The sequence below is a fragment of the Pseudomonas sp. GYB4201 genome (assembly GCF_056312595.1).
Genome location: NZ_JBWGIG010000047.1, coordinates 1 through 47964 on the forward strand (window position 1 = coordinate 1; position 47964 = coordinate 47964).

49 protein-coding genes and 1 pseudogene are annotated in these 47964 nt (G+C 66.8%); 19 read left to right on the plus strand and 31 right to left on the minus strand.

Annotation, left to right across the window (positions count from 1 at the left end):
- Positions 1-127, plus strand: a pseudogene (locus tag AC0Z2B_RS28625) (hypothetical protein); the annotation flags it as partial.
- A gap of 249 nt (positions 128-376) precedes the next feature.
- On the opposite strand, the gene rutR reads toward AC0Z2B_RS28625, so the two are convergent.
- On the minus strand, positions 377-1048 hold the full coding sequence (gene rutR, locus AC0Z2B_RS28630) for an HTH-type transcriptional regulator RutR (RefSeq protein ID WP_476301151.1): 672 nt from the start codon (positions 1046-1048) through the stop codon (positions 377-379).
- A gap of 225 nt (positions 1049-1273) precedes the next feature.
- On the opposite strand from rutR, the gene rutA reads away from it, so the two are divergent.
- From rutA to AC0Z2B_RS28660, 6 genes are read left to right on the plus strand one after another with little or no spacing between them, the layout of a single operon-like run.
- Positions 1274-2356 (plus strand): pyrimidine utilization protein A, encoded by a 1083-nt coding sequence (gene rutA / locus AC0Z2B_RS28635; protein WP_476301152.1) that lies wholly within the window; start codon positions 1274-1276, stop codon positions 2354-2356.
- Positions 2356-3084: a pyrimidine utilization protein B gene (gene rutB / locus AC0Z2B_RS28640; RefSeq protein WP_475503422.1), complete on the plus strand. Its 729-nt coding sequence runs from the start codon at positions 2356-2358 to the stop codon at positions 3082-3084. The genes rutA and rutB overlap by 1 nt, the downstream gene beginning before the upstream one ends.
- Before the next feature lie 11 nt (positions 3085-3095).
- On the plus strand, positions 3096-3479 hold the full coding sequence (gene rutC, locus AC0Z2B_RS28645) for a pyrimidine utilization protein C (protein WP_416423739.1): 384 nt from the start codon (positions 3096-3098) through the stop codon (positions 3477-3479).
- Positions 3480-3488: 9 nt separating this feature from the next.
- Entirely contained in the window at positions 3489-4268 is a 780-nt protein-coding gene (gene rutD, locus AC0Z2B_RS28650) for a pyrimidine utilization protein D (RefSeq protein WP_476301154.1), read from the plus strand.
- A gap of 14 nt (positions 4269-4282) precedes the next feature.
- A complete protein-coding gene (rutF, locus tag AC0Z2B_RS28655; RefSeq protein WP_476301156.1) occupies positions 4283-4804 on the plus strand; it encodes an NADH-dependent FMN reductase RutF in 522 nt (173 codons plus the stop codon).
- Positions 4805-4827: 23 nt separating this feature from the next.
- Positions 4828-5853: a purine-nucleoside phosphorylase gene (locus tag AC0Z2B_RS28660; protein WP_476301158.1), complete on the plus strand. Its 1026-nt coding sequence runs from the start codon at positions 4828-4830 to the stop codon at positions 5851-5853.
- 100 nt (positions 5854-5953) lie between these two features.
- Here AC0Z2B_RS28660 and AC0Z2B_RS28665 read toward each other — a convergent pair whose 3' ends face one another.
- From AC0Z2B_RS28665 to AC0Z2B_RS28725, 13 genes are all read right to left on the minus strand, one after another.
- Positions 5954-7114: an alpha/beta hydrolase family protein gene (locus AC0Z2B_RS28665; protein WP_476301160.1), complete on the minus strand. Its 1161-nt coding sequence runs from the start codon at positions 7112-7114 to the stop codon at positions 5954-5956.
- Between the two features lie 20 nt (positions 7115-7134).
- A complete protein-coding gene (locus AC0Z2B_RS28670) occupies positions 7135-8109 on the minus strand; it encodes a VOC family protein (protein ID WP_476301162.1) in 975 nt (324 codons plus the stop codon).
- A gap of 301 nt (positions 8110-8410) precedes the next feature.
- Positions 8411-9154, minus strand: coding sequence for an SDR family NAD(P)-dependent oxidoreductase (locus tag AC0Z2B_RS28675; protein WP_476301164.1), 744 nt, complete (start codon positions 9152-9154; stop codon positions 8411-8413).
- Between the two features lie 14 nt (positions 9155-9168).
- Complete coding sequence (locus AC0Z2B_RS28680; protein WP_476301166.1) at positions 9169-10623, minus strand: carbohydrate porin; 1455 nt, start codon at positions 10621-10623, stop codon at positions 9169-9171.
- Positions 10624-10708: 85 nt separating this feature from the next.
- On the minus strand, positions 10709-11944 hold the full coding sequence (locus AC0Z2B_RS28685) for an MFS transporter (protein WP_416423731.1): 1236 nt from the start codon (positions 11942-11944) through the stop codon (positions 10709-10711).
- Between the two features lie 145 nt (positions 11945-12089).
- Entirely contained in the window at positions 12090-13034 is a 945-nt protein-coding gene (locus AC0Z2B_RS28690; RefSeq protein WP_476301168.1) for an NAD-dependent epimerase/dehydratase family protein, read from the minus strand.
- 2 nt (positions 13035-13036) lie between these two features.
- Positions 13037-14020, minus strand: coding sequence for a fumarylacetoacetate hydrolase family protein (locus AC0Z2B_RS28695; protein ID WP_158154872.1), 984 nt, complete (start codon positions 14018-14020; stop codon positions 13037-13039).
- The gene (locus AC0Z2B_RS28700) at positions 14017-14448 is read right to left on the minus strand and encodes a VOC family protein (protein WP_416423728.1); all 432 of its coding nucleotides are present in this window, start codon (positions 14446-14448) and stop codon (positions 14017-14019) included. The genes AC0Z2B_RS28695 and AC0Z2B_RS28700 overlap by 4 nt, the downstream gene beginning before the upstream one ends.
- An 11-nt stretch (positions 14449-14459) precedes the next feature.
- The gene (locus AC0Z2B_RS28705) at positions 14460-15206 is read right to left on the minus strand and encodes an SDR family NAD(P)-dependent oxidoreductase (protein WP_476301170.1); all 747 of its coding nucleotides are present in this window, start codon (positions 15204-15206) and stop codon (positions 14460-14462) included.
- Positions 15206-16489: a histidinol dehydrogenase gene (gene hisD, locus AC0Z2B_RS28710; protein ID WP_476301172.1), complete on the minus strand. Its 1284-nt coding sequence runs from the start codon at positions 16487-16489 to the stop codon at positions 15206-15208. The genes AC0Z2B_RS28705 and hisD overlap by 1 nt, the downstream gene beginning before the upstream one ends.
- A gap of 30 nt (positions 16490-16519) precedes the next feature.
- A complete protein-coding gene (locus AC0Z2B_RS28715; RefSeq protein WP_476301174.1) occupies positions 16520-17536 on the minus strand; it encodes an SMP-30/gluconolactonase/LRE family protein in 1017 nt (338 codons plus the stop codon).
- Between the two features lie 14 nt (positions 17537-17550).
- Positions 17551-18681 carry an FAD-dependent oxidoreductase gene (locus AC0Z2B_RS28720; RefSeq protein ID WP_476301175.1) on the minus strand — a complete coding sequence of 377 codons (1131 nt, stop codon included), beginning with the start codon at positions 18679-18681 and terminating at the stop codon, positions 17551-17553.
- A 265-nt stretch (positions 18682-18946) separates the two neighbouring features.
- Positions 18947-19714: an SDR family NAD(P)-dependent oxidoreductase gene (locus tag AC0Z2B_RS28725; RefSeq protein WP_476301177.1), complete on the minus strand. Its 768-nt coding sequence runs from the start codon at positions 19712-19714 to the stop codon at positions 18947-18949.
- A 168-nt stretch (positions 19715-19882) separates the two neighbouring features.
- Between AC0Z2B_RS28725 and AC0Z2B_RS28730 the strand changes: the two genes are divergently transcribed.
- Entirely contained in the window at positions 19883-20788 is a 906-nt protein-coding gene (locus AC0Z2B_RS28730) for a LysR family transcriptional regulator (RefSeq protein ID WP_476301178.1), read from the plus strand.
- On the opposite strand, the gene vapC is transcribed toward AC0Z2B_RS28730, so the two are convergent.
- On the minus strand, positions 20760-21206 hold the full coding sequence (vapC, locus tag AC0Z2B_RS28735; protein ID WP_476301180.1) for a type II toxin-antitoxin system tRNA(fMet)-specific endonuclease VapC: 447 nt from the start codon (positions 21204-21206) through the stop codon (positions 20760-20762). The two genes, AC0Z2B_RS28730 and vapC, sit on opposite strands and share 29 nt — an antisense overlap.
- Entirely contained in the window at positions 21206-21436 is a 231-nt protein-coding gene (vapB, locus tag AC0Z2B_RS28740) for a type II toxin-antitoxin system VapB family antitoxin (RefSeq protein ID WP_476301182.1), read from the minus strand. The genes vapC and vapB overlap by 1 nt, the downstream gene beginning before the upstream one ends.
- A 167-nt stretch (positions 21437-21603) precedes the next feature.
- Here vapB and msrA point away from each other — a divergent pair, with 167 nt between their 5' ends.
- Complete coding sequence (gene msrA / locus AC0Z2B_RS28745) at positions 21604-22110, plus strand: peptide-methionine (S)-S-oxide reductase MsrA (protein WP_416423721.1); 507 nt, start codon at positions 21604-21606, stop codon at positions 22108-22110.
- Between the two features lie 210 nt (positions 22111-22320).
- Here the strand turns inward: msrA and AC0Z2B_RS28750 are convergent, their stop codons facing one another.
- The 3 genes from AC0Z2B_RS28750 to AC0Z2B_RS28760 form a co-directional block, all read right to left on the minus strand.
- Entirely contained in the window at positions 22321-22608 is a 288-nt protein-coding gene (locus AC0Z2B_RS28750) for a DUF3077 domain-containing protein (RefSeq protein WP_473006267.1), read from the minus strand.
- Positions 22609-23041: 433 nt separating this feature from the next.
- Positions 23042-23401 carry a DUF427 domain-containing protein gene (locus AC0Z2B_RS28755; RefSeq protein ID WP_476301184.1) on the minus strand — a complete coding sequence of 120 codons (360 nt, stop codon included), beginning with the start codon at positions 23399-23401 and terminating at the stop codon, positions 23042-23044.
- 52 nt (positions 23402-23453) lie between these two features.
- Positions 23454-23870, minus strand: coding sequence for a winged helix-turn-helix transcriptional regulator (locus AC0Z2B_RS28760; RefSeq protein ID WP_476301186.1), 417 nt, complete (start codon positions 23868-23870; stop codon positions 23454-23456).
- Between the two features lie 135 nt (positions 23871-24005).
- Here AC0Z2B_RS28760 and AC0Z2B_RS28765 point away from each other — a divergent pair, with 135 nt between their 5' ends.
- Both AC0Z2B_RS28765 and AC0Z2B_RS28770 read left to right on the plus strand, forming a co-directional pair.
- A complete protein-coding gene (locus AC0Z2B_RS28765; protein WP_476301189.1) occupies positions 24006-25607 on the plus strand; it encodes a phytoene desaturase family protein in 1602 nt (533 codons plus the stop codon).
- Between the two features lie 2 nt (positions 25608-25609).
- Positions 25610-25834: a hypothetical protein gene (locus tag AC0Z2B_RS28770; RefSeq protein ID WP_476301191.1), complete on the plus strand. Its 225-nt coding sequence runs from the start codon at positions 25610-25612 to the stop codon at positions 25832-25834.
- 94 nt (positions 25835-25928) lie between these two features.
- On the opposite strand, the gene AC0Z2B_RS28775 is transcribed toward AC0Z2B_RS28770, so the two are convergent.
- A complete protein-coding gene (locus AC0Z2B_RS28775; RefSeq protein ID WP_476301193.1) occupies positions 25929-26906 on the minus strand; it encodes an aldo/keto reductase in 978 nt (325 codons plus the stop codon).
- Positions 26907-27006: 100 nt separating this feature from the next.
- On the opposite strand from AC0Z2B_RS28775, the gene AC0Z2B_RS28780 reads away from it, so the two are divergent.
- Both AC0Z2B_RS28780 and AC0Z2B_RS28785 read left to right on the plus strand, forming a co-directional pair.
- Positions 27007-27903 carry a LysR family transcriptional regulator gene (locus tag AC0Z2B_RS28780; RefSeq protein ID WP_476301195.1) on the plus strand — a complete coding sequence of 299 codons (897 nt, stop codon included), beginning with the start codon at positions 27007-27009 and terminating at the stop codon, positions 27901-27903.
- 33 nt (positions 27904-27936) lie between these two features.
- Positions 27937-28758, plus strand: coding sequence for an NAD-dependent protein deacetylase (locus AC0Z2B_RS28785; RefSeq protein ID WP_476301197.1), 822 nt, complete (start codon positions 27937-27939; stop codon positions 28756-28758).
- 516 nt (positions 28759-29274) lie between these two features.
- On the opposite strand, the gene AC0Z2B_RS28790 is transcribed toward AC0Z2B_RS28785, so the two are convergent.
- From AC0Z2B_RS28790 to AC0Z2B_RS28815, 6 genes are all read right to left on the minus strand, one after another.
- Positions 29275-30195, minus strand: coding sequence for a GlxA family transcriptional regulator (locus tag AC0Z2B_RS28790; RefSeq protein WP_476301223.1), 921 nt, complete (start codon positions 30193-30195; stop codon positions 29275-29277).
- A 116-nt stretch (positions 30196-30311) separates the two neighbouring features.
- Entirely contained in the window at positions 30312-31310 is a 999-nt protein-coding gene (locus tag AC0Z2B_RS28795) for a 4-hydroxyproline epimerase (RefSeq protein ID WP_476301199.1), read from the minus strand.
- Between the two features lie 10 nt (positions 31311-31320).
- Positions 31321-32172 carry an ABC transporter permease gene (locus AC0Z2B_RS28800; RefSeq protein WP_476301201.1) on the minus strand — a complete coding sequence of 284 codons (852 nt, stop codon included), beginning with the start codon at positions 32170-32172 and terminating at the stop codon, positions 31321-31323.
- Positions 32169-33032, minus strand: coding sequence for an ABC transporter permease (locus AC0Z2B_RS28805; RefSeq protein WP_476301203.1), 864 nt, complete (start codon positions 33030-33032; stop codon positions 32169-32171). The genes AC0Z2B_RS28800 and AC0Z2B_RS28805 overlap by 4 nt, the downstream gene beginning before the upstream one ends.
- Positions 33029-34147, minus strand: coding sequence for a quaternary amine ABC transporter ATP-binding protein (locus AC0Z2B_RS28810; RefSeq protein ID WP_476301205.1), 1119 nt, complete (start codon positions 34145-34147; stop codon positions 33029-33031). The genes AC0Z2B_RS28805 and AC0Z2B_RS28810 overlap by 4 nt, the downstream gene beginning before the upstream one ends.
- 78 nt (positions 34148-34225) lie before the next feature.
- Complete coding sequence (locus AC0Z2B_RS28815) at positions 34226-35077, minus strand: glycine betaine ABC transporter substrate-binding protein (RefSeq protein ID WP_476301207.1); 852 nt, start codon at positions 35075-35077, stop codon at positions 34226-34228.
- A gap of 667 nt (positions 35078-35744) precedes the next feature.
- Between AC0Z2B_RS28815 and AC0Z2B_RS28820 the strand changes: the two genes are divergently transcribed.
- From AC0Z2B_RS28820 to AC0Z2B_RS28835, 4 genes are all read left to right on the plus strand, one after another.
- Positions 35745-37064 (plus strand): NAD(P)/FAD-dependent oxidoreductase, encoded by a 1320-nt coding sequence (locus tag AC0Z2B_RS28820; protein WP_476301208.1) that lies wholly within the window; start codon positions 35745-35747, stop codon positions 37062-37064.
- Between the two features lie 166 nt (positions 37065-37230).
- Positions 37231-38562, plus strand: a complete 1332-nt coding sequence (locus tag AC0Z2B_RS28825) for an MFS transporter (protein WP_476301210.1) — start codon at positions 37231-37233, stop codon at positions 38560-38562.
- A gap of 31 nt (positions 38563-38593) precedes the next feature.
- Positions 38594-39499, plus strand: a complete 906-nt coding sequence (locus AC0Z2B_RS28830; protein WP_476301211.1) for a dihydrodipicolinate synthase family protein — start codon at positions 38594-38596, stop codon at positions 39497-39499.
- On the plus strand, positions 39496-40992 hold the full coding sequence (locus AC0Z2B_RS28835) for an aldehyde dehydrogenase (protein WP_476301213.1): 1497 nt from the start codon (positions 39496-39498) through the stop codon (positions 40990-40992). Before AC0Z2B_RS28830 ends, AC0Z2B_RS28835 begins: the two co-directional genes overlap by 4 nt.
- A gap of 107 nt (positions 40993-41099) precedes the next feature.
- Here AC0Z2B_RS28835 and AC0Z2B_RS28840 read toward each other — a convergent pair whose 3' ends face one another.
- From AC0Z2B_RS28840 to AC0Z2B_RS28860, 5 genes are read right to left on the minus strand one after another with little or no spacing between them, the layout of a single operon-like run.
- Positions 41100-41405 carry a DUF4124 domain-containing protein gene (locus AC0Z2B_RS28840; protein WP_416423704.1) on the minus strand — a complete coding sequence of 102 codons (306 nt, stop codon included), beginning with the start codon at positions 41403-41405 and terminating at the stop codon, positions 41100-41102.
- A gap of 48 nt (positions 41406-41453) precedes the next feature.
- Positions 41454-42584, minus strand: coding sequence for an XdhC family protein (locus tag AC0Z2B_RS28845; RefSeq protein ID WP_416423703.1), 1131 nt, complete (start codon positions 42582-42584; stop codon positions 41454-41456).
- Entirely contained in the window at positions 42571-43794 is a 1224-nt protein-coding gene (locus AC0Z2B_RS28850) for a c-type cytochrome (protein ID WP_476301215.1), read from the minus strand. The genes AC0Z2B_RS28845 and AC0Z2B_RS28850 overlap by 14 nt, the downstream gene beginning before the upstream one ends.
- Positions 43795-43805: 11 nt before the next feature.
- Complete coding sequence (locus tag AC0Z2B_RS28855) at positions 43806-45998, minus strand: xanthine dehydrogenase family protein molybdopterin-binding subunit (RefSeq protein ID WP_476301217.1); 2193 nt, start codon at positions 45996-45998, stop codon at positions 43806-43808.
- 10 nt (positions 45999-46008) lie between these two features.
- Positions 46009-46461, minus strand: coding sequence for a (2Fe-2S)-binding protein (locus tag AC0Z2B_RS28860; RefSeq protein ID WP_476301219.1), 453 nt, complete (start codon positions 46459-46461; stop codon positions 46009-46011).
- Positions 46462-46637: 176 nt separating this feature from the next.
- On the opposite strand from AC0Z2B_RS28860, the gene AC0Z2B_RS28865 reads away from it, so the two are divergent.
- Together AC0Z2B_RS28865 and AC0Z2B_RS28870 are read left to right on the plus strand one after the other, a co-directional pair.
- Positions 46638-47039 (plus strand): hypothetical protein, encoded by a 402-nt coding sequence (locus AC0Z2B_RS28865; RefSeq protein ID WP_416423699.1) that lies wholly within the window; start codon positions 46638-46640, stop codon positions 47037-47039.
- Between the two features lie 36 nt (positions 47040-47075).
- A complete protein-coding gene (locus tag AC0Z2B_RS28870) occupies positions 47076-47543 on the plus strand; it encodes a hypothetical protein (protein ID WP_476301222.1) in 468 nt (155 codons plus the stop codon).
- Positions 47544-47964: the final 421 nt, after the last annotated feature.

A 47964-nucleotide genomic window follows, 5' to 3' on the forward strand; every position in this document is an offset into this window, starting at 1 on the left:
CATGATGACCGAACTCACCGCCCTGGTGTCACAGGCCCAGCGCTCGTCGGTGCAGGTGACCACCTCGGTGACAGAGATCGCCGCCACCTCCAAGCAGCAGCAGGCCACCGCCACCGAAACCGCTGCCGCAGGCTGCGCTGGCCGGAATGAACACCCGAAATCTTCAGCGAGGCTCAGGGCCAGCGCAGCCTGGCCGCAGCGGCTATGCGGGCCGCAGGCGCACCCCAACCACCCGCCACCGCAATTGCGTAGCCGCTGCCGCAGGCTGCGCTGGCCGGTATGAACAGCCGAAATCTCCAGCGAGGCACAGGGCCAGCGCAGCCTGGCGGCAGCGGCTACGCGGCGGGCGAATGCGCCCAAGGCCGCGTCCTGGCCCTCAAGCCCGCGGGCGAATGCCGTTCAGCACCAGTTGCCGCACGTTCACCAGCACCTCGTCGAAGAACACCGGGTCGGCCAGGGTCTTGCCGGTCACGGCGTGGACCTGGCTGGCGAAGTCGGCGTAGTGCTGGGTGGTGGCCCACAGCGAGAAGATCAGGTGGTGCGGGTCGATAGGCGCCAGGCGGCCGGCGTCGATCCAGGCCTGGATGACCTGCACCTTGCTGTCCACCAACTCGCGCAGCGGGTCCTGCAGCTCGCCGAGCAGCAGCGGCGCGCCCTGGACAATCTCCAGGCAGAACAGCCGTGACTCGGCGGGGTGGTCGCGGGACAGTTCCAGCTTGATGCGGATGTACTCACCAATCGCCTGCAGCGGGTCCTGCTCCACGCTGAAGCCGCGCAACGGCCGCAGCCACACGTCCAGCAACTGACGCAGCACGCTCAGGTACAGCTCGTCCTTGCTGGCAAAGTAGTACAGCAGGTTGGTCTTCGACACGTCGGCCATGCCGGCCACCTGGTCCAGGCTGGTGCCGTGCACGCCGAAGCGCGAGAACAGCTGCAAGGCGGCATCGAGGATGACCGCACGCTTGCCTTCCATCAGCCGGTGGCGGCGTTGCAAGGTGGACGCGCTGGGGGTACGGGCGGGCTTGGCGGGGGGCGACTTCTGCTTCACGTAAGGGACCTGTGGCCAACGAAACACCCCCGCACTTTACCCTGCCCGCGCCGCCAGGCAATGGCCAATAGCGCCCCATGGCCGTGCACGGCGCACCAACCAGGCGCTCTGCACCAGACCATTTGGTCCGTCACTAAATCTAACCCTTTGTTACATAACGCTAAAAGAATATTGGCCTGCTTCCTGCTAAATCCCTTGGGTACTCGACCCCAAGAGGCTCACATCATGGACGTAGGCATCTTCATCCCGATCGGCAACAACGGCTGGCTCATCTCCACCACGGCGCCGCAGTACAAGCCCACCTTCGAACTGAACAAGACCATCGTGCAGAAGGCCGAGCACTACGGCTTCGACTTCGCGCTGTCGATGATCAAGCTGCGCGGTTTCGGCGGCAAGACCGAGTTCTGGGAGCACAACCTCGAATCCTTCACCCTGATGGCCGGCCTGGCCGCGGTCACCAGCCGCATCCAGCTGTTCGCCACCGCCGCCACCCTGACCCTGCCGCCGGCCATCGTCGCGCGCATGGCCAGCACCATCGACTCCATCTCCGGCGGGCGTTTCGGCGTCAACCTGGTCACCGGCTGGCAGAAGCCCGAATACGAGCAGATGGGCCTGTGGCCCGGCGACGCGTTCTTCCACACCCGCTACGACTACCTGGGTGAATACGCCCAGGTGCTGCGCGAGCTGTGGGCTACCGGCAGCAGCGACTTCAAGGGCCAGTACTTCCAGATGGACGACTGCCGCGTCAGCCCCAAGCCCCAGGCCGCCATGAAGGTGATCTGCGCCGGCCAGAGCGACGCCGGCATGGCCTTCTCGTCGCAGTACGCCGACTACAACTTCTGCTTCGGCAAGGGCGTCAACACTCCTACCGCGTTTGCGCCCACGGCCGAACGGCTGATTCAGGCGAACGAAAAAAGCGGTCGCGAGGTGACCTCCTGCGTGCTGTTCATGATCATCGCCGCCGACACCGACGAAGCCGCCCGCGAGCGCTGGGAGCTGTACAAGGCCGGCGCCGACGAGGAAGCCATCGCCTGGCTGGCGGAAAAAGGCGCGGCCGACAAGAGCCCCGGCTCGAACATGCGGCAGATGGCCGACCCGACCTCGGCGGTGAACATCAACATGGGCACCCTGGTGGGCTCGTGGGCCAGCGTCGCGCGCATGCTCGACGAGGTGGCCAGCGTGCCCGGCACCCAGGGCGTGATGCTGACCTTCGATGACTTCGTGCAGGGCGTGGAAGACTTCGGCGAAAAAATCCAGCCGCTGATGACCTGCCGCCAACACATCAACCTGCTCAAGGAAACTGCCTGATGAACGCGCCTGCGCCGCTCAGCGGCTACGCCCTGCCCCTGGACCCGTTGCCCGCGCGCACCCTGCCCGCGCGCCCCGAGGCCCTGAACCTGAAAGCCAGCGAGACCGCCCTGGTGGTGGTGGACATGCAGAACGCCTACGCCAGCCTGGGCGGCTACCTGGACCTGGCCGGCTTCGACGTCAGCAGCACTGGCCCGGTGATCGCCAACATCCAGAAGGCCCTGGCCACCGCCCGCGCGGCCGGCATGCCGGTGGTGTTCTTCCAGAACGGCTGGGACGCCGACTACGTGGAAGCCGGCGGGCCCGGTTCGCCCAACTGGCACAAGTCCAACGCCCTGAAAACCATGCGCCAGCGCCCGGAACTGCAGGGCACGCTGCTGGCCAAGGGCGGCTGGGACTATGAACTGGTGGACGAACTCAAGCCCCAGCCCGGCGACATCCTGGTGCCCAAGACCCGCTACAGCGGCTTCTTCAACACCAATTTCGACAGCCTGATGCGCAGCCGCGGCATCCGCAACCTGGTGTTCACCGGCATTGCCACCAACGTCTGCGTCGAGTCGACCCTGCGCGACGGCTTCTTCCTCGAATACTTCGGCGTGGTGCTGGCCGACGCCACCCACCAGGCCGGCCCGGCGTTCGCCCAGCAGGCGGCGCTGTTCAACATCGAGACGTTCTTTGGCTGGGTGTCCAGCGTCGACGCCTTCTGCAGCACCTTCGCCACCGCTTGAGGAGCCCGAGCATGAGCAAGAAAGCCATTATCCCCGCCGGCACCGGCGTGCCCATCGCCCCCTTCGTGCCCGGCTCGCTGGCCGACGGCATCCTCTACGTGTCCGGCACCCTGCCCTTCGACAAGGACAACAACGTGGTGCACGTGGGCGACGCCGCCGCCCAGACCCGCCATGTGCTGGAGACCATCAAAGGCGTGGTGGAAACCGCCGGCGGCACGCTGGACGACGTCACCTTCAACATGATCATGCTGCGCGACTGGGCCGACTACGCCGCCATCAACGCGGTGTACGCCGAATACTTCGCCGGCGAGAAACCGGCGCGCTACTGCATCCAGTGCGGCCTGGTGAAGCCCGACGCTCTGATTGAAATCGCCAGCATCGCCCACGTCGGCTAAGGAACGCACATGTATTACGAACTGCTCGGCCGCACCGACCCGCACGCCCCCACCCTGGTGCTCAGCTCGGGCCTGGGCGGCTCCGCGCGCTTCTGGGCGCCGCAACTGCCGGTGCTCACCCAGGCCTACCGGGTGCTGGTGTACGACCACGCCGGCAGCGGCCGCAGCCCGGCCACGCTGCCCGAGGGCTACAGCATCGCCACCATGGCTGCCGAGTTGCTGGCGCTGCTGGACGAGCTGGACGTGCAGCGCTGCCACTTCATCGGCCACGCCTTGGGCGGGCTGGTGGGCCTGGAACTGGCGCTGCAACGCCCTGGGCTGTTGCAAAGCCAGGTGCTGATCAACGCCTGGAGCAGCCCCAACCCCCACAGCGCGCGCTGCTTTGCGGTGCGCAAGAACCTGCTGAACCACAGCGGCCCGGCCGCCTACGTGCAGGCCCAGGCGTTGTTCCTGTACCCCGCCGACTGGATCGCCGCCAACAGCGCGCAGCTGGCCGAGGACGACGCCCACGCGCTGGCGCACTTCCCCGACCCCGCCAACCTGCTCAAGCGCATCGCCGCGTTGCAGGCGTTCAACGTCGAGGCGCACCTGGGCGACATCAGCGTGCCCACCCTGCTGATCGCCAACCGCGACGACATGCTGGTGCCCTGGCAACGCTCGCAGCATTTGGCCGAAGGTTTGCCCAACGGCCAGCTCTACCTGCTCGACTATGGCGGCCACGCCTCCAGCGTCAGCGACAGCGCCACGTTCAACCGCGTTTTGCTCGACTACCTGGCTGAACAAGCCTGACTGGAGTGCCCATCATGCTCATGTCCGAAATCGTCGCCCCCCACGTGGCTGCCCAGGACTTCCGCCACGCCATGGCCGGCCTCGCCGCCGCGGTCAACGTCATCACCAGCGATGGCCCCCAGGGCCGCGCCGGCTTTACCGCCACCGCGGTGTGCAGCGTCACCGACAACCCGCCCACCCTGCTGGTGTGCCTGAACCGCAGCGCCTCGGTGCACCCGGTGTTCAGCGCCAACGGCGTGCTGTGCGTGAACACCCTGGGCAGCGACCAGCGCGAGCTGTCGAACCTGTTCGGCGGCAAGACCGCCATGAGTGAACGCTTCGCCGCCGGCGCCTGGAGCACCTGGGTCAGCGGCGCGCCGGTGCTGGATGGCGCGGCGGCCAGTTTCGACTGCCGCATCAGCCAGACGCTGAGCGTGGGCACCCACGACATTCTGTTCTGCGAAGTGATGGCCCTGCGTCGCGAAACCGACGCCGACGCACTGGTATATTTCGACCGCGCCTACCATGAGGTGCACCCGCACCACCCCCCAGCCTGATTTCACCTGAAAAAGGACTTCACATGCGTCATACCCTCTTCCCCTTGGCCACCCTGGCCCTGGGGGCCACCCTGAGCCTGGGCGCCGTGGCGGCGCCGCTGCAACCCAAGGTGATGCTGATCACCATGTTCGGCCCCGAGGCGCAGAACTGGATCGAGCGCCTGCACCTCACCGAGAAAGTGCCGGTGCCCGGCCTTGCTGCTGAATACCCCGACGTGCTCTGCAACCGCCAGCAGGTGTGCCTGATGACCACCGGCATGGGCCAGACCAACGCTGCCGCGTCCACCCTGGCACTGACGCTGTCCAGCCAGTTCGATTTGCGCCAGACCTATTTCCTGGTGGCCGGCATCGCCGGTATCAACCCCCGCGAAGGCACCCTGGGCACCGCCGCCTGGGCCCATTACCTGGTGGAGTTCGGCACCCAGTGGGAGCTGGATTCGCGCGACGTGCCCAAGGACTGGCCCACCGGCTACCTGGGCATCAACACCAAGGGCCCGAACGAAAAACCGCCGCTGGACTACAAGACCGAAGTGTTCGAACTGAACCCGGCGTTGCAGGCCAAGGCCTTTGCCCTGTCGCAGAAGGTGGTGCTGGGGGAAAGCAAGGAATCGGCGGCCTGGCGCCAGCACTATCCCTACGCCCCGGCCAACCAGCCGCCGGTGGTCACCCGTTGCGATACCCTGGCGGGCAACACCTGGTACTCGGGCACGCGCCTGAGCGAGCGCGCCGAGGCGTGGACCAAGTTGCTGACCGACAACAAGGGCACCTACTGCACCACCCAGCAGGAAGACAACTCCACCTACGAAGCGCTGCTGCGCGCCAGCCGCCTGGGCCGCGTGGACATCCAGCGGCTGGCGGTGCTGCGCGCCGGTTCCGACTTCGACCGGCCGTACCCAGGCTACAGCGAGGTGGACAACCTGCTCAAGTACGCCGACCAGGGCGGCTTCGTGCCGGCGCTGGACAACCTGTACCGGGCGGGCAATGCGCTGGTGCAGGACATTACCGGGCACTGGGCGCAGTGGCAGCATGGTGTGCCTTCCGCGCCGTAGCCGCTGCCGCCAGGCTGCGCTGGCCGGTGTGAACCCCCGGGATCTCCAGCGAGGCATAGGGCCAGCGCAGCCTTTGGCAGCGGCTACGCTGGCGGTGGGGTCAGGACAGGCGCCCACCCAACCGCTGCGCCACCCAATCGGCAATCCACGCCCCCGCATTGGCGGTGTTGTCCAGGCTGCTGTGGTGGATGCCGCCCTCGCGCGGGGTGAAAATCTTCAGCTCGCGGTCCGGGCTGGCCGTCAGCTGGTCAAACGACTGGTGCGCATACTCCAGCGGGATCTGCCGGTCGGCCTCGCCGTGGGTCACCAGGAACGGCACCTTGATGCGTTCCATCACGCCATTGAGGTGCACCTGCTCGGCGATGGCCATGAATTCGTCCATGTCCGCCGCGCCCCACACCCAGCGCACGTGCTCCCAATAATGCGGCACCGGCCGCTCGCCTTCGCGGGCCAGGCGGCGCTGCTGCATCTCGCCCCAATTGTGGTTGGCGCCCCACACCACGCCCAAGGCAAAACGCGGTTCGAAGGCCACCGCGCGCGGGCAGTAGTAGCCACCCAGGGACACGCCCAGCAGGCCGATGCGCTGCGGGTCGATGTCAGCGCGCCCTTGCAGGTAGTCCACCACCTTGCTGGCCCACACCTCGGTGTTGGCCACGGCGTTCATGCCGTGCAGGCGCAGCGCCTCGCCGGTACCGGGCTGGTCGAGAAACACGCTGGCGATGCCGCGCTTGGCCAGCAGTTGCGGGAACAACCCGGCGCGGTAAACCATCTCCTTGGTGCTGTCCAGGCCGTTGATGATCACCAGGCACGGCGCCGGGCCCTGCACGCCTTCAGCCGGGGTATAGAGACCGGCCAGGTGCGCGCCGTGGTAAGGAATTTCCACCCGTTGCAACGGCTCGCCGGCCAGCCGCGCGCCCTCGGCGAAGGTCTGCAGGAACTTGGCGTACAGCGCCTTGCGCGGCGCGTAGCCGTGGGCCTGCATGCGCTCGGCAGTGATGAAGTACACGGCGGCGCGGTTGAGTTTGTCGCCGGCGCTGAACAGCCGGCCGCACGCCTTGTCCTCCTGGGCCAGGGCCACCAGGTTGTCGCCACCCGCCTCCCAGGCCTTGAGGAACGCTTGGGTGCCGGCGTCGTCGCCCTGGCGCGCCACCTCCACCAGTGGCCGGCACATGGCCTCGATCTCGCCGATCTTGCCGCCCATCTCGATGGCCGCCGCCACCGCCAGGCTCCACACGTAATTGGTCTCGAAATACTGGAACATCGTGGTTTTCCTTGTTGTGATCAGCGGCGCATGGCCGGTTCGCTGCCCTGGTAGAAGGTCACGTCCCAGGGGATGTCGTCCTGCATGAACGCTGGCGGGTTGCCCATCCATTGCGCCGTGCCGAAGCGGAATTCCCACTCGCGCGGCACCCAGTTGTCGTCCAGGTAGTCGGTGTCGGCGCCGTACTCGGCCTCGCCGCCGGTGGGCGAGTTGAAGTAGCAGAAAATCGCCGAGGCAATGCGGTGCCGGCCAGTGCCGAGGAAGCCGTGCTGCCAGCCGCGGCGGGTCATGTAGTTGGAGCCCACCATCACCTCGTCGAAGTCTTCCACGCCAAAGCAGGTGTGGTGGAAGCGCGGCACGCCGCCAGCGCCCGGCGCCTTGTTGTTGAGCAGGAAGGTGTTGTGGTGCTCGTTGGCGCCGTCGGCGCGCAGGTAGGTGCCTACGCCCTTCTGGTGGTCGGACAGGCGGAAATTCAGGCGGTCGCGGAAGAAGGCGAAGCTGGCCCAGTAGTCGTCCACGGCGAACACCACGTGGTTGATGGTCTTGGGCCGCGCGCGGGTGCGCCACTTGCGGTGCTGGTTGAGGCGGTTGACGTTGCCGGCGGCGTTGATCGGGTCCGGCGCATACGTCACCTTCTTGCGCGTGAACACCCGCAGGCCCAGGGCCTGGCCGCAGTCGCTGAGAAAGTGCCAGGCGCCGTCGTCGCCCAGGCGCACTTCGCGGTCGCGGGCCAGGTCGTCCACCAGGCGGCGCAGGCTCTCGGCGTTGTCCACGCCCCAGATGGTTTCCTTGACGCCGAAGCCCTCGTAGCGCGAAGCCGGGATGGACGGGTGCTCCAGGGCGCGGACGATGATGGTCGAGCCCTCGTCAAGCCGGTAGACGGTTTCGTCGTGGGTGGCGCTCAGGCGCACAAGGCCAAAATCGTCGAAAAACTGCGAGGCCCGGGCCAGGTCCTCGACGCCGTACAACAGGGTGTCGATGCCGATGATCGCCATGTCAGGCCTCCTGGAATCGTGAGTTGCGGTGCATTGTTATTGTCCTTGTAGAACGCGTTTGCCCGGCCAGCGTACGAAGCCCGGCGCGCGGAAACCAATCGTTTGTGGGCATGGGATGCATCCATGGCGTGGATGCCTGCAACCACTCCCAACCACACCACAAATTGACTTCATAACCATTGTGGGAGCGGGCTCTGCCCGCGAAAGCCGCGCCGCGAATTGACAGGAAGAATGCGTCGCACTTTTCGCGGGCAGAGCCCGCTCCCACAGGGGACGTAGTGACCTTCCAGTAAAGTGATAACTACAGCAGGAAGCCGCCGTCGAGGTTGAAGACCTGGCCGGTCATGTAGCTGGACTCATCCGAGGCGATGAATGCCAGCACCCCGCACAAGTCTTCCGGCACGCCGTTGCGCTTGATCATCTGGCTGTCGCGTACCTGGTCGAACAGCTGCGCCGGCAACGCCGCGGCGCTGCCGGGGTGGCGGATCAGGCCCGGGGAGATGGCGTTGACGGTGACGCCGTGCTCGCCCAGTTCCACCGCCAGCGCGCGGGTCAGGCCGATGACGCCCATCTTCGCCGCGATGTAGGCCAGGAAGCCCTTCTGCGGCCGGCCGGTGTTGCTCGACGCCAGGTTGACGATGCGCCCCCAGCCGCGCTCGCGCATGCCCGGGGCGAACAGTTGGCTGAGCAGGAACGGCGCGTCCAGGGTCACCGCCTGGCAGTCGCTCCAGTCCAGCAGGCTGGTCTCGTCCAGCGACTTGAGCGGGATCCAGGCGGCGTTGTTGACCAGCACGTCGCAGCGGCCGAAGTGCTCCAGCACCTGGCGGCCCAGGTAGGCGATCTGCTCGGGTTGGCGCAGGTCGCAGTGAAAGCCCTGGGCGGTGCCGCCCTGGGCCTGGATGGCGCGCACCGTGGGGCCGGTGTCGACGCAATCGACCACGGCAATGTGCAGGCCGGCGGCAGCCAGGCGCAGGGCAAAGGCGTGGCCCAGGCCGCCAGCGGCGCCGGTGATCAGCGCCACGCGGGGTTGCAGGTGTTCAGTCATGGCAAAGCTCCTGGTCAGTGACGGGCGTTGAGGCCCAGCAGTTCGTCGAATTGGATGTGGAACAGCAGCCCGGCGGCGTAGCCGTCACGCGGGCTGACGGTGCTGTAGGGGTTGAGCCAGGTGCTGGCGCCCCAGGTGCGCAGCACGAACGGGCTGACCACGATGCTGTCGGTGAGCACGAAGTTGGCGTCCAGCGACACCCCGTATTCATTGCGGCCAGGGCTGTAGCTGCCGGCGCCGGAGGCTTCATGGGCTTCCTCGAGGAAGCGCTGTTCGCGGGTGGTCAATTGCGCCCAGTTGACGTTCACCGAGTAGCTGTCGAACGGCCGGCTGCGGAACGGCGCCGACAGGATCAGCCCGGCGTTGCCCTGGGTGCCGACGCCGTTGGCGGTGTCCTGGTCGACGGTGTGGGTCAGGCTGGCGAAGGCGGTCAGCGCGGTGGGGTTGAGGTCGTTGCCCTTCCCGCCGTCCTGGCGCCAGAAGGTCTTTTTCGCGCCCAGGTAGAAGCCGCTGACGCCCTTGCTGGTGCGCGCCGCCGCGGTGCTGTCCTGCACTTTCGAGGTGCCGTTGACGGTGTAGTACGGGTCGGTCTGCTCACCGTTGTTGTGAAAACCGAGAATTTCGTAAGTCTGCGGGTAGGCTTCCATGTGGTAGTCGGTGCGGTAGGCCAGGTTGGCCAGGTACACCGTGCTCAGGGTGCCGCCGCTGTCGCCGCTGCTGCGCTCCCAGCCGTTGGTGAACGGGTAGGCGTTGTTGCTGCGCCAGGCGCCCACCTGGGCGCGCAGGGCCGGGGTCAGGTCGTAGCCGATGCGCGCGCCCCAGTTGGCGTAGGGCGGCGGGTTGATACCGGCGGTGTCCTGCAAAATAGCGTTGACGCAGCCCAGCGGCACGTTGCACAGCGGCAGCGCGAAGTAGTTGCCGGCGTTGCTCTTGCCCACCTCGATGGCCAGCTTGTCACCCAGCAGTTTCTGCTCGTAGGTGAACAGGCTCAGGTGGCTGACCCGTGGAATGTACGGCCCCGGCTTGCCGGCGATGACGTCGCCGACCTGGGTGCCGTAGGCCAGGTTGCTGGTCCAGGGCACGTACAGCTGCTCGAAGTGAAGCGTGCCGCCAGGAATACCCACCAGCTTGTCGAGGTTGAAGTCGCCGCCGATGGCGAAGATGGTCAGCGCCTCGTGATTGCCGGTGCTCAACCCCGCGCTGGGGTTGCGCAGGTAGATTTCGGTCATCGACAGGTGCGGGCTGATGCCGTGGTCGCTCAGCCACTTGCCCTGCTCTTCCAGCAGCTTGCCGCTGGACGCCGGCACGTTGTTCTCGACGTTGAGCACCCGCGGGCCGATCTTCTGGTTGGGGTATTCAGTGGCCATGGTATCGGCCACCGGGCCTTGTACAGGTGCAGGCTCATCGGCCATTGCCGGGCCTGCCAGGGTAACTATCAGGGCACAGCCAAACGCCGCTCGATTGCTCATGTTCGGTCTCTTTTTGTTGTTTTCAGGATGAGGCTGTCCGCCCCGGCGCGCACGCGCGCCAGGGGTGTATCAAAGGTTCAGCGGGTCAGGCGTCTTCGAGGTTGACCGCGGCCAGTTGCAGGTCGCGTTGGGCCCGGCGCTTCACCAGGCTGGCGCCCAGCGCCGCCAGCACCACCAGCACGCACAGGCCGCCGGCCCAGCTGACGGTGGTGGCCAGGCTGCCGCTGGCCTTGCTGACTGCCACCACCAGCAAGGGGCTGAAGAACATGCCCAGGCAGTAGCTGCCGTACCACATGCCGGTGCCCAGGCCGCGGCGCTGCCAGGGCAGTTCGCGCATGTTCCAGATGGCCAGGGTGGGCAGCATCAGGCCACAGCCCAGGCCGTTGACCAGGGCCACGGCCATGATGCCTTGCCAGGTGTGCATGGCCGGGATGGCGATGAAGCTGGCGGCAATCAGGCCGAACGCCAGGGCCAGGCAGTGCGGGGTGCGCAGCCCCAGCCGGGCAAGCATGTGCACGCTGAGGGTGCCCAGCACGATCATCACGCTGCAGGCCGAGGCCACCAGGCCCGCAGTCTGCGGCGAGTGCTCGCCGATGTCGCCCAGCAGGTAGGCCATCTGGATCTGCAGAATCATGAACATCACCGCGCCAATGAAAGTGACCACGCAGATGCCCAGCAGCACCAGCGGCCGAAAGCGCACCAGCGGCCCGCGCTCCTCGGCGTCGGCCATGGCGGCGGCCTTGGGTTCCCACAGCAGCGCCTTGCTCACCAGCGCCAGCAGCAGCGGCACGGCGTACACCACGTAGGGCGCGCGCCAGCCGATCTCGCCCAGGGCGCCGCCGACCATGAAGAACAGGATGGCCGAGGACGAGGCGAAGGTGGTCTGCAGGGCCAGGTACTTCTGCCGCTGCGCGCCGCTGTAGTAGTCGCCGATGAGCATGGTGCTGACCGTCACCACCACCGATTCGACGCAGCCCAGGGCTACGCGGCTGACGATGATGGCGTACAGCGAGTCGAGGAACATCGGCAGCAGGCCGAAGATGCCATAGCCGACAATGGACGCCACCAGCAGGCGCTTGCGCCCGTAGCGGTCGGCGAGGATGCCGACCACCGGGCTGAGCAGCGCCACCAGCAGCCCCGGAATGGTCAGCGCCACCGGGATGAGGAATTCGACGTTGGGCACCGCGGCGAAGTGGGCCTGCATCTGCGGCAGGCTGGGTGCCACGACGATGGCTGCCATGGGCGACAGGCAGTTGATCAGCAACAGCAGGTACGTGGCGAACGTCGCCTTGGACTGGGTGACACGGCTGGGAGCGTTCATGGCCTCTCCGGATTGTTATTATTGAAAAGCACGCGTGTATCTGGATTTTGCACCCTGCGTAGCCGCTGCCGCCAGGCTGCGCTGGCCGGTGTGAACCCTGAAGATCTTCAGTGAAACACAGGGCCAGCGCAGCCTTCGGCAGCGGCTACGCAGTGGTCAGTGTTCGTTCGATCAATTCCTCCAAGGTGCCGTCATGGCGCAAGCCCAACGCCTCGGCCGCCTCGGCCTGCAACGGCGGGTAGCGGCCGAAATTCGCTTCCAGGGCTTCATTGGGTTCGTAGCTCACCAACGCCCGGCGGTCCTCGCCGAAACGCTGGCACAGCCCATGAATCAACTGCAACAGGCTCAAATGCAGCACCGGCAAGGCAAACACCCGCCGCGCCTGCAACGCAGCCGCCGGCACGCGGGCCGCATGCAGCAGGTTGTCCACACAGCGCGCCGCCGACATCCACCAGGCCTGCGCACCCGGCGACACCGGGCACACGAACGGCTGGCCAGCCTTGAGCTTCCAGAACACCTCGCTCATGAACGCCGACAACAGGCCCGAGGGCGCTGGCGGCCGGGCGACGATGCCGGGCAGGCGCAGGCTGATACCGTCGATCCAGCCACGGCGGCTGAAATCGTCGATCAGCAGTTCGCCCATCAATTTTTGCGTGGCATAGCTCAGCTGCGGGCGCAGCGGCGTGTGGTCGTCCACCGTCTCAAGCAACGGCGAGCCGTAGACGGCGATGGTGCTGGCGAACACCACCCGCGCCGGCGTGGCTTGGGCCTTCAACCCTTCCAGCAAGGCCAGGGTGGCATCCAGGTTCACGCGGCGGCCCAGGGCGTAATCGCGCTCGGCCAGGCCACCGGGCACGCTGGCCAGGTGGAAGGCCACGTCCACCGGGGTTTCCAGGGCGTGGGCCAACAGGCGGCTGTCGTCAATGCTGCCGGCCAGCGAACGCACCCGTGGGTCGTGAATCGGCGTATCGAACGTCAGGTCCAGCAGCGTCAGTTGGCTCCAGCCCGGCAACGCCGCCGGGTCGGCCAGCAGCCGTTGTACCAGGGTAGCGCCGACGAAGCCGTTGGCGCCGGTGATGAGTATGTGCATGGTTACACCTGCGCCGGTACGAAGCGGTGGTCGATGGCGCCGAACACGCTGGCGCCGTCCAGGCCGAAGATCTCGAAGCGCAGGCGGTCGCCGAACTTCAGGAACGGCGTCTTCGCCTCGCCTTGTTCGATGGTCTCAACCGCCCGGCGCTCGGCCAGGCACGCGGAGCCGGTGACGTTGTAGTCGCGGTTGGAGAAGGTGCCCGAGCCCAGCACCGTGCCGGCGCCCAGCTTGCGGGTGCGGGCCAGGTGCATCACCAGCTCGGGGAAGCTGAAGTCCATCTCGGCGCCGTTGGGCTCGCCAAAGCGCGCGCCGTTGCACTGCACGTGCATGGGCAGCTTCACCCGCCCTTCACTCCACGCCGGGCCGAGTTCATCGGGGGTGACCGCCACCGGCGCAAACACCGTGCTGGGCTTGGCCCGCAGCGGGCCAAAGCCGATGCTCACTTCCTTGAACAGGTGCGCGCGCAGGCTCACGTCGTTGAGCAACATCAACAGCTTGATATGGCCTGCCGCCTGGGCAGGCTGGATGCCCATGGGCACGTCATCCAGGACCACGGCGACCTCCCCTTCGAAATCGATCTGATGCTCTTCACCGGGTACCGGGTAGTCGTCGCAGGCGCCGAGGAAATCATCGCCGGCGCCCTGGTAGATAATAGGCACGCCGGGGTCTTTCTTGATGTCCAGATTGTACGCCCGCTCCATCAGCATGCCGTGGTTGAGGAACGACGAGGCGTCGGCCCATTGGTAAGCGCGTGGCAGCGGCGCCATGGCCTCGCGCGGCTCGAAATCGAATGCCTGGGTGGCGCGGCCGCCGTTCAGCGCGGCAGACAGCTGCTGCAACAGCGGCTCGCAGCGCGCCCAGTCTTCGATGGCGGCCTGCAGCGTGGCGGCAATGCCCGACGCCAGCACGGCGCGGCGCAGGTCACGGGATACCACGACCAGGCGGCCGTCGCGGCTGCCGTCCTTGAGGGTGGCCAGTTTCATAGGGGTGCTCCTTGGTCGGCCCACAGGGCCGGGTATTGGATGAGTTCCAGCAGGTTGCCGCTGTTGTCACGCAGGAAGCCCATGGGCGTGCCGTCGATGACGTTCTCGAAGACGATGTCGGCGCCCTTGGCGCGCAGCGCGGCGAAGGCGGCCGGGGCGTCCTGCACGGCGAAGCACAGGTGCTTGTGGCCGTGGGTCTGCAGGTCCAGGTGTGGCTCGCGGCGTTCGGCCGGCAAGGGCTTGGCCTGCGCCAGCTGGAACAGCTCCAGGCGGTAGTCGCCGCTGCGAATGAACGCGATGTGCGCCGGAATCTGCTCGATGAAGGCGCGGCTTTCCAGCTCGAAGCCGAGCATGTGCCGGTACCAGTCAATCGACTCGTCCAGGCTGGGCACGCTGATGCCGCCGTGGTGCGGTTTGATCGCAAACATGGGCGCCCTCCTCAGCTCAGCGGCCGGCCGCCATCCACAGGGATGACGGCGCCAGTGGTAAAGGTCAGTTGCGTGGCCAGGGCCAGCACCGCGCGCGCCACTTCCGCCGGCAGCGCCAGGCGCCCCAGGGGCGTGCGCGCAGCCTGCTCGTCGCGCCAGTCCAGGGCCAGGCCCTGGACGAACTCGGTGTCGGCCAGGCCCGGCGCCACCGACACCACCCGCACCTGGGGCGCCAGGGCGCGGGCCAGGGACTGGGTAAGGTTGTCGACCGCCGCCTTCGACGCACAGTAGGCGATGTTGCTGCCCATGGCCGTGCGCGCGGCGATGGAGCTGATGTTCACCACCAGGCCGTCACCGCTGGCCCTGAGCAGCGGCGCCAGGGCGCGTACGCAGGCAATGGGGCCGCGCACGTTGGTGGCCAGGATGCTGTCGATCAGCCCGTCGTCCAGGCCGTCGAGGTCGGCATGGGCAACGAAGCGCGTGGTGCCGGCGCAGTTGACCAGCAGGTCGCAGCGGCCGTAGTGCGCCTGCACCGTGGCTGCCAGGGCGTGTAACGCAGCGCTGTCGGTGACCGGCGCGGCCACCGCCAGGTGATCGTCGCCGGGCAGCGCGGCGACCAGCGCCTGGGCCGCCTCGGCGCTGCGGTTGTAGCCGGCCACCACCCGCGCGCCGGCCTGGGCCAGGGCGGCGCAGATCGCCCCGCCGAGCCCGCCGGTGGCGCCGGTGACCACCGCCACCTTGCCTTCCAGGGCCTGCATCACAGGGCCTGCTTCAGGCGGCGCACACGAATGTCGGCCTGTTCCTTGTGCCCGGAGAAATGCTCCAGGGCGCACAGCCGCGAGCACACCTCGCCGATGGCCACGCTGGCCTCATCGGTGAGCACGCGCTGGTAGGTGTGGGTCTTGATGAACTTGCCCACCCACAGCCCGCCGGTGTAGCGCCCGGCGCCCATGGTCGGCAGGGTGTGGTTGGTGCCGATCACCTTGTCGCCGTAGGAGACGTTGGTGCGGTGGCCCAGGAACAACCCGCCGTAGTTGGTCATGCGCGCCAGGAACCAGTCCGGGTCGCGGGTCATCACCTGCACGTGCTCGGAGCAGATGCGCTCGGATTCGGCGAGCATTTCCTCGTCGGTGTCACAGAGGATGATCTCGCCATAGTCGCGCCAGGCCACGCTGGCAATTGGCGCAGTGTCCAGGCGCGCCAGCACTTTCTCGATGGCGGCCGGCAGTTCCTCGGCGATGCGCGTGCTGGTGGTGACGCAGAACGCCGGCGACGTAGGCCCGTGCTCGGCCTGGCCCAGCAGGTCGACGGCCACCAGTTCGGCGTCCACCGTGTCGTCGCAGATCACCATGGTTTCGGTGGGGCCGGCGAACAGGTCGATGCCCACGCGGCCGTACAGCTGGCGCTTGGCTTCGGCCACGTAGGCGTTGCCGGGGCCGACGATCATGTCCACCGGGGCGATGTTTTCCGTACCCAGGGCCATGGCGGCCACGCCCTGCACACCGCCCATCACGTAGATCTCATCGGCGCCGGCCAGGGCCATGGCGGCGATGATCTCCGGCGACGGCTTGCCATCGAACGGCGGCGCGCAGGCAATCACACGCTTCACCCCGGCCACCTTGGCGGTCAGCACGCTCATGTGCGCCGAGGCCAGCAGCGGGTACTTGCCGCCGGGAATGTAGCAACCCACCGAGTTCACCGGGATGTTCTTGTGCCCCAGCACCACGCCGGGCAGGGTCTCCACTTCCACGTCGCGCATCGACAGCAGCTGGATCTGCGCGAAGCGGCGGATCTGCGCCTGGGCGAACTTGATGTCTTCGATGGCCTGGGGCGACAGGCTGTCGATGCAGCCCTGAATTTCCTCGGCGCTCAAACGCAGGCTGGTGGGGTTCCAGCGGTCGAATTTTTCCGAGTACTCACGCACCGCCGCTTCGCCGCGCTGTTCGATGGCCTGGATGATCTGCTCCACGGTGTCGCGCACCTGGGCGTTGAGTTCGGCCTTCTGCTGGGCCGGCTTGCCTTGCTTGAGATAACGAATCATGGTCGGTTCCTTGTTCTTGTAGAGAGTTATTCAGCGCCAGTGGATCAACGCCTGGCCGGCCACCGGGGCCTGGAAAAACGGGATGCGCGTGCCCTGCAGGCTGCCCAGGTACACGGTCTTCAGATCCGGCCCGCCGAAGGTCAGGCTGGCCAGCCACGGCGCCAGGGTGCCGTGGGCCGCCTGCATGATCTGCGGGGTCAGGGTCTTGGCGTGGTAGTGGCGGTTGAGCTCGGCAGTGGCGGCCGGGTTGCTGTCGTCCAGCAGGGTCAGCACCTCGCCGTCCGGGGTCAGGGCAATGAGCTTGTCGGTCATCACCAGGGTCACCCACAGGTTGCCGTAGCTGTCGAAGGCAAAGCCGTCGGGGAAGCCTTCCAGCTCGGCCGGGCCGAACACTTCGCGGTCGCTGAGCGAACCGTCGGCGTTCAGGCGCAGCCGCGAGATGCGGCGCACGTTGCTTTCCACCACGTACAGCCACTCTTCGTTGTCGTCGAAGCGGATCTCGTTGGTGCCGCCAAAGCCCTCGGCGACGATGCGAATGCCGTTGTCGTCGATCACGCCGATGTAGCCGTCCAGCACGCCGGAATTGATCGAGTCGGTCCAGGGCTGCATCGTGGTGGTCACGGTGAACCAGATACGGCCCTTGCTATCGCGCAGCGGGAAGTTGGTCTTGCCCAGGGGCTTGCCGTCCAGCTGGTCGAACAGCACCTTGATGTTGCCCTGGCGGTCGAGCTTTTCGATGCGGTCCAGGCCCCAGTTGCAAATGATGAAGTCGCCCTGGGCGGTCAGCGCCAGGCCGTTGGGCAGCGAGGCGCCCTGGGACTGCACGTAGCGCGACTCGAACGAGGCCTGCTGCGGCGCGGGCTGCTTGGGCGCCAGCAGGGTCTGCTGGCCGTTGACGGCGATGTGCATCACCCCGCCGCGGGCGTCGGCGGCCCACAGGCTACCGTCGGGCTGGGCGATGATGCATTCGGGGCGTTGCAGGTCGTGGCCGATGAAGCCGATGGCGTCGCGGTCGACCTGCCAGCCTTTGAGCGGGTTGGGTTTCATGCTGGGCACCTTGGTCAGATAGGTTGGGCAACGACGTTGATCATCTGCGCCATCAGGCCAGTGAAGTCGGCGTCGGCGCTGGGCCGTTGTTCCCATTCGCCGATCTGCACCGAGCCTTCGTTGATGAACTTGCAGCGCTCGAAACGCCGCGCCATGAAGCGCTCCAGCACCTCGGTAAGGCTCAGCCGCGGCAGGCCACACAGCTCGCCCAGCACCACCGCGTCTTCCACCGCCTGCGCCGCGCCCTGGCCCATGTGCGGGGTGGTGGCGTGGGCGGCGTCGCCAATCAGCAGCACCCGGCCGCGGTACCAAGGCGCGGGCATCAGCAGCGCTTCCAGGGGGCGGTACACCACCTGGCTGTCGTCGGTGATCTGCTCGCGCAGCTCGGGCACCAGGCCGCCGTAGCCTTCCAGGCGCTTGCGGAATTCGGCGGCCAGGGTGTCAGGGGCGAAGAACGGGTTGCCCGGTTCCTCGAACACCGACAGCACGTACAGGCTGTCTTCGGTCAGCGGCGTGTAGCCGGCCTTGCCGCCCGGCTTGCCTTCGAACATGTGCGACCACAACAAGTCCTTGGGCCGCGGCAGGTTGTAGCGCCACACGCCCTGGCCGGTGAAGCGCGGTGTGTACTGCTCGCCGAACACCGTGGTGCGTACTTTCGAATACACGCCGTCGGCGCCCACCAGCAGGTCGTACTCGCCGCTGCTGCCGTCGGTGAAGCGCACCGCCACCTTGTCCGCGCTTTGTTCGATGTCGCTGAAGGTCAGGCCCAGGCGCAAGGTGGCGCCGCTGGCGGCCACCGCGTCCAGCAGCACCTGGTGCAACGCCGGGCGGGTCAGGCCGAGGTTGGCCGGGTACTGCTTGCCGGCCAATTGCGCGCCGCTGAGCTCAGCCTTCACCTGGCCCTGCTGGTTGCAGATGCGCAGGCCCTTGTAGGGGAAACCGGCGGCCACGGCGGCGTCGGCGATGCCCAGCTGGGCCATGGCCCGGATGCAGTTGGCCTGTACCACGATGCCCACGTGGTAGACCTTGGCCTGGGGGCTGATCTCGACGATATCGACCTCCACCCCGGCGTTGCGCAGGGCAATGGCGGCGCCCAGCCCACCAATGCCTGCGCCTACGATCAGCACTTTTGCGATGTCGCTCATCAAGCGTTCCTCTTGCAACGATTCTTCTGGACGGCCACGCACGGGGAGGCCCGGCGCATGCCTGTGCAAACAGCGAAAGGGGGTCAGGTGTGGGGGGTATTCGGGGGAAGCGACATGGGGGTATCTCCGGCTTGTTCTTATTGTGTGCAGCGTTGGGGCTACCTTAAACAGCGGGCGGGTATGCCGGAAATTGTTTGTTTGGATGCGAGGCATTTGTGGGGTGGATGCTTGATCGCGGGTGCCTGCATCGCGGTGTGAGGGTTTTTCAACAGGCCGTCGCGCCGGCGTCTATGCGCAGATCTGTCGCCGTCACCCAGGCGGATTCATCGCTGGCCAGATACACCGCCGCCCAACCGATGTCTTCCGGCCGGCCGATACGCTGTGGCAGCAACTGATGGTCCAGCGCCGCCTGGCGAAACCCCGGGTCTGCCGCCAAATGCGCGCGGGTGGCACTGGTCTCGATCAACCCCGGTGAAATGCTGTTGGCGCGAATCCCGTGGGGCCCGCCTTCCATCGCCAGCTGCCGGGTCATGGCCAGCACCCCGCCCTTCCCCGCGCAATGGGCCAGGGCCGGCGAGCCCTTGAGGCTCATCCAGGCGTTGGCCGAGGCGAAGTTGATGATCGAACCGCCGCCGCGGGCCTTCAGCACCGGCCAGGCGGCCTGGCACAGCAGGAACACCAGGTCCAGCTCGCCGGTGAGGGTCCTGCGCCAGTGCTGCTGGTAGTCCATGTCTTCGATCCAGGCGAAGGCGCCGAAGGCCGCAGCGTTCACCACAATGTCGAAGCCTGCGTGCAGGCCGCAGGCGAACTCCACCAGGGCGGCGGCCTGGGCCGGGTCGGTGAGGTCGCAGGGGTCGAGGCTGTCGATGTGCAGCCCCTCGGCTGCGGCCAGAGCCACGGTGTGGCGGGCGGCGGCCGGGTCCAGCTCGGCGCCCACGACGCGCGCGCCCTGGCGGGCGAACATCAGCGCGCAGCACTGGCCGATGCCGCTGCCGATTCCGGTGACAATGGCGGTTTTTCCCAAGAGGCGCATGCGGTTTCCTTATGATTGCCAGTGAGGCCAATCACTATAAGAAGCCCTTCGCGCCTGCGGAAATTCGGCTTGGGCATGCCTGCCATGGGCTCGACGAATAACCCCGGCGCAGGTATAACGGCAACAAATGCCTGTGCCCACAACCATAAGAAAAACGGAGCAACGACCATGCGTTTCCATGGTTTGGACTTGAACCTGCTGGTGGTGCTGGACGTGCTGCTGGCCGAGCAGAACATCACCCGTGCCGGCGAGCGCCTGCACCTCAGCCAGCCTGCCACCAGCGCCGCCCTGGCGCGCCTGCGCAGCTATTTCGACGACGACCTGCTGGTGCAGATAGGCCGCAAGATGGTGCGCACGCCCATGGGCGAAACCCTGGCGCAGCCGGTGCGCGACCTGCTGATACAGATGCGCGCCACCCTGGAAAACCGCAGCCAGTTCCAGCCGCACCTGTCGAGCCGCACGTTCACCCTGATGGCCTCCGACTACGTGGGCATGGTGCTGATGCCCGAGGTCAGCCGGCGCTTGAATGCCATCGCCCCGCAGTGCGCCATCGAGCTGTTCTCGCCCACCGACGATGCGTCGCTGGAGATTGAACGCGGGCACGTGGACTTCCTGCTGCTGCCCGACACCCACATCCTCGAACAACACCCTTCGACGGCGCTGTTCAGCGACGAATTCGTCTGCGTGGTGTGCCGCGACCATGGCCCGCAGGCGCTGACCTTCGACGACTACAAGCACAACGGCCACGTGCTGGTGCGCTTCGGCACCGAACACCGCGCGCCCACGGTGGACGACTGGTTTTTGCGCAGCTTCGGCTTCGAGCGCAAGGTGGAAGTCACCACCCACACCTTCAACAGCGTGCCGCCCTACCTGATCGGCACCCCACGCATCGCCACCATGCACAAGCGCCTGGCCCAGCGCTGGGCGCAGTACCTGCCGCTGCGCATCCTGCCTACGCCGTGGGCGGCGCCGCAGATGACCATCAGTCTGCAGTGGAACAAGTACCAGCAGCATGACCCGGGCTTGGCGTGGTTGCGTAATCTGGTTATCGAGACGGCGGCGAACCTGGCGTAGCGCCACCGGTAGCAACGATGTTTACCCAGTCTTCAACCCGTAACCCGGGGACGCGATCAAACTCGCGCCGATTATTGGTAACAAGAATGAGCCCCTGCGACCGGGCATGGCCCGCGATCAATAGGTCATACGGGCCGATGGGGGTACCTGCGTTGGCGAGTTCGGCACGTAGTTGGCCGGAATGGGCGGCGGCAGGCTGGTCGTAATTGATGACTTCCAGCCTCGCTGCAAAGCTTTCCACGTCGGCCAGATTGCGCTCTGGGTGCGCTGACCTTTCCGCCCCGTAAATCAACTCCGTCAGCACCACGGTGCTAATGCACATCTGGCCGCTGTGACGCTTGAAGGTTTCACGCATATGCGCGGGGCGATTTTTCAACGTGAAAATGCAGATATTGGTATCGAGCATGAATTTCAGCATCAGAAACTTTCCCGCTCCTGCTGGCCAGGCTGGTCGCGCTCGGCCATGAAATCATCCGTCACGCCCTCCCCGTCGAACCAACTGTCCCACGACTCACCCGCTGGGGTGATGATTCGAGCGCGGCCAACCGCCACCACATCAACTCGCTTCACGTCGTCCGGCAGGGCAACCGCCTTTGGCAACCGAATGGCTTGGCTTCGATTACTCTGGAAAACCGCACCTTGATCCATGACTGACCTCCCGGGATATGGCGTATGTATATCCCACTATACGCGCCACACGGGATATGTCAATGGGATATACAGGCTGCCTGCACCCTGCGCTGTCGTATCACTCTGACTGCTGGCGGGCGTACACTCATGTCTTGCGACCACCTACTTTCCAAGGGAAACCGTAGATGACCACCCAAACCGAAACCGCGATTCTCGCCGGCGGCTGCTTCTGGGGCATGCAGGACCTGCTGCGCCGCTACCCCGGCGTGCTCGCCACGCGCGTGGGCTACACCGGCGGCGACGTGCCCAATGCCACGTACCGCAACCACGGCGACCACGCCGAAGCCATCGAGATCGTCTTCGACCCGGCGCGCATCAGCTACCGGCAGATTCTCGAATTCTTCTTCCAGATCCACGACCCCACCACCCCCAACCGCCAGGGCAATGACCGCGGGCCCAGCTACCGTTCGGCGATCTATTACCTCAACGAGCAGCAGCGTGACATTGCCGAGGACACCGAGGCCGATGTGAACGCTTCAGGGTTGTGGCCGGGGCGCGTGGTGACCGAGATCGAGCCGGCGGGGCCGTTCTGGGAGGCCGAGCCGGAGCATCAGGATTACCTGGAGCGGATTCCGAACGGGTATACCTGCCACTTCATTCGGCCGAGCTGGAAGTTGCCCAAGCGCGGTTAATGGCCAGGGCTCGGCGTCGCCTGTATCGCGGCCAAGGCCGGCTCCTACGCCGTCCGTGGTGGGTGGGGGGGGGGGGGGGGGGTGGGGCGGGTCGTACAGGTTCCATGCGCCTGGCGCGTAGCCGCTGCCGAAGGCTGCGCTGGCCGGTGTGAACCCTGAAGATTGCCAGCGAGGCGCAGGGCCAGCGCAGCCTGGCGGCAGCGGCTACGGTCAGGTGTGAGCCGTGGGGTGCGGCTGGGCCACCACCGCGTCCACCAGCGCCTTGGCGCTTTCCACCAGGTGCAGCACCGACCACAGCAGGCCGGAATGGCCAAGGCCGATGTCGGTGAGTTCGTAGGTGGTTTCGTAGGCGCCCTTGAGCAGCAGCGAGGCGTGGGCCAGGGCGTCTTCGGCCCGGGCGCCTTCGGGAATGCAGAACAGCGGCTGGTCGTCGCTGTCGCGGATGCCGAAGGGGTGGTTGTGGGTGGTGCGTGGGGTATCGGGTGTCAAATTGTCCATCTTTGGCTTCCATGTGGTTGCCCACACCCGCCGCTGCTAAACGGTGGGTGGCGGCTGTACGCGGGTTAGCAGACCGAGGAAACCAACGAACCCGGCGCATCCGAAGATGCCCCGCACACAGCCGCCATAGTGGCGGGCCATCGGACACACAAGATGCGTCAGCTGGCCGTGAACCGGCGCTTGTTCGTTGATTTCCTCCAGGTCTGCTAAAACCCGACCACTGCAATGGCAGCGGCGAACGGAGGGTAATGGCAGCCCTGGAACCGGAACAAGCGCAGAATCCGCGCGGGGTATTATTTCAGAAGCGTCCTACAAAAGCCCACGGCATAGCCGCCAAATCCTGACCATTACCCCCGTAGCAGCGGCCGCAGGCCGCGTCACCGGCGCCCCCTCCTTTCCTGGTACACCGCTGGACGCAGCCTGGCGGCAGCTGCTACGGGGTTGTGGTGAATGTTACGCGGTCGGGGTAGAACGCCACGTAGCCCTCGATACCGGCCACCGCCGGGTAGGGTTTTTCATAGCTCCACACCGCGTTTTCGCTGACCTGATCGCCCGCCACCAGGCTGAAATAACTGGCCTGGCCCTTGTACGGGCAATAACTGGAATGCGCCGTGCGCTGGAAGTGCATGGCGACGATATCCGCGCGCGGCAGGTAATACACCGGCGGGTAATGCGCCTCCTTGAGCGTCAGCGCGCGGGAGGTGCGGGCGATGGTGGTGCCGTGGAACTGCACCTCCAGCGTGCCGCCCACGGGGCTGACGGTGATGGGGTGGTCGGCGGATGGCTGTTTCATCGGGTGCCTCGACGCAAAATGGTCCAACCACAAGCGTAGCCGTTGCCACGGGTCAGGCTTGATCGTACGCCAGCCGCGCCGCCTCGATCGTCGGCGCCTGCTGTTCCAGCCACCCCACCAGCCCTTCCAACCGCGCCACCAGTTCCATCCCCAGCGGCGTCAACCGGTATTCCACCTGCGGCGGAATGGTCGGGATCACGGTGCGCTGCAGCATGCCGTCGCGCTCCAGCGCGCGCAGTTTCAGGGTGAGGATGCGCTGGGACAGTTCGCTGTCGGCCATGGCGTTGACCTCGCGCTGCAGTTCGGTGAAACGCAGCATGCCGTGGCGCAGTATCAGCAACAGCAGCGGGCTCCAGCGGTCGCCCAGGCGCGCCAGGGTTTCGCGGATGGGGCCCTGGGGGTCGTTGCCGTTGTGCTGCACGCGGGCGCGCAGTTGGTCCAGGGCCTGGCGTTGGGCGTCGTCGTTCACGGGGTATTCCTTGTTATTGGCCGGGGGGTACGCACATTCAGGTAACCCACCCACATAAAAGTGCGATCTTCCGCGCGCTGCACGCCTGCCCCATCATCGCCCCCACAGCCAATGAGCTGACTGACAAGAACAACAATGACGCGGAAGGTCCACATGAATCACTACGATGTCGTCGCCATCGGCGGCGGGCACAACGGGCTGGTAGCCGCGGCCTACCTGGCCAAGGCCGGCAAGAAGGTCCTGGTGCTGGAGCGCAAGGACTACGTGGGCGGTGGCGTGTCGACGCGCCAGCTTAACACGCCCGGTTTCTGGCATGACGAGCACTCAAGCGTGCACATCATGATCCAGGGCAACCCCATGATCACCCAGGACGAGCTGGGCCTGTTCAAGCACTTCGGGCTGAAATACAACTACTCCGACATCCCCCACGCCACGGTCTTCGAAGACGGCAGCGCGCTGATCACCTACCGCGACCTGGACAAGGCCTGCGAGTCGATTGCCAGCGTGTCGCCGCGCGACGCCGAGACCTACCGGCGCCTGGCGCTGAAAGCCATGGGCCTGTTGCCCATGTTCCTCTCCGGCTTCTACTCGCCGCCGCTGCCCATGGGCGCCATGGTCGCCATGCTCGACCAGAGCCTGGAGGGCCGCGAGCTGTTCGACGCCATGCAGCGCAGCACCCTGGATATCATCGACCACCTGTTCGAGCACGATAAGGTCAAGATCCACCTGCTGCGGGTGATCGCCGAGAACCTGCAGATGCCCGACGAGCTGGGCACCGGCATGGGCGTGTACGCCTTCGTCGGCATCATGCACAGCCACGGCGTGTCGCAGCCGGTGGGCGGCAGCGGCAAGCTGTCGGAGGCGCTGGCGCGCTGCATCGAACACTACGGCGGTGAGATTCGGGTCAACAGCGAGGTGCGCAAGGTGATCGTCAGCGACGGCCGCGCCGCCGGCGTGGAACTGAGCGATGGCGAGCGCATCCTGGCCCGCGACGCGGTGATTGGCGCCCTGCACCCCCACGTCATCAGCCGCTTCGTCGAGGGCCTGGACGCCGGCGTGGTGCAGCGGGCCGAACGCGCCAGCCTGGCGCCGTTCAGCCTGTTCGTCAGCCACTACGACCTGCACAACAAAGCCGAATTCCACGCCGGCCCCGACGTGGGCCGGGCGACCATGCTGACCATGATGAGCAGCGACCGCCTGGGCGACATGCTCGACGACTTCGACGAGCTGCGCCGCGGCCGTGTGTCCAGGCGCAGGCTGGTGGCCGGCGGCGACGAAAGCATCAACGACCCCACCCGCGTGCCTGCCGGCAAGGGCATGTTCCACGGCATGACCTTCGCCCCCTACAACCTGGCCGACGGCGGCGCGGCGCGCTGGGACGAGTACAAGGAAGAGTTCGGCGACCTGAGTTTGCAGGCGTACCGCAAGTTCGTGAAGAACCTGACGCCCGACAACATCATCGCTCGCACAGTCTGCTCGCCGCTGGACCTGGAGCGCAGCTCGCCCAACTCCATGGTCAAGGGCGACGTGCACGGCGTGGCGCCCTACTTCTACCAGAACTTCGCCCACCGCCCCACGCCCGACCTGGGCCGCCTGAGCGTGCCGGGGCTGGACAACCTGTACCTGGTGGGGCCGTTCATGCACCCCGGCGGCGGTGTGTTCGGCGCGGGGCGGGGCACGGCCATCAAGATGTTCGATGACCTGGGCATGGATTTCGAGCGAGTGACGAGGAACTGACCATGAAGATTTTTGGCAGCGATAACAGTGAGCTGATGGCCGTAAGCACCATCGAACGCAGCGGCAACGAGCTGGTGCTCAAGGGCAAGATTTTCGGGGCCATGCCGATGATCGCGAAGGTGCGCCCCGAGGAAGCGCGGGCGGCGTTGAAGTTGCTGGACTTCAGGACGGTGGTGTTTTTGTTGAGCCTGTTGTTCCGGCCGACGGTGAAGAAGCCACGCCGCTGACTCCCGTAGCAGCGGCCGCAGGCCGCGTCCAAGGCCCCCGCGTTGTGGGGGCAAGACGCAGCCTGCGGCAGCTGCTACGGGGTTTGCGGGGGGGTTACACCAAGCGTTGGCCCTGCACGGACGCCGCCAGCGCGTCCAGGCTGGCCAGCGCCTGGGCGTCCAGGCGCAGGGTCAGCGCCGCCAGGTTTTCCTGCAACCGCACCCGGCGCCGGGTGCCTGGAATGGGCACCACGGTCAGCCCATGCACCTGCGCCCGCTGGTGCACCCAGGCCAGCGCCACCTGCGCCGCCGTCACCCCCAACTGCCCGGCCAAGGCCGTGACCTGCGCCGCCAACTGGCGGTTGTGCTCACCGGCCGCGCCGCCGAACTGCGGCAGCAAACCGCGGATATCACTCTCGGCCCCCGTCAGCCCCGCCCCGGTCAGCATGCCCCGGCCCAGCGGCGCATACGGCACGAAGGCGATGCCCAGCTCCGCGGCCATGGGCACTACTTCGGCCTCCACGTCGCGGGCAAACAACGACCATTCGCTTTGCACCGCGGTGATGGGGTGAATGCTGTGGGCCTCCTGCAACTCTTGCGCCGTCACCTCGCTCAGGCCCAGGTAACGCACCTTGCCGGCAGTGACGAGGTCGGCCATGGCGCCCACCGATTCCGCCAGCGGCACGTCCTTGACGCGGCGGTGCATGTAGTACAGGTCCAGGGTCTCGATGTTCAGCCGGCGCAAGGTTTCGTCGATGGCGCGGCGGATGTACTCGGGGCGGTTGTCGAGGCTGAAATTCAGGCCCTCGCCGGGTGTGCGCACGAAGCCGAACTTGCTGGCGATCAGCACGTCGGCGCGGCGCGCACGAATGACCGGGCCAATGAAGCGTTCGTTGTCGCCGCTGCCGTACATGTCGGCGGTGTCGATCAGGCTGACGCCACGGTCCAGCGCCAGGTTCAACGTTGCCAACGACTCGTCGCGGTCGCTGGCGCCATAGAACTCGCTCATGCCCATGCAGCCCAAGCCCTGCACGCCCACCAGCGGGCCGTGGGCGCCCAGGCGGGTGGTGGCGATCGGGTCGTGTCCGTTCATTGCGTGGTGTCCTTTCAGTCAGTGAGCCGCCATGGTAAAAGTGCAATGATCATGCGACTAGACAGGACAATCGGCATGGCCTTGTGAGCAGGATGCAGCAATGAAACGTGATGAACTGAACGACCTGGCGGCCTTCGTCGCCGTGGCTGACGAGCACAGCTTCACCCGCGCCGCCGGGCGCCTGGGTATGTCGCCCTCGGCCCTGAGCCACGCCATTCGTGGCCTGGAAAGCCGCCTGGGGCTGCGCCTGCTGACCCGCACCACGCGCAGCGTGGCGCCCACCGAGGCCGGTGAGCGGCTGCTGAAAACCCTACGCCCTTCGTTCGCCGCCATCGCCACCGAACTGGGCGCCCTGGGCGAGCTGCGCGACACCCCGGCCGGCAGTGTGCGCATCACCACCGTGCACCAGGCGGCCGTGTCGATCCTGGGCCCCGCCCTGCCCGGCTTCCTGGCCCAATACCCGGACATCCGCGTGGAAATCAACGTGGACGAGCGTTTCACCGACATCGTCGAGCAGCGCTTCGACGCCGGCATCCGCTTTGGCGAGTCGGTGGAGAAGGACATGGTCGCGGTGCGCATCGGCCCCGACCTGCGCGGCGCGGTGGTGGCTGCCCCCGCCTACCTGGCGGCCCATGGCACGCCAAAGACGCCCCAGGCGCTGACGGCGCACCGCTGCATCAACTACCGCCTGGCCACCAGCCAGGCCCTGTACCAGTGGGAGTTCGCGCACAAGGACCGGCCCTTGCGGGTCAAGGTAGACGGCCCGTTGGTGTTCAACGACAACGAACTGATGGTGCAAGCGGCGGTGGCTGGCCTGGGCATCGCCTACGCGCTGGAGGAACAGGTGCAGGCGCACCTGGCCAGCGGTAGCCTGGTGCGCCTGTTGCAGCCCTGGTGCCCGGTGTTTCCGGGGTTCTACCTGTATTACCCCGGCCACCGCCAGACGCCGCCGGCGCTGGCGGCATTGGTGGAGGCCTTGCGTTACCGCGCGGCATAAGCGCTATGCTGGTTTCTTTTGCGGAGCCTGCCCATGAGTGACTTCGACACCCTGTGCACGCTGATGGCCGCCCAGCCCTTCGTGGTGCTGACCGGTGCAGGCATCAGCACACCCTCGGGCATTCCCGACTACCGTGACCGCGAGGGCGTGCGCCGCGGCCGCGCGCCCATGATGTTCCAGGAATTCCTCAGCGGCGCGGCCCTGCGCCAGCGCTACTGGGCACGGGCCATGCTCGGCTGGCCGAAGGTGCGCCAGGCCCGCGCCAATGTCGCCCACCAGGCGCTGGCGACGCTGCAGGGGCGCGGGTTGATCAGCGGCCTGATCACCCAGAACGTCGACGGCCTGCACGACCAGGCCGGCAGCACCGAGGTGGTGGAGCTGCACGGTAATTTGCACCGGGTGCTGTGCCTGGACTGCGGCCAGCGCCAGCGGCGCGATGACGTGCAGGTGGTGATGGAGGCCGAAAACCCGTACCTGGCTGGCGTCGATGCCACCCAGGCGCCGGACGGCGACACCCTGCTGGACCCGCGCTTCGAGGCGCGCTTCAAGGTGCCGGTGTGCCCCCATTGCCATGGCCAGCGGCTCAAGCCCGACGTGGTGTTTTTTGGCGAAAACGTGGCGGCGCCCACGGCCGAGCGGGCCATGGCCCTGGCCAGCGCGGCGCCGGGGTTGCTGGTGGTGGGCTCGTCGTTGATGGCCTATTCGGCGTTCCGCCTGTGCCGCGCGGTGGCCGAACGCGGCCGGCCAGTGGTGGCGATCAACCTGGGCAGGACCCGCGCCGATGATTTGTTGGCGATGAAGTTGGAAGTGGCTTGTGATGAGTGTTTGCCGCGGTTGGCGGCGGGCCTGGGGTAGAACCTGGGCGGGGTGGGACGCAGCCTTCGGCAGCTGCTACAGGGACGTGCGCCCCCCGCCGATCGCGATACAGGCAACGCGGTTTCCGTAGCAGCGGCCGCAGGCCGCGTCCAAGACGCCGCGCTGTACCCGACGCACCGCAGCGAATCCGGACGCAGCCTTCGGCAGCTGCTACGGGACGTGCGCAACCCGCCGACCGCGATGCAGGCAACGCGGTTTCCGTAGCAGCGGCCACAGGCCGCGTCCAAGGCGCCGCGCTGTACCCGACGCACCGCAGCGAATCCGAACGCAGCCTTCGGCAGCTGCTACGGGACGTGCGCAATCCGCCGACCGCGATGCAGTCCGTAGCAGCGGCCGCAGGCCGCGTCCAAGGCGCCGCGCTGTACCCGACGCACCGCAGCGAATCCGGACGCAGCCTTCGGCAGCTGCTACGGGACGTGCGCAACCCGCCGATCGCGATGCAGGCAACGCGGTTTCCGTAGCAGCGGCGGGGCGGCCATCCGCCGCCAGGCCGCGTCATTTGACGAACCGGGTTTCCTTGGACGGCCGGTAGCCGAAGTAGCCGCTGTAGCAGCGGCTGAAATGGCTGGGCGAGACGAAGCCGCAGGCCACCAGCACTTCCACCATCGACAGCTCGGTGTGCTGCAACAGGCGCCGCGCCTCGATGATGCGCACCTCCAGGTAATAACGCTGGGCCGTGGTGCCCAGCTGCTCCTTGAACAACCGCTCGATGTGCCGCCGCGAACGCCCGGCGTAGGCCGCCAGCTGGGCGAACTCCAGCGGCTCTTCGAGGTTGGCGCTCATCAGGTCGATGACCTGGCGCAGCGCCGGGCTCACCGAGACGTTCTTCGACGGGTTGAGGCGCCGGTAGCGTGATTCGCCAAACGCCAGAATGTCCTCGATGCCTTCGATCAGCGCCTTGTCGTGCAGGCCCTTGATCCACTCCAGGGTCATCTGGAACGCCCCCGCCGGGCTTGAGGCGGTGAGCCGGTCGCGGTCCAGCACGTAGGCTTCGCTGGTCACGTGGGACACCTTGGCAATTTCCGCCAGGGCCGGCCGGTGCTCGGGGTGGACCACGCAGCGGTAGCCGTTCAGCACCCCGGCGCGGCCCAGGAACCAGGCGCCGTTCCACAGCCCGGCCAGGGTCACCTCGCGGCTGGCGGCCGCGGTGATGAACGCGCTCAGGGCCGGGTCGGCCTTGAGCTCGGTGCGGTGGCCGCCGCACACCACCAGCAGGTCGAAGTCCGCAGGCGTCACGGCGCCCAGCAAGGCATCGGGGCGAATCACCAGGCCCAGGTCGCTGGTCACCTCCTCGCCCGCCAGGCCCAGGGTGGTGCTGGCGAACAGCCCGGGGCGCAGCAGGTTGGCGGTGACCAGGGTGTCCAGGGCCTGGGTGAAGGCCGGCAGCGAGAAGTGCTCCAGCAGCACGAAGCCCACGCGGGTCTGCCGCGCGCCCGCCGCCGGGGCTGCGGGGCTGGCGCCTGCCTGGCGGGTGGCGGCAACGGGGGAAGTACGGTGTGAAATCACGTTGTTCTCTTATTCGTGGCTGGCGCCTACAGCAATAGAAAGCCGTGGGCCAGGGGGTCGCGGTCATCGACGAAAATTGTATTGTGCCCGGTGATCCTTGCCCAGCCTCCAATGCTCGGGGCGATGCCATCAAAGGTTCCCACCTTGAGCAGCGCCTCCACCCTTCCTTCGAACAGCGTGCCAATCAGGCTCTCGTGCCAGTAGGTGTCACCGGCCTTGAGCCGGCCCTTGCCCACCAGCTGCGCCATGCGCGCCGAGGTGCCAGTACCGCCGGGCGAGCGGTCGATGGCCTTGTCACCGTAGAACACCGCGCAGCGGCCATCGGCCTTGGGGCTGCGCGGGGCGTCGCACAAGATGGCGTGGTGCACACCGTGGATGTGGCTGTGCAGCGGGTGCACCGGCTGGCACACCTGGGCCAGGGCCGTGCGCAGGCGCCGGCTGAGGCTGACGATGTCGCCGCTGCCCATGCCGTCCAGCCCCGGCCAGTTGGCCTGCGGCTCCACCACCGCGTAGAAGTTGCCGCCATAGGCAATGTCCACCACCAGCCGCCCTGCCCCCGGCACGTCCACTTCCACGTCGGCGGCGTGCAGGTAGCTGGGCACGTTGCGCAGGCGGATCGAATCGACCCCGCTGGGGCCCATCTGGTACTCGGCGTCCACCCGCCCGGCCGGGGTCTCGATGGCCAGCCGGCCCGGCTCGCGCGGGGTAACCAGGCCTTCTTCGATGACCACCGTGGCCAGGCCGATGGTGCCGGCGCCGCACATGGGCAGGCAGCCGCTGACCTCGATGAACAGCGCGGCGAAGTCGCAGTCCTCGCGCGCACTGGGGTAAATGATGGCGCCCGACATCACGTCATGGCCGCGCGGCTCGAACATCAGCGCGGTGCGCACCCAGTCATGGTCACGCACGAAAAGGTCGCGGCGCTCGGCCATGGGCAGCAGCGGCAGCAACGGCCCGCCGCCGGCCACCACGCGCACGGGGTTGCCGCAGGTGTGTGCGTCGATACAGAAAAAGCTGTGGCGCATGGTCGCCTCCTCAGGCCAGCTGGCGCGGTGAGTGGCGCTGCAGCGCGCCACGGGACAGGCGGTCGAGCAACAGCGCCACGGCGACAATGGCCAGGCCGGCGCGCAGGCCCAGGCCCATCTCCATGCGCGTCAGGCCGCGCGTGACTTCGGCGCCCAGGCCGCCGGCGCCCACCAGCCCGGCCAGCACCACCATGGCCAGGGACAACAGGATGCACTGGTTGAGCCCCACCAGCAGAGTCGGCGCGGCGGTGGGCAGTTCGATTTTCAACAGAATGTCGCGCGGCGAGGCGCCCGAGGCCTGGCCCAGCTCCAGCAGGTCCTTGGGCAGCTGCTTGAACGCCAGGGTGGTGAGCCGCAGCATTGGCGGAATGCCGTAGACGATGGTGGCGATGATTGCCGGCACGCGGCCCAGGCTGAACAGCATCACGGCGGGAATCAGGTACACCCACGGCGGCACGGTCTGCATGATGTTCAGCACCGGCGTGATCAGCGTGTCCACGCGCTTGACCCGCGCCGCCAGCACGCCTAGGGGGAAGGCCACGGCCACCGAGATGAGCACCGCCACCGAGACCAGGGCGATGGTCTGCAGGGACGCCAGCCACAGGCCGCTGATCAGGCAGAACAGCAGCATCAGCCCGGCGAACAGCGCCACCCGGCGGTTGGCGAAATACAGCGCCAGGGCCACGACGATGGCCACCAGCAGCAACGGCGGCGGCGCCAGCAACGTGCCCTGCACCGCGCCCAGGGTGGCCTCGATTACCTGGCTGATGACAACGAACAGCGGGTGCAGGTGGCTGTTGAGCCAGTCCACCACGGGCGCCAGGTACTCGCCGGGGGAGAAACGCAGATCGGCAATGCTCATTGGCCACCTCCGGCCTTGCTGTGGGCGAAACTCTGCGCCAGGCGGTCGAGAATCAGGGTAAGGATGACGATGGCGATGGCGGCGTTGATCGACTTGGCGATGTCCAGGGTGCGTATCGCGCCGTAGATGGACTCGCCCAGGCCGCCGGAGCCGACGATGCCGGCGATCACCACCATGCCGAAGGCCATCATCAGGCTCTGGTTGATGCCGGCCATGATGCTGGGCAGGGCGAACGGCAGGCGGATCTTGAAGAACATCTGCGTGGCGGTGACGCCGCTGGCGTCGCCCAGTTCGATGAACTCGCGCGGCGTCATGCGGATGCCCAGGGCGGTCAGGCGCAGCACCGGCGGCACGGCGACGATGAAGGTGGCCAGCAGCGCCGTGGCCGGGCCGTAGCCCAGCAGGGCGATGGCCGGCAGCAGGTAGATGTACGGCGGCAAAGTCTGCACCAGGTCCAGACAGGGGTCCACCAGCCGGTCCAGGCGCGGCGCCAGCCCGGCAGCCACGCCCAGGGGAATGCCCACCACCAGCGCCAGCACCGTGGCGGTCAGCACCAGCGCCAGGGTGCTGGTGGTTTCCGGCCACAGGCCGATCAGGTTGCAGCCCAGCAGCGCAACGAAGGCCAGGAGCGCAAAGCGCCGGCCCACCAGACGCCAGCCCAGCAGCGCGATCAACAGCGCAATCACGTAGCACGGCGGCCAGGCCACCAGCCACAGCACGGCCTGGAACAGGCTCTTGAGCCCGGCGTTGGCCAGGTCGAACCAGTCGGCGCCGTGGTCCGACAGCCATTGCAGGCCGGCGTCGACGCGGTCGTCGAAGGGTTGGGCGAAATCGGGCAAGGCAACGCTGGGCAGGCTCATTGGGCACGCTCCACCGCAGCCTCAGGCACGTCCTGGGTGAAGTCGTTGGGCAGGCCCTGCACGCCGCGCAGCAGGTCGCGCGGGGTGATGATGCCGACGATGGCGCCCTTGTCGGTGACGGCCAGGGCGTCGCGGTCCGAGGTCATGATCAGGCCGATCAGCTCGTCGATGTCGGCCTCGACCGTGGTTTTGCTCAGGCGCGACAGGTCGCTGCCCGGGTGCGCCGCGCTGTAGGCCGCCACCGGGGTCATCACCGAATGCGCCTTCACCAGGTGCAGGCGCGAAATGCCGGCGACGAACTCGGCGACGTAGTCATCGGCAGGGTTGAGGACAATGTCCTCGGCGGTGCCCACCTGGATGATCACGCCGTCTTTCATGATGGCGATGCGGTCGCCGATGCGGATGGCCTCGTCGAGGTCGTGGGTGATGAACACCGCCGACTTGCCCAAATCCTTGGTCAGCTGGCGGAACTCGTCCTGCAGCTGGCGGCGGATCAGCGGGTCGAGGGCGCTGAAAGGCTCGTCCATGAGGATGATTTCCGGGTCGGCGGTGATCGCCCGGGCCAGGCCCACGCGCTGCTGCATGCCGCCGGACAGTTCATTGGGGTAGCGCTGGGCCCAGTCGGTAAGGCCGACCTTGGCCAGCGCGCGCTCGGCCACCTGGTAGCGCTCGGCCTTGCCCACGCCCTGCACTTCCAGGCTGAAGGCGGTGTTTTCCAGCACCGTGCGGTTGGGCAGCAGCGCCACGCTCTGGAACACCATGCCGATGTGGCGGGCGCGCACCTGGCGCAGCTGGGTGGGGTTGAGGGTGGACAGGTCCTGGCCCTTCACCACCACCTTGCCGGCGCTGGGGGTAATCAGTTTGTTCAACAAGCGGATCAGCGTGGATTTGCCACTGCCGGACAGGCCCATGATGCAGAAGATCTCGCCCCGGCGCACCTGCAGGCTGACGTCGGAGACCCCGACCACACAGCTGAACTGTTGCAGCACCTGGGTCTTGCTCAGGCCCTTGTCCACCACCGCCTTCATGGCGGCAGGGGCGTTCTGGCCAAAGATTTTCCACAGGGACTGGCAATCGATCAGCACTTCATTGGCGTTTGCGTTGGACATTGTCATTTCGGAACCCGTCGAACCAGTTTTTCGCTGGTTTTTCTAATTAATCCAAGTTCGGCAGTGGCACAGCAGTGTCGAGGCTTATTGTTGTTTTACGTTTTCCCAGCGCTTGAGCAGTTCGCCGTGGCTGGCGGTCCAGCCCTGGATGGCCTGTTCCATGGTCTTGCCGTCCTTGACCTCGCCGTTGATGGCGGTGATGTCGGCCACGGGCACGAAGACGCTGGCCATCAGCTCACGGGCGTGGGGGTATTCAGCCGAGAAGCCCTTTTGGCCGACCCAGTAGTAGCCCTGGGGTGGGGGGAACACGCCTTTGGGGTCCTTGAGGAATTTGAGGTCGAACTTCTGCGCCATCCACGACGGCTCCCACACGGTGACGGCGATGGGTTCCTTGCGGTCCACGGCGGACTTCAGCGCCGCGGTCATGGCGGCGGTGCTGCCTTCCACCAGTTGCAGCTTGATGCCGTATTCGCTGACCGCCTTGGTGGCGTCGCTCATCAGGCCCGAACCGGGCTCGATGCCGATGATCTTGCCGCCCAGCTTGTCGGCGTTGTCGTTGAGTTGGTCCAGCGAATCGATGGGCACGTACTTGGGCACGGCGATGGCCTGGTACAGGCCGTGGGACACAGGTGAGAGTTTTTCCAGGCGGCTCTTGTTCTTGTTCCAGTAGTCATAGGCGGCGTAATCGATTTGCGACGCCAATACCTGAATATCACCTTTGCCCAAGGCGGCGTAGGCAATGCCCCACTCCGAGAACTCCACCACTTTCACGGTATAACCGGAGTCTTCCAACACTTTCTTGGTAATACCGGTAATAGGCGTCAAGTCCTCCCACGATAAAGTGCCCATGGTGATGGTCTTTTCCTCGGCGTGTACCGGCAACATCACCATACTTGCCAGGGTTGCCGCGCACAGTGCTTTCCACATTGTTTTCATGTTCGACCTCGTAGTACGCCATAAACAACACAGGTTGAGTTTGTCAAAGCCACACGCCATCGCTCCGCACACAGTTGTATGCGGCCGTTACTTGTAAACGCCTCCTCGAATTTCACGCAGCCGGGCGCCGTACGCCTGTGCGTTGTTGCACTTGAACTCACTGGGGCCGGTTAGACCGGGACCGACCTTCACGGGCTGTTTGCGTCAGCGGTGGCCGGCTTGTGGGGCCCAGACTGGCACGGCGTTGGGGATCGGTCAACGCCTTGTATTCACGATGTATACGACGAGAATACCTGAAATTTTTTTCGTTCCCAGGCCCAAAGCCTTGCGGTTCAAGGCGTTGCGCACATGGCTAGCAAAAGGCCTGGTCGTTAACGGGTAACAAGGCTGTCGTTTTCAGGACAGTGCAAGCGGCCTGCGGCAGCGCGCCACAGCCCCCTGGCGCGCCTCGAAATGGCCGCAAACGCCCGTGGCACAAGGGTTCCAGCGGAAAAAGCGACGGTTGCAGGCCCCTTCAAACGGACAGATTGGGGCCTCTGGACACCCCGATGAAACCTGCCCTATAGTGTGTCGACACGATGTATACACAAAGTATTCGTAACCCAATCGTGTGACACCGGTGTGAACAGCCACCGGGCTCAACCGATAACAATACCGGGGCGTTGAAATGGCAAAGGTCACCCATCTTCCAGCGGACGATTCCACCTGCGGCTGGTTCCACCTGGCACCGCCGCGCACGCCGCGGCCGGCCCATGCCGGGCACCGCTCGGCGCGCTGGGTGGTGGTCGGCGCAGGCTTCACCGGGCTGGCCGCGGCGCGGCAACTGGCCACGCACTTCCCCGACGAAGAGATCGTGCTGGTGGAGGCCCAACAGGTGGGCTACGGCAGCTCGGGCCGCAACGCCGGCTTTGCCATCGACCTGCCCCACGACATCGGCGCCGACGACTACATCGGTGACATCGCCACGGCGAAGATGAGCCTGGCGCTGAACCTGCAGGGCCAGTCGATTCTCAAGGCGCTGGTGAAGGAGCACGGCATCGACTGCCAGCTGCGCGAGTGCGGCAAATACCAGGCTGCCATCGAGCACCGCGGCATCGCCGTGCTGGACGCCTACCGCCGGGGCCTGGACAAGCTGGGCCAGTCCTACGAGGTGATCGCCGGGCAGGACCTGCCCGGGCACATCGGCACCGGCTTCTACCGCCAGGCGCTGTTCACCCCCGGCACCGCCCTGGTGCAGCCCGCCGCCCTGGTGAAAGGCCTGGCCGACAGCCTGCCGGGCAACGTCACCCTCTACGAACACACGCCCATCACCCAGGTGGAATACGGCGCCCAGACGCGCCTGGTGCATGCAGGCGGCAGCCTGCTGGCCGACAAGCTGGTGCTGACCAACAACGCCTTCGGCATGAGCTTCGGCTTCCTCAAGGGGCGCATGCTGCCGATCTTCACCTACGCCAGCCTGACCCGGCCGTTGACCGCCGCCGAGCAGGCGCGCCTGGGCGGCAAGCCGTACTGGGGGGTGATTCCCGCCGACCCGTTCGGCACCACCCTGCGCCGCACCGTGGACAACCGCCTGCTGGTGCGCAACAGCTTCAGCTTCAACCCCGATGGCGCCAGCCGGCAGAAGTACCTGCAGCTGTTCGCCAAACGCCACCGGGCGTCGTTCGCCAAGCGCTTCCCGATGCTGCCGGACGTGGGCTTCGAGTACACCTGGGGCGGTTCGCTGAGCCTGTCGCGCAACCACATGGCGCACTTTGGCCAACTGGCGCCCAACGTCTACGGGGCACTGTGCTGCAACGGCCTGGGCGTGACCCGCGGCACGGTCACCGGCACCCTGCTGGCCGACTGGCTGGCGGGCGAGCGCAGCCACCTCACCGACTTCCTGCTGGCCGCCCCCGGCCCCAGCCAGAACCCGCCGCAGCCGCTGCTGTCGGCCGGGGTGAACATGAACCTGGCCTGGGGCCAATACCGCGCCGGCCAGGAGAGCTGATCACGCTTGAGCCTGTTTCAACACTCTTGCACCCACAATAACAACAACGCCCCTTGTGGGAGCTGGTTTACCAGCGAGCTATCGAACAACTGCCAAAACTCGCTGGCAAGCCAGCTCCCGCAATGTACGCCCGGTGATGCAGTACCGGGCGATAGAGGAGAGACTCATGAAACCTTCAAACTGTTGCATTGAAGATGTTCCGCTCAATGCCTTTCACCGCAAACTGACCCTGCGCTCGGGCGGTGGTTCTTTTGTCGACGGTTATGTGCTGAGTATTATTGGCATTGCCATGTTGCAAATGTCCGCGGCGTTGCAACTTAGCGAGTTCTGGCAAGGCATGATTGCCGCGTCGGCATTAATCGGCGTGTTCTTTGGCGGCTTCTTCGGGGGTGTACTCACCGATCGCCTGGGCCGCAAGAAAGTTTATTTTATTGGCCCGCTGTTATTTATTGTCTGTTCCCTGGCGCAGCTGTGGGTGGAGTCGGCGCCCGCCCTGTTCCTGTGCCGCTTTGTGATTGGCCTGGCCGTGGGCATCGAGTACCCGGTGGCCACCGCGCTGCTGGTGGAGTTCCTGCCGCGCAAGTACCGCGGGCCGCGGCTGGCGGCGCTGACCATCCTGTGGTTTGCCGGCGCCGCGTTCGCCTACATCGTCGGCAACACCCTGATCAACCTGGGCGGTGATGACGCCTGGCGCTACGTACTGGCCAGCGCCGCCGCCATCGGCCTGGGCCTGTTGCTGCTGCGCCTGGGCACCCCGGAATCGCCGCGCTGGCTGTTGAGCAAGGGCCGCGCCGCCGAGGCCGAACAGGTCATCAAGGGCGTGTACGGCCCGCAGTTCAGCCTGGCCAACCTGCCGGAACAGGCCGAGCTTGCCTGCACCACGTTCTGGGGGCTGCTGATGAGCGGCTACGCCAAGCGCCTGGTGTTCGTCACGCTGTTCTGGTCGTGCTCGATCATCCCGGTGTTCGCCGTGTATGCCTTCGCGCCCAAGGTGCTGGAAGCCCTGCACCTGAAGGGCGACTGGGCGGCGTTCGGCTCCATCGCCATCACCCTGCTGTTCGTCATCGGCTGCATTTTCGCCAGCAAGCTGATCAACGTCATGGGCCGGCGCAGCATGCTCATCCACAGCTTCCTCTGGTCGGGCCTGGCGCTGTTGCTGCTGGGGCTGTTCCCCGACGGCAACGAGCTGCTGGTGCTGGCCCTGTTCGGCGCCTACGCGCTGTTCATCGGCGGCGCCCAGGTGCTGCAACTGGTGTATCCCAACGAGCTGTTCCCCACGGAAATCCGTGCCGTTGCCGTGGGCATCGGCACCTCGCTGTCGCGGGTTGGCGCGGCGGTGGGCACCTACCTGGTGCCCCTGTCGCTGCAAGGCATTGGCATCGGCCACACCATGTATGTGGCCGCCGCCGTGACCCTGGTGGGCCTTGTGGCCGCCTGGGCCATGGCCCCTGAAACCCGTTCCCTGAGCCTGCGCGACGCCGCGGCGCTCGGCAATTGAACCTGCTGCCCCTTATCTAGGAGAACCACGCATGACTTTCGAAGGCATCTACACCCCGGCCATCACCGCGCTGACCGCCGACGGCCAGATCGACCGCCACGCCTTTGCCGAGACCCTGGAATACCTGATCGAGGCCAAGGTGCACGGCATCATCATCGGCGGCTCCACCGGCGAGTATTACGCCCACACCGCCCAGGAGCGCCTGGACCTGGCCACCCACGCCAAGGCCGTGATCGGCACCCGCCTGCCGCTGGTGATTGGCACCGGCGCCATCCGCACCGAAGACTCGGTGGCCTACGCCCAGGCCGCGCGCGAGATCAAGGCCGACGCCATCCTGGTGGGTTCGCCGCCCTACGCCCTGCCCACCGAGCTTGAAAACGCCGCGCACCTGCAGGCCGTGGACCGCGCCGCGAACCTGCCGATCATGCTGTACAACTACCCGGCGCGCATGGGCGTGAGCATGGGCGCCGCCTACTTCGCCGCCATCAAGCAGGTGAAGAACGTGGTGGCCATCAAGGAAAGCTCCGGCGACCCGGCGCAGCTGCACTTCCTGGCGCGCAACTACCCCAACATCGCCCTGTCCTGCGGCTGGGACGACCAGGCCCTGGAGTTCTTCGCCTGGGGCGCGCGCAGCTGGGTGTGCGCCGGTTCCAACTTCATCCCGCGCGAGCACGTGGCGCTGTACGAGGCCTGCGTGGTGGAGAAGGACTTCGACAAGGGCCGCAGGATCATGTCGGCGTTCATGCCGCTGATGGATTTCCTCGAAAGCGGAAAGTTCGTGCAGTCGATCAAATACGGCTGCGAACTCAACGGCCAGAGCACCGGCGGCGTGCGCGCACCGCTGCAGGCCATGACGGCTGAAGAGAAGCAGGCGCTGAAGAACGTCATCACTGACCTCAAGCGCGAAGTGGCGCAGATCACCGGAGGTGCGCAATGAGCGCGTTGCTGAGCAAGGCCGAGTACGCGGCCATCGCTGAAACCCTGGTGCTGCCGACCCAGGCGTTCGTTGACGGCGCGCCCTACGCGTCGCGCTCGGGCAAGACCTTCGCCACCACCAACCCGGCTACCGATAAAGTGCTGGCGCACGTCGTGGCCTGTGACAGCAGCGACGTGGACCACGCCGTGGCGGTGGCCAAGGCCGCCTTCGAGGATGGCCGCTGGAGCAAGCTTTCGCCCGGCGCACGGAAGAAGGTGCTGTTGCGCTTCGCTGATCTGCTGGAGCAGCACGCCGACGAACTGGCCGTGATGGAAAGCCTGGACAGCGGCAAGCCGGTGCGCGAGTGCGCGCTGATCGACGTGCCGGAAACCATTCACATGATCCGCTGGCACGCCGAGCTGATCGACAAGATCTACGACAACACCGCCCCGGTGGGCAACGACGCCCTGACCCTGGTGGTGCGCGAGGCCATCGGTGTGGTCGGCCTGGTGCTGCCGTGGAACTTCCCGCTGCTGATGCTGGCGTGGAAAATCGGCCCGTCGCTGGCGGCCGGTTGCTCCATCGTGGTCAAGCCGGCCACCGAGACCACCCTCACCGCCCTGCGCGTGGCCGAGCTGGCCTTCGCGGCCGGCGTGCCGGCGGGCGTGTTCAACGTGCTGCCCGGCGGCGGCCAGGAAGTGGGCGAACCGCTGGGCCGGCACATGGACGTGGCCATGGTCAGCTTCACCGGTTCCACCGCCACCGGCCGCCGGTTCCTGCACTACGCGGCCGACTCCAACCTCAAGCGCATCGTGCTGGAGTGCGGCGGCAAGAACCCGGCCGTGGTCATGAGCGACGTCGAGGACCTGGACCTGGTGGCCAGCCACGTGGTGAACGGCGCGTTCTGGAACATGGGCGAGAACTGCTCGGCGTCCTCGCGGCTGATTGTCAACGAAGACATCAAGGATGATTTGCTCGAACGCATCGCCGTGCACCTGCGCGAATGGCAACTGGGCGACCCGCTGGACCCGGACAACCGCCTGGGCGCCATGGTCAGCAAGGCGCATTTCGACAAGGTGGCCTCCTACCTTGAACAGGCGCGCGTGGAAAAACTGCAGGTGCGCGTGGGCGGCCAGACCGAGCAAGGCGTGTACGTGCAGCCCACGGTGGTGGACGGCGTGCCGGCCGACAGCCGGCTGTTCCAGGAAGAGATCTTCGGGCCGGTGCTGGCGGTGACCACCTTCAAGACCATCGACCAGGCCATCGCCCTGGCCAACGACACCGTGTACGGCCTGGCGGCGTCGGTGTACACCGACAACCTGCGCAACGCCATCAAGCTGTCGCGGGAAATTCGCGCCGGCATCGTCACCGTCAACTGCTTCGGCGAAGGCGATGCCTCCACGCCGTTTGGCGGCTACAAGGAGTCGGGGTTCGGCGGGCGCGACAAATCGGTGTGGGCGCACGACCAGTACACCGAGATCAAGACCATCTGGATCGACGTGTCCGAGCGCTGATTCCAGACGCGGCCTGCGGCCGCTGCTACAGGGACGCGCGCACCCCGCCGATCGCGTCGTCTGCATCGCGGTTCCCGTAGCAGCGGCCGGAGGCCGCGTCAGGGGCGTCAGGGAATGACGCTGGGCGGCGGCGCGGCGCGGGTGTGGCGCACGGTCCAGGTGATGTGTTCCTGGTGGGTGATGACCGTGCGCACCAGCACCACCCGCGCCGGCGCGGCGGCGGCCGTGCGCTGGCGGGCGGCGGCGGCCGGGTCGTTGCCGCTGGCGGGCGGCACGAAGGTGCTCTCGCCCGCGCCCGGCGCGCAGGGCGTGGCGGCGAAGGCCACCGCGCCATCGGGAGCAACGCATTTATAGGCGGTCGCAAACGCCGAGGGCGCAGCCAGCGCCAGCAGTACGATCAACGCTTTTCTCATCACCGCACTTCCCTGTCTGCCCAGTGGCGGCGCAATGCTATCAAGCAGTCAAGTGCTTGTCTCGTGAATCAACGACGCCTCGTGCAGCACCGACGGCTCGACGTCATGAATGCCCTGCCGGCGCGCCTTCAACGGCCCGCCGGCGCGGCCATTGAACACCGCGGCTATCTCGGCCAGGATGGCCATGGCCACGCTTTCCGGGTTGTCGCCGCCCAGGTCCAGGCCCATGGGGTAATGCAGGCGGTCCAGCGCGGGCAGGTGCGCAGCGTCCATGTCCGCCAGCAGCCGCTCGGTGCGGTCCCGTGGGCCCAGCTGGCCGATGTACGCCGCGCCGCTGCCCAACGCCGCCTGTAACCAGTGGAAATCCTGGGTGAGGCTGTGGGTCATGACGGCCACGGCGGCGCCGTTCAACTGCACGCTGGCCGGCAACGGCTCGCGGGCCTGGGCGCACAGCACCGCCTGGGCCTGGGGGAAACGCTCGGGACGGGCGAAATGCGAACGGCCGTCCACCACCGTGACCTTCCAGCCCAGCAGGTCGGCCATGCGCACCAGCGGCTGCACGTCGTGGCCGGCGCCGAATACCACCAGCCGGCGCGCCGGGGCCAGGTATTCCAGGAACACCTCGACTTCACCCCACTCGCCACGGTAACGGCGCAGCGCCGATTTGCCCTGCTGCAACACGCATGCAAGCCCCTGCTGCACCTGATCATTCAACGCCTGTGGCCAACCTTCGCTGCCCAGAACGCTGCGCGCGCCGACCGGCAACGGCCCGTCGCTGGCGATCACCGTGGCCAGGGCGCAGGCCTCGCCACGGTCGCGCACCCGGCGCAGGGTGCGCATCAGCAGCGAGTCGTGCTGCACGCGCTCCATCAACACGAACACCGTGCCGTTGCAGCCCAGGCCGAAACTGAACGCGGCCTCGTCCAGCGGGTCGTCTTCATCGGCTGCCGTGCTGTAGGCCACCACCTTGGGCCCCTGCTCGCTCAGCCACCAGGCCTTGCGCGCTACCTCGTTTTCCAGGCAGCCGCCGCTGACCGTGCCGCGCGGGTCGCCCACCTGGGGGATGAGCATGCGCGCGCCCGGCCGGCGGTAGGCCGAGCCCTGGACCTTGACGACGGTGGCCAACACCGCCTCGGCGCCGTCATCCAGGGCGCCCAGCAGCTCATCAATGCAGTGCACTGGCACGGCTCCGGGCCACTTGCTGGGCGGTGATGCGGGCATCGGTTTCGCCAAAGCGGCGCAAGACAAAGGTACTCACGGCGGCCAACTCCTGGTTGCTGTAGGCCTGGGCAAAATCAGGCATCTTCTGTTGCGACCCGAACGTGAACGGATAGTGCCCGGCCAGCAGCACGGCAACGACGTTGGTGCCCGCCGGATCGTTCAGCGACTTGAGCCCGGTGAGGGTCGCAACGCCAGTCTGGTTGCCCTGCCCGTCCAGGCGGTGGCAGCCGGCGCAGGCGTCGACGAACACCTTGCGGCCCAGGCCATCGCCCGGCGGCAGCGGCCCGTCGTTGACCGCCACCGCCGGCCGCGCGATGCCCTCGGCACGGGCCGGCGAGCCCTGCAGGTACACCGCCACCGCCTTGATGTCATCCGGGGTGAGGAAGCGCAGGCTGTGCTCCACCACGTCGCTCATCGGCCCGCCGGCCATGGCGTAGCCGGGCGCCTCGCCGGTGGCCAGGTAGCGGGTCAGCACGTCCTGGGGCCAACCGCCCACGCCATAGCGCTTGTCGGCGCTGATGTTGTAGGCCTGCCAGTTGCCGATGGTGGCGCCGGCCAGGGACTTGCTGGTGTCCACCGCCTGGGCCAGGTTGCGCGGCGAATGGCACTCGCCGCAGTGGCCGGGGCCCTGCACCAGGTAGGCGCCGCGGTTCCACTCGGCGGACTGCGCAGGGTCCGGCGTGAAGCGCTTGTCGTCGGCGAACACCATGTTCCACAGGGCCATGCCCCAGCGCTGGTTGAACGGGAAGCCGATGCTGTTTTCCTTCGGCGGCTGGTTCACCGCCGGCAGGCTGGTGAGGTACGCCTTGATCGCCAGGATGTCCTCGCGCGGCATCAGCGTGTACGAGGTGTAGGGGAACGCCGGGTAATAGTGCTTGCCGTCCTTGCCCACGCCTTTCTGCAGGGCGCTGACGAAGTCGTCGTCGCTCCAGCTGCCGATGCCGGTGGTGGCGTCGGCGGTAATGTTGGGCGAGTACAGGGTACCGAACGGCAGCTGGAACGCCAGGCCGCCGGTGAACGGCTTGCCGCCGGGCGTGGTGTGGCAGGCCTCGCAGTCGGCGGCACGGGTCAGGTATTCGCCCTTGGCGATCAACTGCGGGTCGGCGGCCTGGGCGTTGGCGCCCAGCACAGCCAGGGTGGCTGCCAGGGCTACTTTGATAAACGTCATGTCAGCCATCCTCAAACGGTGTAATAGCCGGAACGGCTCAGGGGCAAGCGGCGCACGCGGGCGTTGGAGGCTGCGTGCAAGGCGTTGACCAGGGCCGCCGCCACCGGCACCGCGCCGGTCTCGCCGACGCCACCGGGGCTTTCCAGGCTGGGCATCAGGTGCACTTCAACCGGCGGCGCGTCGCTCATGCGGATCTGCCGGTAGGCGTTGAAGTTGTTCTGCTGTACCCGGCCGTTTTCCACCAGGATCTCGTTGAACAGCGCCGCCGACAGGCCGAACAGCGTGCCGCCCTCCACCTGCGAGGTCACCGAGGTGGGGTTGTTGACGAAGCCGCAGTCGATCACCGACACCAGGCGCTTGATCTTGATGGCGCGCTCGCCCTGCATTTCCAGCTCGACCACGGTGGCGATGAAGCTGCCGAACACTGCGGTCACGGCAATGCCGCGGCCCTGGCCCTTGGGCAACGGCGTGTGCCAGTCGCTCAGCTCGGCGGCGCGCTTGAGCACCGCCAGCGCCCGCGGCTGTGCGCTGATCAGCCCGGCGCGGTAGGCCACCGGGTCGGCCTTGGCGCGGTGCGCCAGCTCGTCCACGAACGACTCCAGCACATAGGTGCTGCGCAACGGCCCCACGCCGCGCCACCAGGACACGGGGATGGTTTTCGGGTCTTCGCGGATATAGCGCACCTGCAGGTGCGGCAGCTGGTAGATGGGCTCGATGGCCACCTCCACCGCGTCGGCGTCGACGCCGCTGGGCGGCAACGCGCCGACGAAGGCGGCGATTACCGAGGCGCCGGCAATGCGGTGGTCCCAGCCCTGGGGCCGGCCGTCGTCGTCCAGCGCGGCGTTGATGCGGTCGACGTAGTGCGGGCGGTAGAGGTCGTGGGTCATGTCCTCTTCACGGCTCCACACCAGCTTGATCGGGTAGTCGACCTGGCGGGCGATGTCCACGGCCTGGAAGATGAAGTCCGACTCCAGCCGGCGGCCAAAGGCGCCGCCGATCAGCTGGTTGTGAATGATGACCTTGTCCTGCGGCAGGCCGCTGATTTTCGCCGCGCCCATCTGCGCGAACACCGGCGCCTGGGTGCCCACCCACAGCTCGCAGGCGTCGGCGCGCACGTGGGCCACGCAGCCCATGGGCTCCAGCGGCGAGTGCGAGAGGAACGGCTGCTGGTACACCGCCTCGAAGCGGCTGCTGGCCGCGCCCAGGGCCTGGGCGATGTCGCCGCTGGTGTGGGCGACCACGCCGTCGCGGCCGCTGGCGTCCAGCAAGGCCTTGTCCAGCAGCGCCGAATGGCCTTCGCCGTTAGGGCCGTAGTCCCAGTCGATGCGCAGGGCCTTGAGGCCTTGCTGGCAGGCCCAGAAGTGGTCGCCGATAACGGCCACGGCGTTGCTGAGCTTGATGATGTCGTGCACGCCAGGCACCTTGCGCGCGTCGCCTTCGTCCAGCGCTTTCAGCGTGCCGCCGTGCACCGGGCAGGTCAGGGTCGAGGCGATGCGCATGCCCGGCACCTGCAGGTCGATGGTGAACTGCGCCTTGCCGGTGACCTTGTCGGGGGTGTCGAGGCGCCGGGCCGGGGTGCCCAGCAGCTTGAAGTCGCCGATGGCCTTGAGCGGCACGTCGGTGGGCAGCGGCAGTTGCGCGGCGGCGTTGGCCAGCTCGCCGTAGCCGGCCACCTGGCCTTGCGGGCCGTGGATCTGGCCGTGTTCGGCGCGGCACTGGCTGGGGGCGACCTTCCAGCGAATGGCGGCGGCCTGGGTCAGCAGGATGCGCGCGGTGGCGCCGGCCTTGCGCAGCGGCTCCCAGGTGTAGCGCGTGGACGACGAGCCACCGGTGGCCTGGAACTGCAGGATGGTGTCGGTGTACAGCGCGCCATTGGGTGGCGCTTCCTGGATCTGCACCTGGTCCAGGCCCACTTCCAGCTCTTCGGCGACCATCATCGCGATGCCGGTCTGGGCGCCCTGGCCCATCTCGATCTTTGGCGAGATGACGCGCACGCGGCCGTCCTCGCCGATTTGCACGAAAGCGCCGAAGCCTTCGAACTGGGTGGCACCGGGGCGCCCGGGCGCCACCGCTTCAGCCGCGGCGGAGCGGGCCACCAGCGGTGGCAGCCAGGTGCTGAGCACCAGGCCGCCCAGGGTCAGCGCGCTGCCCTTGAGCAGGCCACGGCGCGACAGGTCGGGGCCGGGGAATTTTGCAGAGTTCATGGGGTTACCCTCAGGCCTGGCTGACGCTTCTGATCGCGGCACGAATGCGCGTGTAGGTGGCGCAGCGGCACAGGTTGCCGCTCATCGCCGTGACAATCTGCTCGTCGTCCGCCTTGGGGTGGTTGTGCAGCAACGCCGCCGCGGCCATGATCTGCCCCGGCTGGCAGTAGCCGCACTGCACCACTTCGTGCTCAAGCCAGGCCTGCTGCAACTGCGCGCCCACCGGCGTCTCGCCGACGCCCTCGATGGTGGTGATGGCGTGGCCTTGCACCGCGCTCACCGGCAGCACGCAGGAGCGCACCGCCTGGCCGTCCAGGTGCACCGTGCACACGCCACACTGGGCGATGCCGCAGCCGTACTTGGTGCCGGTCATGCCCAGCACATCGCGCAGTACCCACAGCAGGGGCATGTCGTCGGGCACGTCGACGTCATGCGCCTGCCCATTGATGGTCAAGGTGTGCATGGTGTTTCCTCATTACAGCGATCACGGTGGCGCCTGCCGGGCTACGTTGGCCGGGCAGTACGATTTGCAAGTCTAGGACTTTAGCAGCGCAGGCCTCGGTTTATTGGACCGACGTGCTATAACCGGACGATGAAGCAAGCATTCCGCAGTTTTGTGCAAGCCGCTATGCTGGAGCCATGACCAGCCCCGTCCCGATCCGCCAACCCTGCCCCCCGGCCGCCTGCAACTGCGGGCACGGCCAGCTGCTGGCCGACCCCGGCGCCGACCTGCGCATTTTGCAACTCACCCGCTTCGAGGAACGCAAACTGCTCGAGCGCCTGGAAAGCCTGCAAAGCTTCGAAGACCTGCAGCGCCTGTGCGGGCGCATGCACGAGTTGCTGGGCATCCGCGTGCGCATCCGCCCCAGCCACAACGAAGTGCGCAGCGCGCGCGGGTTGCTGATCGAATTCGATGAACAGCCGGGGCTGTGCCGCAAAACGCGCGAGGCGATACCGGCGGCGATACGGCGGGCGTTGGTGCAGAGGCCGGAGATATTGTTCCGGTTGCTGGATGCGGAGGATTTGTTGCGCGACGCGTAACGTTCCGCCCTGTAGCAGCGGCCGCAAGGCCGCGTCATGGGCGCCACCGTTTACCGGATACACCGCGGCGGGGCCGGACGCAGCCTGCGGCAGCTGCTACAGGGACGCGCGCAGCTCGCCGATCGCGTCGTCTGCATCGCGGCCAAGGCCGGCTCCTACCACGCACCGCGTAACGCGGTTGCTGTAGCAGCGGCCGCAGGCCGCGTCCAGGGCGCCGCGCTGTTCCCGGCACACCGCAGCGAGCCCGGACGCCGCCTTGCGCTACCAGGGTTTTTGCAGGCGCATTCGCTCGGCCAGGCGGTACACCTTGTCGCGCCCTTTGTGGCGGGTCCAGCGCAGGTTTTCTACCAGCGTTTTTTCTTCGGCGTTCAGTTTCACGTAACCAAGGGAACGTACTTCGGCGTGCGAAACATACTCTTCGCGCAAATGGCGCAATTGCTCAAGCAGAAACGCATGCACGGCACCGCCCCTCAAGCAATCAGAATCAAGATTTTCGAGCAGTAGAACGATATTTTGGAGGCGGGCAAGGGCTGGCGATTGGGTTGCAGATTTCACGGAAGAATCCTCACGAAACAATACGACGAGAAAGCCATTCAAGCTTTTTCAGTTGTTTCTCCTTTCCGGAACGCCAATCCCGGGCCGCTGATGCAGCGGCGCGCGGACCTTACTCGGATTGGTCGGGTTGAAGCAACCCCAGCCGCAGCCACATCGCCTGTTGAAACCAAACCTCCCTGCCTTCCTAGGTAAAAAACCGCCAACAGGGCGGTGTTCAGCACGGCTAGAGCATTGAAAACGCCGAAAATAATCCTGTTACAAAATCGCCCAGCCCTTGCCAGCCGCGGCCTGGACCCCATGTGCGCAAAAAGTTGCGCACTTTCCTTGGTGTTAAGATCCGCGCCCCGTGCAGGAAGCTCTGGATCCAACC

Bases quoted from the DNA above. Each gene is read 5' to 3' on its own strand.
- AC0Z2B_RS28810 (WP_476301205.1), bottom strand. From the start codon at position 34,147: ATGACAATGTCCAACGCAAACGCCAATGAAGTGCTGATCGATTGCCAG.
- AC0Z2B_RS28820 (WP_476301208.1), top strand. From the start codon at position 35,745: ATGGCAAAGGTCACCCATCTTCCAGCGGACGATTCCACCTGCGGCTGG.
- AC0Z2B_RS28730 (WP_476301178.1), top strand. From the start codon at position 19,883: ATGCGTTTCCATGGTTTGGACTTGAACCTGCTGGTGGTGCTGGACGTG.
- AC0Z2B_RS28850 (WP_476301215.1), bottom strand. From the start codon at position 43,794: ATGACGTTTATCAAAGTAGCCCTGGCAGCCACCCTGGCTGTGCTGGGC.
- vapC (WP_476301180.1), bottom strand. From the start codon at position 21,206: ATGCTGAAATTCATGCTCGATACCAATATCTGCATTTTCACGTTGAAA.
- AC0Z2B_RS28750 (WP_473006267.1), bottom strand. From the start codon at position 22,608: ATGGACAATTTGACACCCGATACCCCACGCACCACCCACAACCACCCC.
- AC0Z2B_RS28835 (WP_476301213.1), top strand. From the start codon at position 39,496: ATGAGCGCGTTGCTGAGCAAGGCCGAGTACGCGGCCATCGCTGAAACC.
- AC0Z2B_RS28860 (WP_476301219.1), bottom strand. From the start codon at position 46,461: ATGCACACCTTGACCATCAATGGGCAGGCGCATGACGTCGACGTGCCC.
- vapB (WP_476301182.1), bottom strand. From the start codon at position 21,436: ATGGATCAAGGTGCGGTTTTCCAGAGTAATCGAAGCCAAGCCATTCGG.
- AC0Z2B_RS28675 (WP_476301164.1), bottom strand. From the start codon at position 9,154: ATGACTGAACACCTGCAACCCCGCGTGGCGCTGATCACCGGCGCCGCT.
- AC0Z2B_RS28695 (WP_158154872.1), bottom strand. From the start codon at position 14,020: ATGAAACTGGCCACCCTCAAGGACGGCAGCCGCGACGGCCGCCTGGTC.
- rutD (WP_476301154.1), top strand. From the start codon at position 3,489: ATGTATTACGAACTGCTCGGCCGCACCGACCCGCACGCCCCCACCCTG.
- AC0Z2B_RS28870 (WP_476301222.1), top strand. From the start codon at position 47,076: ATGGGCGCCACCGTTTACCGGATACACCGCGGCGGGGCCGGACGCAGC.
- AC0Z2B_RS28865 (WP_416423699.1), top strand. From the start codon at position 46,638: ATGACCAGCCCCGTCCCGATCCGCCAACCCTGCCCCCCGGCCGCCTGC.
- AC0Z2B_RS28840 (WP_416423704.1), bottom strand. From the start codon at position 41,405: ATGAGAAAAGCGTTGATCGTACTGCTGGCGCTGGCTGCGCCCTCGGCG.
- rutF (WP_476301156.1), top strand. From the start codon at position 4,283: ATGCTCATGTCCGAAATCGTCGCCCCCCACGTGGCTGCCCAGGACTTC.
- AC0Z2B_RS28855 (WP_476301217.1), bottom strand. From the start codon at position 45,998: ATGAACTCTGCAAAATTCCCCGGCCCCGACCTGTCGCGCCGTGGCCTG.
- AC0Z2B_RS28770 (WP_476301191.1), top strand. From the start codon at position 25,610: ATGAAGATTTTTGGCAGCGATAACAGTGAGCTGATGGCCGTAAGCACC.
- AC0Z2B_RS28780 (WP_476301195.1), top strand. From the start codon at position 27,007: ATGAAACGTGATGAACTGAACGACCTGGCGGCCTTCGTCGCCGTGGCT.
- AC0Z2B_RS28795 (WP_476301199.1), bottom strand. From the start codon at position 31,310: ATGCGCCACAGCTTTTTCTGTATCGACGCACACACCTGCGGCAACCCC.
- msrA (WP_416423721.1), top strand. From the start codon at position 21,604: ATGACCACCCAAACCGAAACCGCGATTCTCGCCGGCGGCTGCTTCTGG.
- AC0Z2B_RS28660 (WP_476301158.1), top strand. From the start codon at position 4,828: ATGCGTCATACCCTCTTCCCCTTGGCCACCCTGGCCCTGGGGGCCACC.
- AC0Z2B_RS28805 (WP_476301203.1), bottom strand. From the start codon at position 33,032: ATGAGCCTGCCCAGCGTTGCCTTGCCCGATTTCGCCCAACCCTTCGAC.
- AC0Z2B_RS28715 (WP_476301174.1), bottom strand. From the start codon at position 17,536: ATGAAACCCAACCCGCTCAAAGGCTGGCAGGTCGACCGCGACGCCATC.
- AC0Z2B_RS28670 (WP_476301162.1), bottom strand. From the start codon at position 8,109: ATGGCGATCATCGGCATCGACACCCTGTTGTACGGCGTCGAGGACCTG.
- AC0Z2B_RS28690 (WP_476301168.1), bottom strand. From the start codon at position 13,034: ATGCACATACTCATCACCGGCGCCAACGGCTTCGTCGGCGCTACCCTG.
- AC0Z2B_RS28680 (WP_476301166.1), bottom strand. From the start codon at position 10,623: ATGAGCAATCGAGCGGCGTTTGGCTGTGCCCTGATAGTTACCCTGGCA.
- AC0Z2B_RS28815 (WP_476301207.1), bottom strand. From the start codon at position 35,077: ATGAAAACAATGTGGAAAGCACTGTGCGCGGCAACCCTGGCAAGTATG.
- rutC (WP_416423739.1), top strand. From the start codon at position 3,096: ATGAGCAAGAAAGCCATTATCCCCGCCGGCACCGGCGTGCCCATCGCC.
- AC0Z2B_RS28705 (WP_476301170.1), bottom strand. From the start codon at position 15,206: ATGCAGGCCCTGGAAGGCAAGGTGGCGGTGGTCACCGGCGCCACCGGC.
- AC0Z2B_RS28720 (WP_476301175.1), bottom strand. From the start codon at position 18,681: ATGAGCGACATCGCAAAAGTGCTGATCGTAGGCGCAGGCATTGGTGGG.
- AC0Z2B_RS28785 (WP_476301197.1), top strand. From the start codon at position 27,937: ATGAGTGACTTCGACACCCTGTGCACGCTGATGGCCGCCCAGCCCTTC.
- AC0Z2B_RS28700 (WP_416423728.1), bottom strand. From the start codon at position 14,448: ATGTTTGCGATCAAACCGCACCACGGCGGCATCAGCGTGCCCAGCCTG.
- AC0Z2B_RS28775 (WP_476301193.1), bottom strand. From the start codon at position 26,906: ATGAACGGACACGACCCGATCGCCACCACCCGCCTGGGCGCCCACGGC.
- hisD (WP_476301172.1), bottom strand. From the start codon at position 16,489: ATGATTCGTTATCTCAAGCAAGGCAAGCCGGCCCAGCAGAAGGCCGAA.
- rutB (WP_475503422.1), top strand. From the start codon at position 2,356: ATGAACGCGCCTGCGCCGCTCAGCGGCTACGCCCTGCCCCTGGACCCG.
- rutA (WP_476301152.1), top strand. From the start codon at position 1,274: ATGGACGTAGGCATCTTCATCCCGATCGGCAACAACGGCTGGCTCATC.
- AC0Z2B_RS28685 (WP_416423731.1), bottom strand. From the start codon at position 11,944: ATGAACGCTCCCAGCCGTGTCACCCAGTCCAAGGCGACGTTCGCCACG.
- AC0Z2B_RS28755 (WP_476301184.1), bottom strand. From the start codon at position 23,401: ATGAAACAGCCATCCGCCGACCACCCCATCACCGTCAGCCCCGTGGGC.
- AC0Z2B_RS28800 (WP_476301201.1), bottom strand. From the start codon at position 32,172: ATGAGCATTGCCGATCTGCGTTTCTCCCCCGGCGAGTACCTGGCGCCC.
- AC0Z2B_RS28765 (WP_476301189.1), top strand. From the start codon at position 24,006: ATGACGCGGAAGGTCCACATGAATCACTACGATGTCGTCGCCATCGGC.
- AC0Z2B_RS28825 (WP_476301210.1), top strand. From the start codon at position 37,231: ATGAAACCTTCAAACTGTTGCATTGAAGATGTTCCGCTCAATGCCTTT.
- AC0Z2B_RS28725 (WP_476301177.1), bottom strand. From the start codon at position 19,714: ATGCGCCTCTTGGGAAAAACCGCCATTGTCACCGGAATCGGCAGCGGC.
- AC0Z2B_RS28665 (WP_476301160.1), bottom strand. From the start codon at position 7,114: ATGTTCCAGTATTTCGAGACCAATTACGTGTGGAGCCTGGCGGTGGCG.
- AC0Z2B_RS28830 (WP_476301211.1), top strand. From the start codon at position 38,594: ATGACTTTCGAAGGCATCTACACCCCGGCCATCACCGCGCTGACCGCC.